A 54817-nucleotide genomic window follows, 5' to 3' on the forward strand; every position below is an offset into this window, starting at 1 on the left:
CCAGAGGTGGAAGACCGGTAACGGTTGGAGCTGACTGGTACTAATAGGCCGAGGACTTGTTACAAAGACGCTACGCATCCACTGTGCGGTTCTGGAAGAACCGAGCGGCAACCGATCGCCGCAGGTACAACTCCACAGAGTTTCGGTGGTTATAGCGTTGGGGAAACACCCGGTCCCATTCCGAACCCGGTAGTTAAGCCCTTCTGCGCCGATGGTACTGCACTGGTTACGGTGTGGGAGAGTAGGTCGCCGCCGGACAATCTTTCAGAAGGCCCCTGAGGGTCGAGCACTCCGGTGCTCCCCTCAGGGGTCTTCTGCATGTCCGGGTCAGGAATTCCGCTTGCCCGCCCTGATCTCATGGAGGTCATGGACGCGGTCGTGCACACAAGCCTGGAGTCGTTCGACGCCGCCACCCACGATCGGCTCGCCGCCGATCCGGTGCGCAACACGGTGGCCATCACCTCACTGGACCGCATCCGCCGCCTGCCGGCCGAACACCCGCCGGTCCTGATCACCTTCCACGACCACGGCGAAGTCGTCGGCTCCCTGATCCGCACCCCGCCCTGGCCGTACCAGACCGCCGACCTTCCCCTGGCCGCGGTCGACCTGGCGGTGCAGATCGCCACCGAACTGGATCCGGACGCTCCGGGAGTCACCGGTCCGCGCACTACATCAGAGGCGTTCGCCACAGCGACCGGCAAGTCCTGCACGGAGTCCCTGGCCACCAGGCTCTACCGCCTGAACGAGCTCGCACCGCCCATCGTCGACGGCATCGGCCGCCTGGCCACCGAGGACGACGTCGAGCTGCTGGCCGGCTGGCGCCAGGAGTTCCTCGACGAGGCAGTCCCCGAAGCACCGGCCGAGTCCACGATCGACCACGTCCGAGGCTCCCTGCGCCTGGGCAACGGCCACGTCGTGTGGGAGATGGACAACACCCCGGTCGCCTGGGCCGCCGGCAGCCTGCCGCAGGCGGGCATGACCAGAGTCGGCCCGGTCTACACCCCACCCGAACGCCGTCGGCACGGCTACGGCGCCGCGGCCAGCGCGATGATCAGCCAGTGGGCCCTCGACCAGGGTGCCGACGAGGTCCTCCTCTTCGCCGACCTGACCAACCCGGTCTCGAACTCCATCTACCAGCGCATCGGCTACGAGCCGGTGGAGGACTGGGCGGAGTTCTGGTGGAAGCCCTGAGCGGGAGCGACGAACTAGTCGAACAGCTCCTGCGACAACGGCCGGTTGCGGACGTGCGACGAGAACACGAGCGACGTGGTCGTGTCCCCGTACCGCTGCATCACCTCGACGAGCTCCTCCAGCTCACCCATCGACCGGCACACGACCCGCAGCAGCCAGCAGTCGTCGCCCGTCACGTGGTCGGCGTCGAGGATCTGCGGCAGCACCAGCACCTGCGACCGGAACCGCGGCGTGTCCAGCGACCGGACCCGCACCCGCACGATCGACTCGATCGGCAGGCCCAGCCGTGCCGGCGACACCACGGCCGTGAAGCCGGTGATCACGCCCAGCGTCTCCAGGCGTCGTACCCGTTCGGTCACGGCCGGCGCCGACAGGGACACCTCGCGGCCGAGCGCGGTGAACGACATGCGTCCGTCGTCCTGCAGCAACGACAGGATCTTCCAGTCCACGGCGTCGAGTTCCACCTGGAAATCATAAGGAGAACGTCGGGAACGCCTGGACTTCCGCATGTCCGAACGGGGAGAACCCAAGCAACATCGAGGGCATGACGAACGCACTGCGCTTCCCCGCCGCCGCCCCGCACACCGCGGCCGCCTTCTTCGCCGCCGAGCTCGCGTTCGAGGCTGACCCCGACGACGTCCACCGCGATCTCGAAGCGGGCAACCAGGAGGGGTACGTGCTCGTGGAGACGCGCGCACCCGAGGCGTTCGAACAGGCGCGCATCCCCGGCGCGATCAACCTCCCGTACCGCGACCTGCCAGAGCGGCTGGACCTCGACCCCGAGCTGGTCTACATCTGCTACTGCGAGAGCTTCCAGTGCAACGCCGCGACCAAGGGCGCGCTCGCCCTCGCACAACGGGGTTACCGGGTGAAGCGGCTCGCCGGCGGCATCACGGCCTGGCGGGACGCGGGCTACCCGATCGAGGGAGACGTCACCCGGCAGGACACCACCCAGCGAGACGTCGCGCCGCAGGACATCACCGGATCGGACGTTTCCAAGGTCGCGTGTCACTGCTGACCTCCCCCGACATAGGCTCAAGTGCGTGAACGCACCGCGCCTGCTCGTCCTGCAGCCCTCGGAGTCCGACCCGCTCGCCAAGCTGGGTGACTGGCTCGAAGCCGAGGGCGTCGAGCTCCACCTCGTGCCGTTGAAGGACGAGCCCGCGCCGGAGAACCTCGACGGCTACCAGGGCGTCGTCTGCCTCGGCGGTGAGATGGGGGCGCTCGACGACCTCGAGCACCCGTGGCTCGCCGACGCGCGCCGGCTGCTGTCCAACGCGGTCGCGCAGCGAGTGCCGACGCTCGCCATCTGCCTCGGCGCGCAGCTCCTCGCCGCCGCCACCGGTGGCCAGGTGCGCAAGGGTCCACAAGGGCCGGAGGTCGGTGTGCTGCTGGTGGCGAAGCGCGACGCGGCGGGCAGGGACCCGTTGTTCGCCGACCTGCCCTTCACACCCGACGTGCTGCAGTTCCACAACGACGAGGTGCACCTGTTGCCGCCGGGTGCCGAACATCTCGCCGCGTCGCCGAAATACGCGAACCAGGCGTTTCGGGTGGGCGAGAGCGCTTACGGACTTCAGTTCCACATCGAGACGACGCCGGAAATCGTCTTGAACTGGGCCGCGAAGGATCCTGATTCGGCGGCGTGCGCGCGAGGCCACCACTTCGACCAGGAGTTCCTCGAGGAAGCGCACCGCGACTTCGAGGAGGTGTGGCGGCCGTTCGTCGCCCGGTTCGCGAAGCTCGTACGGGGAGAACTGTCGCCGGCAGGACGTTTGGGCACACAACTTCCGTTGGTGTGACGTTACTTTCGTAGGTTTTAAGACATCCTCCGTTGGCGGTACCGTAACCTCCTGGACAGCTTGTTCGATCCAGCCGGAGGATCAGTGTGGATCCCGCACTTGTAGTGATCATCGTCGTTGTCACTGCTCTCATCTTCGATTTCACGAACGGGTTCCACGACACGGCCAACGCCATGGCCACCTCCATCGCCACGGGCGCGCTCAAGCCCCGCACGGCGGTCGCGTTGTCGGCGGTGCTCAACCTCGTGGGGGCGTTCCTCTCGGTCGAGGTGGCCAAGACCATCTCCGGCGGGATCGTCGACGACGCCCAGATCACGCCCGCGGTCATCTTCGGCGGGCTGGTCGGCGCGATCATGTGGAACCTCGTCACCTGGTACGTCGGCCTCCCGTCGAGCTCGTCGCACGCGTTGTTCGGCGGCCTGATCGGTGCCGCGTGGGTCGCGTCCGGTGTGGACGCCATCCACTTCGCGAAGGTCGTCGACAAGGTCCTGGTGCCCGCGGTCGTGGCGCCGCTCGTCGCCGGACTGGTCGCGGCCATCGCCACGATCGTCGTCTACCGCTTCAAGAAGGCGGCCGACCCGCGCGTCGCGCACACCGGCTTCAAGGTCGGCCAGGTCGCGTCCGCCTCGCTCGTCTCCCTCGCGCACGGCACGAACGACGCCCAGAAGACGATGGGCATCATCACGCTCGCGCTGATCACGTCCGGCTCGCTCGCGCCCGGTTCCGGCCCGCCCACCTGGGTGATCATCAGCGCCGGTCTCGCGATCGCGCTCGGCACGTACCTCGGCGGCTGGCGCATCACGCACACGCTGGGCCGCGGCCTCACCACCATCGAGCCCGCGCAGGGCTTCGCGGCGCAGACCTCGACCGCCACCGCGATCCTCGCGTCGTCGCACCTCGGCTTCGCGCTGTCCACCACGCACGTCGCGTCCGGCGGCATCATGGGCTCCGGCCTCGGCCGGGACCGCCGCGGCGTCAAGTGGGGGACCATGGGCAAGATGGCCGCGGGCTGGCTGCTCACGCTGCCCGCCGCCGGCATCGTCGGCGCGCTCGCGGGCAAGTGGGCGTCCACCGGCACCGTCGGCATCATCGGCGTCGCCGTCATCGGTCTCGCGGTGTCGATCGGCATCTGGATCCTGGCGCGGCGCGAGCCCGTCAAGCCCGAGCACATCGTCGACGAGGTGGCGGCCCAGGCCGAACTGCACAAGGTGGCGGCATGAAGGTCGACTGGATGGCGCTGCTCCAGGTCTTCGGCGCCACGCTGCTGGCCACCGTGCTGGTCGTGACGTTGTTCGTGGTCGGCATCCGCGCGTTGTCGGGCGACAGGAAGGTGCCCGCCTACGCGAGCTTCGCCGGCTGCGTCGTGGTCGTGCTCTACGGGCTCTCCCTGATCGTCTTCTGATCCGGTGAGGACTAAGTTCTCTCCTTGATGAGCGAACCAGTCCGCCACGCGTCACCAGCAAGGTTCGGGCTCACCGAGGCGCGCAGCGAGGAAGTGCTGCGCGGGCTCGGTCTGTGGGCTGACCGCCGTCCCGCCGACGGCGCGGAGCCGGTGCTGGCCGCGCTGTCCCGCAGCCCCGACCCGGACCTCGCGCTCCGCGGCTTGGAGCGCCTCCACGCCGCCGCCGACTGGGAGGCGTTGTCGGCCGCGCTGCACGACGACGTGGTGGTGCGCGGCCGCCTGCTCGCCGTGCTCGGCTCGTCGACCGCCCTGTCGGACTTCCTGGTCGTGAACACCGAACGCTGGCGTTCGCTGACCGACGACGTCGACGTGTCGCTGGAGCTCGCCGACGGGGACGTGCTGCGCACCGAGTACCGGGCGAAGCTCCTGCTCGTCGCGGCCAACGACCTCGCGCACGTCGTCGAGCCCGAGCTGCCGTTCGTCCCGTACGACACGGTGGCGGCGCAGCTGTCCGATCTGGCCGTGTCCGCGTTGCGGGCGTCGTTGAAGCTGGCCGCGGACAAGGTGAACGGCGCCGACCGCTGCAAGCTCGCGGTGATCGCGATGGGCAAGTGCGGCGCGAACGAGCTGAACTACGTGAGCGACGTCGACGTCGTGTTCGTCGCCGAGGGCGACCTGGGCGTGGCGACCCGGCTGGCCAGCACGATGATGCAGATCGCCGGCCAGTCGTGCTTCGAGGTCGACGCGGCGCTGCGGCCGGAGGGCAAGGCGGGCGCGCTGGTCCGCACCGTGGAGGGCCACGCCTCCTACTACAAGAAGTGGGCGCGGACCTGGGAGTTCCAGGCGCTGCTCAAGGCGCGGCCGGTCGCGGGCGACGAGGAGCTGGGCCAGTCCTACCTCGACGTCGTGCGGCCCTACGTGTGGACGGCGGCCGAGCGCGAGAACTTCGTCGAGGACGTTCAAGCGATGCGCCGCCGCGTCGAGGACCACGTGCCGTCCGGGCTGGCGGACCGCGAGCTGAAGCTGGGCCGCGGCGGACTGCGCGACGTCGAGTTCGCCGTGCAGCTGTTGCAGCTCGTGCACGGCCGGTCCGACGAGGACCTGCGGATCCAGGCGACGACGGCCGCGTTGGCCGCGCTGGGCACCGGTGGGTACGTCGGACGCGAGGACGCTGCGGACTTCGGGCGCTCCTACCGGTTCCTGCGCACGTTGGAGCACCGGCTGCAGTTGCAGCGTTTACTGCGCACGCACCTCTTCCCGGCTGACGACGACGTGACGGCGTTGCGCTGGCTGGCGCGGTCGGTCGGGCTGCACGCCGACGGTCGCAAGTCGGAGGGACAGGTGCTGCTCGCGGAGTTCCGCAAGCACGCCAACCAGGTCCGGCGGCTGCACGAGAAGCTGTTCTACCGGCCGCTGCTGCAGTCCGTGGCGGGCGTGCCGACGGAGGCGTTGCGCCTCACCACCAAGGAGGCCGTCGCACGACTGGCGGCTCTCGGCTACACCTCGCCCGACGGCGCGTTGCGGCACATCCAGGCGTTGACGCACGGCATGTCACGGCGTGCTCGCATCCAGGGCGCGCTGCTGCCGGTGCTGCTGGACCTGTTCGCCGGCACCCCGGACCCCGACGGCGGGCTGCTGGCGTACCGGAAGGTGTCCGAGGCGCTCGCCGAAACCCCCTGGTACCTGAGGCTGTTGAGGGACGAGGGCGCGGTCGTCGAACGGCTCGCGTGCCTGCTGGGCACCTCCCGTCTCGTGCCCGATCTGCTGACGCGGGCACCGGAGGTGCTGCGGCTGCTCGCGGACACCGAGGCGTTGGTCGGCGGCGACCCGCACTCGATCGGGAACCCGTTGCGCAGCGCGGTGTCCCGGTACCCGGGAGCGGCGCGGGCGATCGCGGCGGCGAGGTCGTTGCGGCGCCACGAGCTGCTGCGCATCGCGGCGGCGGACCTGCTGGGGTTCATGCCGTTGGAGACGGTGTGCGTCTCGCTGTCCGAGGTGTGGAGCGCGGTGCTGGAGAGCGCGCTCGACGCGGCTGTGCGGTCGGCGGGCGAGCCGGTGGCCGCGCTCGCGGTGATCGGCATGGGGCGGCTCGGCGGGCACGAGCTCGGCTACGGGTCGGACGCGGACGTGATGTTCGTGTGCAGACCGTTCGACGGGGTGTCCGACGCCGAGGCCGCGAAGTGGGCCGGCGGCGTCGTGGAGAACATCCGGAAGCTGCTCGGCGCACCGTCGCAGGACCCGCCGCTGCAGGTCGACGCGGACCTGAGGCCGGAGGGGCGGCAGGGACCGCTGGTGCGGACCCTCGAGTCGTACCGCGCCTACTACCGGCAGTGGGCGGAGATCTGGGAGAAGCAGGCGCTGCTGCGGGCCCGGTTCATCGCGGGCGACGCGGAACTGGGCGCCGACTTCGAGGCGTTGATCAACCCGTTGCGGTACCCGGCCGAGGGACTGGACGCGGCGTCGGTGCGGGAGATCCGGCGGATCAAGGCGCGGGTCGACGCGGAACGACTGCCGCGCGGTGCCGACCCGAGCACGCACACCAAGCTCGGCCGCGGCGGGCTCGCGGACGTGGAGTGGACCGTGCAGTTGTTGCAGCTGCAGCACTCGGGTGAGGTCCCCGGGCTGCGCACACCGTCCACAATGGCCGCGATGGAGGCCGCCGTCGCCGCCGGTCTGCTGGACGAGGACGACGCCGCGGCGCTGAAGACCGCGTGGAACCTCGCGACCCAGGCCCGCAACGCCGTGACGCTGGTGCGGGGCAAGGCGTCGGACCAGCTGCCCACGTCCGGGCGCGATCTCGTGGCCGTCGCCTCGGTGATGGGGCACCCGCCCGACGGCGATCCGGGGGAGTTCCTCGAGGAGTACCGCAGGACCACTCGCCGTGCACGTGCGGTGGCGGAGCGTGTCTTCTACGGTGAGGGACTGTGAAAGCCATCGCGTTGACCCGGTTCGGCGATGCCGACGTCCTCTCGCTGCAGGAGCTGCCCGACCCGCTGCTCGGTCCAGACCAGGTGCTGGTGGAGGTGCGGGCGGCCGGGGTGAACCCGGTGGACACCAAGATCAGAGCCGGGTACCTGCAGGGTCTGCTGCCGCACCACACGCCGTTGGTCCCCGGCTGGGACGTCGCCGGGGTCGTGCGGGCGGTCGGCATCGGCGTGCGGGACTGGCAGCCGGGCGACGAGGTGCTCGCGTACGCGAGCAAGGACCACGTGCAGTTCGGCACCCACGCCGAGCTGGTCGCGCTGCCGGACCGGATGGTGGCGCGCAAACCGTCCACCGTGGACTTCGTGACCGCCGCCGCGCTGCCACTGGCCGGCCTGACCGCGTTGCAGTCGCTGAAGGCGGTCGGCACCGGTCCCGGCGACGTGGTGCTGGTGCACGCCGCGGCCGGCGGCGTCGGCCACCTCCAGGTGCAGATCGCGCGTGAGCTCGGTGCCGCGCGGGTGCTCGGCACGGCGTCACCGCGCAACCACGAGTTCGTCCGGTCTCTGGGCGCCGAACCGGTGGCCTACGGCGACGCCCTGGTCGACGCCGTGGCGGAGCTGGCCGGCGGTGACGGCCAGGTCGACGTGGTGGTCGACAACGTCGGCGGGCTCGCGTTCGAGCAGTCGCTGCGGCTGGTGCGCGACCGGGCGCGGATGACGTCCATTGTGGAAGGTCCGCGCGCTGGAGCACGGCGTGGCGAACACCTGGGCGCGACCGAACGCGGAACAGACCCAGTGGCTCGTCGATCTCGTGGCGGCCGGGTCCCTGCACGTCGAGGTGCAGCAGACATTTCCGTTGGCGGAAGCCGTAAAGGCGCACAAACTGCTCGAAGGTGGGCACGTGCGCGGAAAAGTCGTGCTCACCGTCTGAAATCTTCAGCTATTTCTTCAGGTTTGGGGGCACTCCGCTGTGGAGTGCCCCGCTTTCCTGAACTGCTCAGTCCTCGTCCGCGTCGGGGTCGACAGCGGGGGCGCTGGTGTAGACCTCGACCACCCACTCCTCTTCCAACGACTCGGCGTCGTCGGCGTCGGGAACGAGGCGGTTGTAAGCGCGGACACCGAGGTCGAGCACGTCAGCGGCCTGAACCGCTTCGAGCGCCTCGGCTGCCGAGCCGACGATGTGGGTGGTGAGCAGCTGCGGAGCCGTGAATTCGGCGACTTCTTGGGACACGGGCGGACCCTAGCGCATTGACGTTTCACCCAATCGAGATGAGACTAGGCGGCGCTCATGGGGGAGTTGGGTTTTGTCGCGGGGGTCGAACAGAGGAAGTCATGCAGCATCGCAGGGTCACGCGCCGAGGTAAGACCGTGATCGCCATCGCGGGCGTGGCTGTCGGAGTGCTCGCGTTACTGGGTGTGATCCAATTTGCACTGAGCGGCAGCAACTCCGCCGCCCAGCCTAACGCCACCACCACGACGACTACGTCGAATGGCGTCGAAACGCCTGACGCCGCACTGGAAACGACCGAGCCGTCGGCGGACGTGAAGGTCCAGACAGGATCTTTCAAGCAGCAGCGCGGCATGCTGACCATAGAGGTCAACCGCGTGGAAGCGGCCAACGGCCGCGTGAAGCTCTTCGTCACGGCCACGAACGCCTCCCAGGCCAGAATGACCCTCCCCGTGGACGGCATCGCGGTCCTGGACGATCTGAAGCGCACCTACGCGGCCTCCAGCAGCAAGTGGGAGAGCCTCGTCACCCAGGGCACCACGACATCCGGCACCGTCGTGCTCGACGAGAGAGTCGGCGAGGGCGTGAACTCCCTCACCCTGACGTTCAGCTCGATCTCCGGTCAGTTCGCGCCGACCGGCGCGGCGATCACCGTGACGGGCATTCCACTGCCGAAGTGATAACCCGCGCCACCGTGGGTACGCCTTGATGCATGACGCAACGCGGAAGTGACACGCACGGCTTCGCGAAGGACGACCACCTGAAGAAGGAGGTCGAGAACGAGCTGCGCGCCAACGGCCCGACGCGATCCGAGGCGTGGCGCGAGCCGGAGATGCCGGAACCGGACGAAAACCCGGAGGAATCGCGCGACTAAGTCGCTTACTGTGCGGGCGTGAAGTTCCTGTTCTTCTGGGGCCATCAGCCCGAACGCGACGGCAGCACCGGCAAGGGCTGCCTCTCGCAGTGGTGGCCGTGCGCTTTCGTCGTGGACGGCCAGGAGTTCGCGTCCGCCGAGCACTACATGATGTGGCGCAAGGCGTTGCTGTTCGGCGACACCGCCGTGGCCGAGCAGGTGCTCGCGGCGCGCACTCCGGCCGAGGCCAAGTCGTTGGGCCGAGTGGTCACCGGTTTTTCCGACGAGGCGTGGGAATCCGCGCGTCTCGGCGTGGTCGTCGAGGGCAACCTGGCCAAGTTCGGCCAGGACCCCGCGCTGCGCTCCTACTTGCTGAGCACCGGATCCCGCGTCCTGGTCGAAGCCAGTCCGCAGGACCGCGTGTGGGGAATCGGCCTGGCAGCGTCGGATCCGCGTGCGTCGGACCCCGCGACGTGGCTCGGCCTCAACCTGCTCGGTGAGGCGCTGATGGAGGTTCGTTCGCGGCTGTCAGCGTGAGGTAGGTGGTGAGTGCCGCCAGCGTGATGCCGCAGGGGACGAGTCCTTTGCGGATCATCGCCGGGATGTCCCGCAACGGCACCCATTCGATCCTCGCGGCCTCCGCCGGGTCGTGCTCACCGGTCTTCTCGGCGTTGCTGCCGAGGAAGATGTGAGTGGTGTGCGAGCTGATGCCGTTCATGGGGTTGATGCTCACCAACGGCTCGACGCGCACCTTGTACCCGGTTTCCTCTTCGGTCTCACGAACCGCGGCGTCCTCAGCCGTCTCACCTTCCTCGAGCCGGCCGGCCGGAACCTCCCAGCCCCAGGCGCCGGTGGCGAACCGATGCCGCCACATCAGCAGAACCCGGTCGTCCTCGACGACCACCACAGCCGTCGACGGGTACGGCAGGCGCAGCACGTGGTGCTCGAAACGAGCGCCGTCAGGGATCTCGACGTCGTCCAGGTCGACGCTCATCCACTCCGACTCGTACATCCTGCGGGTGCCGTGCACCGTCCATTGCGTCACCGGCAACCAGTACCACGTGAACCTCGCGCCCGCGCCGCGCGTGTGTCATGCGTAGCCGAAGCAGGGGAGAAACGATGTTCAGCTACTCAGGCCCGGCGCGACTCGTCTACGCGGACGGCAACGCGGCCGACCTGGACCGCGTGGACCTGATCGAGACGGAGACGGGCGGCTTCTGGCAGCTGTCCGGCGCGGGCACGGCCGCCGAGGCCCTCGACGCCGGCACGGCCCGCATCAAGCTGCCGACCGGTGGCGAGGCCGACGTGGTGGTGTCGAACGTGCGGGTGAGCGAGGGCGCGCGCGGGGTGTCGTGCAGCGTGACGCTGATCAGCACGTCCTGAGCTCGGAACGCCGGAAGGCCCGGCGGGACGAGTCCCACCGGGCCTTCCTGACCTGCCAGGCAGCCTCTCCTGAAGGCGGCCTGACCACCGATCACACGTCGTAGTACAGCGCGAACTCGTAGGGGTTCGGGCGCAGACGCAGCGGGTCGATCTCCTGCTCGCGCTTGAACGAGATCCAGGTGTCGATCACGTCCGGCGTGAACACGCCGCCCTCGAGCAGGAAGTCGTGGTCCGCCTCGAGGCTGTCCAGCACCGCGTCGAGCGTGGCCGGGACCTGCTTGACGTCGCGGGCCTCCTCGGGCGGGAGCTCGTAGAGGTCCTTGTCGATCGGGGCCGGCGGCTCGATCTTGTTCTTCACGCCGTCGAGGCCCGCCATGACCATCGCCGAGAAGGCGAGGTACGGGTTGCCGGAGGAATCGGGGCAGCGGAACTCGATGCGCTTGGCCTTCGGGTTGTTGCCCGTGATCGGGATGCGGACGCACGCCGAGCGGTTGCGCTGGGAGTACACGAGCGAGACCGGGGCCTCGTAGCCGGGGACCAGGCGGTGGTAGGAGTTCACCGTCGGGTTGGTGAAGGCCAGCAGCGACGGCGCGTGGTGCAGGATGCCGCCGATGTAGTGGCGGGCGGTGTCGGACAGGCCCGCGTAGCCGCTCTCGTCGTGGAACAGCGGCGAGCCGTCCTTCCACAGCGACTGGTGGGTGTGCATGCCCGAGCCGTTGTCGCCGAAGAGGGGTTTCGGCATGAAGGTGACGGTCTTGCCGGCCTGCCACGCGGTGTTCTTGATGATGTACTTGAACAGCATCAGGTCGTCCGCGGCGTGCAGCAGCGTGTTGAAGCGGTAGTTGATCTCCGCCTGGCCCGCCGTGCCGACCTCGTGGTGGGCGCGCTCGACCGCGAAGCCGTTCGCCTCCATGTTGAGGACCATCTGGTCGCGGAGGTCCGCGTAGTGGTCGGTCGGCGTGACGGGGAAGTAGCCGCCCTTGTACTTCACCTTGTAGCCGAGGTTGCCGCCCTCCTCGTCACGACCGGTGTTCCACCAGCCGGACTCGGAGTCGATCTTGTGGAACGCCCCGTTCGCCGTCGTGTCGAACTGGATCGAGTCGAAGATGTAGAACTCGGCCTCGGCGCCGAAGTAGGCGGTGTCGGCGATGCCGGAGTCGGTGATGTACTGCTCGGCCTTGCGCGCGATGTTGCGCGGGTCGCGGCTGTAGGCCTCACGCGTGAACGGGTCGTGCACGAAGAAGTTGACGATCAGCGTCTTCTCGATGCGGAACGGGTCCAGGCGCGCGGTGTACAGGTCGGGCAGCAGCAGCATGTCCGACTCGTGGATGGACTGGAAGCCGCGCACGGAGGAGCCGTCGAAGGCGAGTCCCTCTTCGATCGCGTCGGCGTCGAACGCCTTCGCCGGGAGCGTGAAGTGCTGCATCACGCCGGGCAGGTCGCTGAACCGCACGTCGACGAACTTGACGCCCTCGTCGGTGATGAACTTCAGCACCTCGTCGGAATTCTTGAACACCCTCGTCGACTCCTTGACTATGGACAACGGCTTGTCATCGCGAGCGACGGTATGTCGGCGGTGTTGCCCGTCCGTCACTCCGATGTTTCGCCAGTGTTAACGGGCCGGTCGGAGGGGGCAAGCGGACCTGCTGGTCCTCACCCCGCGTTCACCCGCTTACTCTGGAGGAGTGAGCAGGTGGACCGGATCGTGGCTGTCAGGACCTGATTCTGTGCTGTCGCCGGGTGGAGACGCGGCGGACGGCACCCAGCAGCGCTGGCGCGGCGAGCGCCACGGGTTCCCCAAGGACGGTCCCGGCTCGATCGCCTCGATCGGACGGCGGACGTTCGCCATCCTCGTCGACTTCCTGCTCGCCGCGGGCGTCGCGGGATTGTTCACGAGGCCGGAACTGCCGCGCAACTGGAGCCTGCTGGCCTGGTTCGTCATCACCGTCGTCGCGGTCGCGTACTTCGGGTTCACGCCCGGCCACGCCCTGCTCGGGCTGCGGGTGGCGCGCATCGACGGCAAGGCGTTCGTGCACCTGCCCCGCGCGCTGCTGCGCACGATCCTCATCTTCCCGCTGATCCCGGCGCTGGTCTGGGACGCGGACGGGCGGTGCCTGCACGACAAGGCCGCCGGCACCGTCGTCATCAAGGTGCGGTAGCCCCGCGCCGGAACCGGCCGGGCGCCATCCCGAACTCCCTCTTGAACGCCGTCGCGAACGCGAACTCCGACGTGTAGCCGACCTGGCGCGCCACCGCGGCCAGCGTCTCGTCGCCGTCGCGCAGCAGCCGTGCGCCCGTGCTCAGCCGCCACCAGGTCAGGTACGCCATCGGCGGCTGCCCGACCAGTGCGGTGAACCGTCGTGCGAAGGCCGTCTTGGACATGCCCGCCCGGCCGGCGAGCTCGGGCACGGTCCACGGGTGGGCGGGCTCGCGGTGCACGTGGCGCAGGGTGGCGGCGATGACGGGGTCGGTGAACGCGGCGCACCAGCCCGTGCCGGGACTGCGTTCGGACTCCTCCTCCAGCCACGCGCGCAGCAGGTACACGAGCAGCAGGTCCAGCAACGCGGGCAGCGCGGCCCCCGCACCCGGCTCCGACTCCACGACGTCCGCGCCGAGCAGGTCCACGGCGGCGCGCAGGGCGGGATGCCTGCCGGGCCGGGCGCGCAGGTGCAGCACGTCCGGCAGGGTGCGCAGGAACGGGTGCGCTTGCCCGCGGTCCAAGCGGTAGGCGCCGCACACCAGGTGCGTGGGCGCGTCGGGATCGTCGGGCGCGTGGTCCGTGTCGCGGGCGGGTGGCAGTTCGGCCGCGGTGCGGTCCGGGCGGTCGCTCAGGCCGTGCAGCGCGCCGTGCGGCAGGAAGACGACGTCACCGGCGTCGAGGCGCACCGGCTCGCCGGACGGCGGGATCAGCCAGCACGACCCGCGCAGCACGACGTGGAAGCCGGCGCCGGGGTACGGGCCGAACCGCAGACCCCACGGCTCGCCGAAGCGGGAGCGGGTGAACTTGGCGCGACCCACGCGCATGGTGGCGATGACATCGGTGAAGACGTCCACCGCTTCACCCTAGCCGCAGTCTGATCGCGTATTTCCGAGACCTTCTCGGACATGGGAAAGACCGATGCGCGGTACTTACGGTGAGACCATGACCGCTTACGTAGTGATCGACTCGGACATCGCCGACGAGGAAGGCTTCCAGCAGTACGTGGACGCCGTGTTCCCGCTCCTGGAGAAGGCGGGCGCGCGCAACGTCCTCGACGACGCCACCCCGCTCGTGCTCGAGGGCGACTGGTCGTGGCGCAGGCTCGTGATCCACGAGTTCGAGAGCAGGCAGGCCGTGGAGGACTTCTGGAACTCGCCGGAGTACGCGCCGCTCAAGGAGCTCCGCCGCCGGTACTCGACGGTGAAGGTCGCCGTCGGCGGCGCCTGACGTGGAGAGGCCCGCCGCACATGTCGTGCGACGGGCCTCTTCCTGCTGGTGGCGGTGGGTGTCAGCCGCGACGGCGGAGCGTGCGCTGGACGTTGCGCATCTTGGCGCCGGCCGGCATCGGGCCCTTCGGCAGCGCGGCGCCGCGGCTGGCCAGCGCGGACAGGCGGGTCTCCAGCGTGTCGACCTGGGCGGCCGTGATGTTGCGCGGCAGCTTCATCAGCGTCGACTGCAGCTTCTTCAGCGGGACCTGGCCGTCGCCCGTGCCGATGATGAAGTCGTAGATCGGGGTCTCGCCGACGACGCGCGAGATGCGCTTCTTCTCCTGCGCGAGGAGCGGCTTCACCCGCTGCGGCGCGCCCTCGGCGACCAGGACCACGCCAGGACGGCCGAGCACGCGGTGCACGGCGTCGAGCTGCGTGGTGCCCGCGACGGCGGGGGTGACGCGCCAGCGGCCGCGCAGGTTCTCGAGTGCCCAGGCACCGGCGCCGGGCTGGCCGTCCGCCTTGCGGAAGACGTTGCTCTGCACGCGGCGGCCGAAGATGATCACGGCCAGCAGCGCGCCGATGGCGACGCCCAGCGGCACGAACAGCCAGAGCTGGCCGAAGACCAGGCCCAGGACCACGGCGATCGCGGTGGCGCCGAGCACCGCGCCCAGCATCAGCGGGATGAGCGCCTTGTCCTCGCGGCGTTGCATCTTGAACGCCTCGAAGATCTGCTTGCGCCGCTCGCGTGATGCCGCGCGGCGAGCCTTCGACGCTTCCTTGGCAGCCGCCTTGTCCTGCTTACCAGCCATGTGGACAGGATACGGCGCGGTGGTATCAGTCTCGCATCGGCCGTCTGCGAGACTGCCGGGCATGGACGCGTTGCTGGAGGGTCTCGATCCGGAACAGCGCGCAGCGGTCGAGGCTCCGCGCGGCCCGGTGTGCGTGCTGGCGGGTGCCGGCACCGGCAAGACGCGCACCATCACGCACCGCATCGCGTACCTCTGCCAGCGCGGCCACGTCGCTCCGTCGCAGGTCCTGGCCGTGACGTTCACCAAGCGCGCCGCGGGGGAGATGCGCACGCGGCTGCGCTCGCTCGACGTGCACGGCGCGCAGGCCGTCACGTTCCACGCCGCCGCGTCGCGCCAGCTCCGCTACTTCTGGCCGCGCGTCATCGGCGGCCCGCGCTGGGAGCTCGTCGACCAGAAGATCCGCGTCGTCGCCCGCGCCGCGAACCGGCTGGGCATGCCGACCGAGTCGGACGCGCTGCGCGACCTGACCAGTGAGATCGAGTGGGCGAAGGCGTCGCTGCTGACGCCGGAGGACTATCCGGTCGCCGCTGCGCGCGCCGCGCGGGACATCCCGGCGCCCGCCGAGCAGATCATGAAGCTCTACGCGACCTACGAGCAGCTCAAGACCGAGGCGCAGCTGCTCGACTTCGACGACCTGCTGCTCTACACGGCGGGCGCGCTGGAGGACAACGCCGAGGTCGCGCAGGAGTTCCGCGACCGCTACCGCTGCTTCGTCGTCGACGAGTACCAGGACGTGACGCCACTTCAGCAGCGCGTGCTCGACTCGTGGCTCGGCGGCCGCGACGACCTGACGGTGGTCGGCGACGCGAACCAGACCATCTACTCGTTCGCGGGCGCCTCGCCGCAGCCGCTGCTCAACTTCGGGCGCCGGTTCCCCGAGGCGGTCGTCGTGCGGCTGGAGCGCGACTACCGGTCGACCCCCCAGGTCGTGGCGCTGGCCAACGACGTCATCAAGTGGGCGCGCGGACGCCCGGCCGGCTCGCGGCTCAACCTGGTCGGGCAACGGCCGGAGGGCCCGCTGCCGCGGTTCCACGAGTTCGACGACGAGCCCGGCGAGGCCGACGCGGTCGCCGGTCGCGTCAAGGCGCTGCTCGACGAGGGCGTCGCGGCGTCCGAGATCGCGATCCTCTACCGGGTGAACGCGCAGTCCGAGGTGTACGAGCAGGCGCTTGCCTCGCTCGGCATCCCGTACCTGGTGCGCGGCGGCGAGCGGTTCTTCGAGCGCGCCGAGGTGCGCCAGGCGATGATCGCGTTGCGCACGGCGGGAGAGGCGGACGGCAGCCTGCCCGAGGTCGTCCGCTCGGTGCTGGGCCGCGTCGGCCTGACCGACGAGCCGCCCACCGGTGGCTCCGCGCGGGAGCGCTGGGAGTCGTTGCTCGCACTGGTCGAGCTGGCCGAGGAGTTCGCCGCCGCCACACCCGAGGCCGACCTGCCGCGGTTCTGCGTCGAGCTGGACGTGCGCGCCGAGGCGCAGCACCCGCCGACCGTCGAGGGCGTGACGCTCGCGTCGTTGCACGCGTCGAAAGGCCTCGAGTGGGACGCCGTGTTCCTCGTGGGCCTCGTTGAGGGAACGATGCCGATCCAGTACGCCGACGGCGACGAGGCGAAGGTCGAAGAAGAACGCCGCCTTCTGTACGTGGGCGTGACACGAGCGCGTGAGCACCTCTGGCTGTCGTGGGCCTTGGCGCGCGCCGCCGGCGGTCGCAAGTACCGCCGCCGTTCGCGCTTCCTCTACAGCCTCGTTCCGGAGAACCACCCGGCCGCGCGTGTATCCGGCGGCGCCCAGCGCCCTCCTCTGATGAAGAAGGAGAAGCCGACCTGCAGGGTGTGCACCGCGACCCTGGTCGACGCGCAGGCCGTCAAGCTCGGTCGTTGCCGGACCTGTCCGTCCGATGTGGACGAAGAACTGCTCGAGTCGCTGCGTCAGTGGCGTTCGGTGCGGGCGCGGGAGCTGAAGGTTCCCGCGTACGTGGTCTTCACCGACGCGACGCTCATGGCGATCGCCGAGCAGCGCCCCACGGACACGGCGGGACTCGTGGCGATCTCGGGCATCGGGGCCTCGAAGCTCGACAAGTTCGGCGACGACGTGTTGGGCCTGGTCCGAGCCGGTGTCGGGTACCCCGCCACCTGATCGGGACAAGTTTCGTTAAATAGGTTGCGAGCCCGTGGGACGGGGTCATAACCTGCTCATGCCGGGTCCGGAGGACCCGTCTGGGGAAGAAGAACTACTACTACACAGCTCTCGATCGCAGAGCTCTCTTGTTCGGAGGAGGTGGCCCGTTGTGAAGATCTTCAGCATCTCGCGCGCGCTCGGCCTCCCGTTGACCGAGGGCATCTGCACGTCCGCATCCGCTCAGGCCATGTGGCAGAAGTCTGCCCACAAGCCAGTGGCACTGCTGGGCCGTGAGCGCGGCACCGGACTGCTCATCGAGCAGCCGATCGTCCTGCCCGCCGTCGATGACGTTGACAACTACACGAATGCGCCGTCCGCGCATCAAGTGAGAAGGCTCCTGCCGACCCCATAGGGGTCGAAGGACCACCAGGCTCACGAAAGCCGCGGACTCGCACAGAGTCCGCGGCTTTCGTGTTTTTGCAGTACCCCACACAAGGAGAAAACCCTGATGTTGACCGCGACTGTCCCGCTCACCGGCGAGACACTTCCGGACCTCGCGGAGGGGCTCGACATCCCCTGCCGCACCCACAACCCCGACCTCTGGTTCGCGGACGCGCCGGCCGACCTGGAGAAGGCCAAGTCCTTCTGCGGGACCTGCCCGGTCCTGGCGGAGTGCCTCGCCGGTGCTCTCGCCCGTCACGAGCCGTGGGGCGTCTGGGGTGGAGAGATCTTCGAGCGCGGTGTCGTCATCGCGCGGAAGCGGCCCCGTGGCCGTCCGCGCAAGGACGCGGCAGTTGTTCCGGCCAGCAGGACGGAGTCGGCGGCATGAGCACCGTGCAGCTCACCCACAACGCGATCACCGCCTACCGGAACGAGGGCCTGACTCCCATGTCTCTGAACGAAGAGCTCGTGCGAATACGAATACAAGAAGCCCAGAGGTTCGCTGAAGAGCAACGCCTGGCGAACCGCCTCGCGTCAGCGCAACGTTGGCGCAGGTTGTCGCGATGGGCGGGACGCAGAGCGGCTCGCTTCGACCTCTGACAGTCTCGAGCTGAGGCCGTCATCCACGAGAAGGTGGATGGCGGCCTCGGCCGTTCCTCCGTACCGTCCCCCTTGTGCCGCACCACACTCACGACGGAATCGACTGGTCAGCCAGGCTGCACGCCATGAGGCGCTACGGCTCGCTGCAGGCGGAGGCGCTGACTGCCGTCGCACGCAGACTCGTCGCACCCCTGCCCGACTCGCCCGTCGTCATGGACGTCGGCTGCGGCGCCGGCTCCATGAGCGTGCCCCTGGCCGCGGCGCTGCGCGACCACGGCGGCGGCGTCCTGGTGCTGGTCGACGCCACACCCGAACTCCTCGACGCGGCCTGCACCGCGGCGCGCGCCGAAACCGACGGCGCCGTCTCGGTCAAGCCGGTCCTAGCCGACCTGTCCGCGGAAGACCCGCTGTCCTTCACCGGCCCGGTCGAGCTCATCTGGGGCTCCCGGGTCGTGCACCACCTCCCTGATCAGCTGCGCGGCATGAAACGCCTGGTCTCCGCTCTGGCCCCCGGCGGCTGGCTGGCCCTGGCCGAGGGAGGCCTGGAAACCCGCTTCCTCCCCTGGGACCTCGGCGTGGGCGAACCGGGCCTGCAGGACCGCATGGCCGCGGCCCGCGCGTCGTGGCTCGTGTCGATGCGCGAGAACATGACCGGCACGGTCCGCCTCCCGGTCGGCTGGAACGTCGCCCTCGCCGACGCCGGCCTGGGCGAGATCAGCGCCTTCAGCTTCGTCGTCGACCACCCGGCCCCCGCCAAGCAACTCGTCCGCGACTGGGCAGTCGACCGCCTGACCTGGCTGACCGAGGTCACCGGCCCGTCGCTGCACCCGGCCGACCGCGCCGCGCTGAAGCGACTGCTCAACCCCTCCGACTCCGAGTACGTCGGAGCGCGCGAGGACGTGTTCCTGCTGGAAACCGACACCGTGCACGTGGGACGGCGCCGATGACCTCCTGCCACAGATGCGGGCGGTCGCGGTCCTCCGTTTCCGACCTGGAGTTGCTGGCCTGGTCTTCCGAGCGGACCGGTGGGACGGTCCGGTGGTTGTGCCACGTGTGCGCCAAGACCCACGTGCGGGACATCGAGGGGAAGCTGCCGGACGAGTACTGGCGCTGACCTCGGGGTTGGGTTGAGGGTGGCCGGGCCGGATTCGACCGGGTCGATGGGCTCGGTGAGCTGGGTTGGCTCGGGTTGGCTGGGCAGGGTGATGGCTTGGCTGGGCGGTGTCGGGCTGGGCTGGACAGGGTCAGCTGGGTTGAGCGGGCCGCGTCGGGTTGACCGGGCTGGGGCTCGATGGATTGGCGGGTCGGGCGCGGCGGGAAGGCCGGGCCGGATTGGACTGGGTTGATGGGCCCGGTGAGCCGGGTTGGCTCGGGTTGGTTGGGCAGGGTGACGGCCTGGCTGGACAGGGTCGGCCGGGTTGAGCGGGCAGCGTCGGGTTGACTGGCAGTGGCACGCAAGGTCGGGTCGGTTGGGCAGGGCTCGATGGACTGGCTCGGGTCGGGTCGGTCGGGCCCGGCGGGAAGGCCGGACTGGGCTCCGCTGGCCGAGCTGCCAGCGGTCTCGAGACCGGGCTCTGGCCGGTTTCAGGAAGGTCGGCGTCGAACTCGGGACGGCCTCAGACGAGGCTCGGCGCGACCCTGTCAGCGCGCGCTGTCAGCGCCCTCGGGCGTGCTGGCTCAAGGCTCGTCCCGGGTCGGGTACAGGTGCCGTAAGACCTTCCTGACCAGTGCCGTTCCCCGTCGGCTGCACAAGCGCAGCTCCTCCTGCAGATCGCCCGGTGTACACAGCCGGGCGTCGACCACCGCGTCCAGCAGCGCCACGATCGCGTGCGGGTTCTGCTCTCGGCGGGCCAGGTCCATCGTGGCTCTGGCCGGCGGGGCGAGTCGCAGGCCGTCGCGATGGACTGCCGGGGGCAGGCGGGTGGTGCGTTCCAGCAGGAGCCACGGGTGGGAGCGGCGGGCGTTGCTGCCTGCCAGCACGTGGACGTGGCGGGGGAGCGGCAGCCGCGCGCCTTGGCGGGCCAGGGCGTCGGCGCCCGTGATGATTGACGACGGGCCCGCGAAGGACTGGACCGCTCGGAGCCGGTCCAGGCGGGTCGGTGGGGACGGCTTGGTCAGGACCACGCCGGGGAGCAGGTGCTGCCAGGGGCCGGCGGGCGTGCAGGCGCGGTGGATCTCGCGCGAGGAGAGTCCGGATTCGCGCAGGTCAGCTGTGGTTGCGATGTGGGCCATGGGGTAATCGTGGCCCAGCGGTGAGGGGTGAGAAGAGGGCTGAGGGCAACCTGTGGACAACTTCGGCGACGTTCACCCGGACGTGTCTCCCGCCGCATCCGGGCAGCCGAAGTCCGCCCGGTCGTGTCGCTCGTCGAGCCCGTGCTGCAGGGGTTCGCCCGGTCGTGTCGGCCGTCGAGCCTGTATTGCCGAAGTCCGCCCGGTCGTGTCGCTCGGCGAGCCTGTGCTGCAGGGGTCGGTCCGGTCGTGTGGGCCGTCGAGCCCGTACTGCCGAGGTTGGTCCGGTCGCGTCAGCCGTCGAGCCCCTACTGCCGAGGTCGGTCCGGACGTGCCGGCCGCCGAACCCAAGGCGGCCGATGTCCGACTGAGTCAGTCGTCGAACCCCGGCTGCCAGCGCGCCACGATCTCGCGAGCCGTCACGTGGGCGTCCAGCTGGCACAGGATGCCGGTCGCGCCCAGCGTCACGCGGTGGATCAGCAGGTACTGCGGCGGCAGGTTCAGGGACCTGCCCGTCTGCGAGTCCGGGCTGCGCAGGTCGCCGACCCGCTCCGCCTGCGACTGCAGCCAGCGCCGCGTGAAGTGGAACGACTCGGTGCGCAGCGGCTCGACGAAGGGCGCCAGGTAGCCGAGGACGTCCTCGCCGTGCAGTTCCATGCCCTCGCGGATGAAGTTCTCGGTGCGCAGGAGCTCGACCAGGTCGGCGGAGCGGCCGTCGAGGGCGAGCCTCGTCATCAGGCCCAGCGTCTTGGGCAGGCCGTCCGGGAGGCGGGCGACGGCGCCGAAGTCGATCACGCGCAGCCGGCCGTCCTCGCCCAGCATGAAGTTGCCGGGGTGCGGGTCGGCGTGCAGCAGGCCGGAGCGCGACGGGGCCGAGAAGTGGAACTCGGCGAGCAGCTGGCCCGCGCGGTCGCGGTCCTCCACCGCGCCTTCGCGGATGATCTTCGACAGGCCGACGCCGGAGGTCCACTCCGTCACCATGACCTTGGGGGCCGAGGCGATGACGCGGGGCACCACGACGTGCGGGTCGTCCTCGAAGGCCTTGGCGAACGTGCGCTGGTTCGCGGCCTCGTCGCGGTAGTCGAGCTCCTCCAGGTACCGGTCGCGCAGCTCCTCCAGCAGGGGGCGCACCTCGGCTCCCGGCATGATCGCCTGCAGCAGCCGCGAGAACCTCAGCAGCTGCTTCAGATCGGCGCGCAGGGCCTCGTCGGCACCGGGGTACTGGACCTTCACCGCCACGTCGCGGCCGTCGTGCCACACCGCGCGGTGCACCTGGCCGATGGAGGCCGAGGCGGCGGGGTCGTCGTCGAACGCCTGGAAGCGCTTGGTCCAGGACGCGCCGAGCTGCTCGGCCAGCACGCGGTGGGTGGTGCGGGCGGGCATCGGCGGGGCCGCGGTCTGCAGCTTGGTGAGCGCCTCGCGGTACGGGGCGGCGAGCTCGTCGGGAACGGCGGCCTCGAACACGCTCAGCGCCTGGCCGAACTTCATCGCTCCGCCCTTGAGCTGGCCGAGCACCGCGAAGACCTGTTCCGCCGTTTTGGCCGTGACCTCGGCGTTGACCTCGTCGGCGGCGCGTCCGGTCAGTCGCTTCCCCCAGCCGCCCACCACCCGGCCGGCCACCCCGAGCGGGAGGCTCGCCAGCTTGGCGGTGCGCTGCACTGCCTTGCGCGGAATCTCGGTCACTCGGCCATGTTATGTGCGGAGCACTGACAGTCCGGGTGCGGATACCAGCTTCGCCTCTCAGCAACGCCTGCCACCAGGTCGAGCTCGAGCGTGGCGTTGACCACGGGCGGCGGGGCCGGGTCGCGGCCGCGGAGGTAGACGAGCGACTCCAGCACCTGCACCACGGCGAGCGCCGCCGTTCCCGTCGCGAACAGCACGTCCGAGGACGCCGGCTTGGCCACGAGCTGCACCGCGATGGCGGGCCAGGCGGGGTCGTGGTCGGTGCGGTGCAGGTCCGCGCAGTTCAGGCAGCTCGTCCGGCCGGGCAGGACCAGCGGTCCGACGATGCCCACACCCTCGCGGACGCGCACGGCCAGGTGCGGGGTGCGGGAGGCCATGAGGGCGCTCACGGCGGTCGGATCGGGCACGAGAGTGGCCGCGAGGACGACCAGATCGGCGTGGTGGGCCAGCCGGACGCTCGATTCCGCTAGAAGCGAAGTAATTGAAAGTGCAAGGTGTCCGGCGCCCTGGACGGCGACCGACGAGCCCGCCGCGGGGAAGCCCGTGTCGAGCAGTCCGGCGTCTTGAAGTGAGGTGAGAACTTCACCCAGCTGGGTGGGGTCCTCGCCTCGGGATTTCAGTCTTTCACCCAGTTCAGCGACGGTGTGGCGGCCGTCGAGGGTGATCAGTTCGTCGACCAGCGCCTCGGGCAGCGAGTCGATCACCACGGCGTGCTTCGGGTCGGTTCCGACCTGCACGGCGCCGGGGCCGCGGCGCACCACGGCGAGTCCTGGACGAACGCGGGGTCTGGGGTCCACAGAGGAGAGACTGGCAGGGGGCGAGGCCCCCTGCCAGCGGAAACGTCAGACCTTGGCCTTGCCGAGGATCCGCGTCATCTTCGTCCCGCAGACTGGGCAGGTGCCCTTCGCCATGCGCCGGCCGTTGGTTTCCTCGACCTGTCCGTCGAAGTCGCGCTTCTCCCGACACTTGACGCAGTAGCCGTTGTAGGTCTCGGCCACAGCCCCTCCCTTGCAGTTGTGAGTGCGGACACACTCGGGGACCTTGGCGCGACCGTACCTCCGCGAGGTGCGGATCCCGCGCATGTCGTTCCCGCGCGTGTCCAGCCGCCGTTCGGTGGAACTTCACCCGCCGGGTGCCCGCCTGCGGCCGGTTGGGGGCGGAAAATTGTCGGTGCCGACGTTTACGGTGACTGCATGGCCGAACCGCGGGTGGAGGTGCGGCGGAGCTCCCGGCGCCGTCGCATGGTCAGCGCGTACCGGGAGGGCGACACAGTCGTCGTCCTTCTGCCGGCACGGATGACCAAGGGGGAAGAGAAGCACTGGGTGGCGGAGATGTTGAGCCGCCTCCAGCGCAGTGAGACGCGCAGGAAGTCCCCTGCGCGCACGTCGGACGAGGCGCTCATGTCGCGCTGTGCCGAGCTGTCGGCGCGCTACCTGGACTCCCTCGCCGACCCGGTGAGCGTGCGCTGGGTGCCGCCCATGCGCACGCGCTGGGCGTCGTGCACGCCGACCGAGGGCACCATCAGGGTGTCCGAGCGGCTGCGCGACGTGCCGCCGTGGGTGCTCGACTACGTGCTGGTGCACGAGCTCGCGCACCTGCTCGTGCCAGGGCACGGCAAGGACTTCTGGGAGTGGGTCCACCGCTACCAGAAGACCGAGCGGGCCATGGGTTACCTGGAGGGTCTCTCGGCCGCCGCAGGCTGGGGGATCTCCGAGGACTGACGGAACCACGACGCGAAGAGCCCAGGCGAGGGTGTGCTCGCCGGGCTCTTCGCATGTCCGCCAGCGGGAGGAGTCAGCCCGCGTGGGGCTTGCCGCCGTCCTCGGGCTCGTCGTTCTCGGGCTTGTCCGTCTCGGCGGGCTTCTCGCCGCTCTCGCGCATGGTGCGCTCCAGCTCGGCGATCGGGTCCTCGAGCGCCTTGCGCGTGTTGGTCAGGCGCTCGGCGAACTCCAGCGGGTCGTCGAGGTCCTCGGCGGTCGGGACGAGCTCGGCGTGCTCCCAGATGCCGTCGCGCACCTCGACGCCGTGCTGGTCGCCGACGAGCTTCCACAGGGCCGAGGCCGCCCGCAGCTTGCGCGGCCGCAGCTCCAGGCCCACGAGCGTCGCGAACGTCTGCTCGGCCGGGCCACCGGAGGCACGGCGGCGGCGCAGCGTCTCGCGCAGGGCGGGGGCGCCGGGCAGGCGTTCGGCCACGGCGGCGTCGACTACGACGTCCACCCAGCCCTCGACCAGGGCGAGCAGGGTCTCGAGGCGGGTCAGCGCCGCCTTCTGCTCCGGCGTGGTCTGCGGTTCGAGCAGGCCGGAACCCATGGCCTCCTCGATCGAGGCGGGGTTCGACGGGTCGATCTGGCCGGCGAGCTGCTCGAGGGCGGAGGTGTCGACCTTGATGCCCTTCGCGAACTCCTCGACGGTGTCGAGCAGGCGCTGCCGCAGCCACGGCACGTGCGTGAAGAGGCGCTGGTGAGCGGCTTCGCGGGCGGCGAGGAACACCATCACCTCGGACGCCGGGCGCTCCAGGCCCTCGGTGAACTTCTCGATGTTCGCGGGCAGCAGCGCCGCGGTGCCCTCGGGACCGAGCGGCAGGCCGACGTCGGTGGAGGTGAGCACCTCGGAGCCGAGCTGCGCCAGTGCGTTGCCGAGCTGCGAGCCGAACGCCATGCCGCCCATCTGGCCGAGCATCGCGAGCAGCGGGCCGGCCGCCTGCTTGGCCTCGGCGGGCATCGCTTCGACCCACGCGCCGGACATGCGCTGCGCGACCGGGTCGCAGAGGCGCTGCCACGTCGGGATGGTGCGCTCGATCCAGTCGCGCGCGGTCCACGCCTGCGTCGTGCGGCTGCCGGCGGGCAGTGAGGTGACCGGGTCGAGCCACATCTCGGCCAGGTGCACGGCGTCGGTGACCGCGCTCGACTGGTCGGCCGCGAACCCGATGGTCGTCGAGGTCGAGGACAGCTGCTGGAACGCGATCTGCTTGGCGAGGTCGTAGTTGACCGGCCCGCTCGACGTCCCGGCGCTGCTCAGCATCGAGCCCAGCTGGCTCAGCATGTTGCCGAGCTGGCTGAAGTCGAACGGGTTGTCTCCCGGCTTCCCGCTCTTGTCATCGGGGTCGTGCGGGCTGAACCCGAACGGCACGTCACTCATGCCTCTACCGTACGCGGATCGACATGGTCGTACGCTGTTCAGCCGTGAGTGAAACCGTCACGACCGCACCCGCGCCAGCGCCCCCGCCGAGGGAGCGCGGACTCACCCGCCGGACGTGGACGCTGGTCATCAGCTTCCTCGTGGTGGCGGCACTCGGACTGCTCGGCGGTTTCGCCAGAGTCCCGTACGTCGCGCTGGGCCCCGGCCCGACCTACGACGTGCTCGGCAAGGTCAAGGACACCGACGTGGTGGCGGTGGACGGCCAGAACACGTTCCCCACCAACGGAACCCTGCGCATGACGACGGTCTCGCTCACCGACGACGTGTCGTTGTTCGGCGCCCTCGGCCTGTGGCTGTCCGGCCGCTACGCCCTGGCGCCGCGCGAGGAGTTCTTCAAGCCCGGCGAGTCGGAGGAGGAGGTGCAGAAGAACAACGAGATCGCGTTCAGCGAGTCCCAGACCTCCGCCGAGGTCGCCGCGTTGCACTTCCTCGGCTATCCGGGCAAGGTGATCGCGAACCAGGTCACCAAGGGCAGCCCGGCCGACAACGTCATCCCGCTCGGCGCGCGGATGATCTCGGTCAACGGCAAGCAGGTGCAGAGCGCCGCCGACGTGAGCGCGGCCCTGGAGAACACCAAGCCCGGTGACCGGATCGAGGTCGCGTTCGAGAAGGACGGCACCTCGAAGTCGACCCAGCTCACCCTCGGCACCCGCGACGACGGCCGCCCCGCCGGCTTCATCGGCATCTCGCCCGTCGACCGCGCCGACGTGCCGTTCAAGATCAAGATCAGCCTGTCCGACGTCGGCGGCCCCTCGGCCGGCCTGATCTTCGCGCTGGCGATCGTCGACAAGCTGACGCCGGGCGAGCTGAACGGCGGCAAGGCCATCGCGGGCACCGGCGAGATCGCGGGCGACGGCACGGTGAAGCCCATCGGCGGCATCGCGTTCAAGATGGTCGCCGCCAAGGAGGCGGGCGCGACCGCGTTCCTCGTGCCGGCGGCCAACTGCCAGGACGCGAAGCAGCAGGCGCCCTCGGACCTCAAGCTGATCAAGGTCGAGAACCTCAAGGACGCGGTGTCGTCGCTGGAGGCGCTGAACGCGGGCAAGGAGACGCCGGGCTGCTGACCGGCTCGGACCTCGGGGACCCCGCGTGCCACTCGACGGGGTCCCCGATTGCGTTCGGCTTCATCGGCGGGGGCGGGTGCGCCCGGCTCGGCCAGCGGGCGGGTCCGGCCGGCCGGCGAGGCGGCATCGCCGACGGCGAGACGGGCGCGGGTCAACCGGTCGGCTTGGTCGACGACCGCTTGCGGACCGCTCGGCTGGGGTCCGGACGCGGCTGTTCAGCGAGGCGAACGGCACCGCTGGCCGGCCTGCTGACGCCTGCGCGCGGGGGTCCGGGCGCGCTTTCGCAGGGGTACCCCCGAGCTGGGAACCCCTGCGTTTCAACGTACTCAGCGGGTCCGACAAGATCGGGAACGTGCGGTTGCGCGGGTGGTCGGGCGCGGTCCCGCGGTCCGGGTGGAGCCGTCCACTCAGGCCGTTCGGTCACGGGTGCGCGGCGCGCCGGCACGTCGTGCGCGGCCGGCCGGTGTCCGCTCGCCGCGAACAGTGCGCAACAAGATGACAACCCCGGCACGGTCGCGTGCCGGGGTTGTGCCAGCCTGGGGACGTGACGACTAGGGCCGCAGCGTGGCGAGCAGGGCGTCGGTGAGGTTGGGCGCCAGCTCGGGGTGCTCGACGACCTCCTCTGGCACCTCGACCGTTCCGCGCAGCCTCAGCACGCAGGAGACGGAGCCGTCGCGCAGCACGGCGGCCACCAGGCGCGCCTCGCGGCGTGAGGGGTGCTCCGCGGCGAACCTGCGGGCGGCCTCGTCGTCCAGCTCGCCGTGGCTCAGCTCGGTCTCCGCCTCCGGGGGCAGGACCACGATCTCCTGGGCCAGGGCGCACCCCGTCACGGCCGGGGGCCACTCGATGCCCGCCAGCGCGTCGCCGAGGTCGCCCTCCAGGGCGTCCTGGGCTATCGGGGTCAGCGGGCTCGACTCCGGGTCGAGCTGGTCGGCCAGCTCCGGTTGCTGGGTGAGCAGGTCCGAGGTGGCCACTAGGGCGAACAGTTGCGGTGGCTGCTCCCAGCCGCCGGACGCTACGAACTGCTCAACCTCACGGGCGACCGTGGGGAGGATGACCGCTGGCGTTTCACTCGCTGACACGCGTGTCATCGTAAGACTGCGGACTTCACGGGAACCCAGGGCGTCGTCCGTAGAGTTGGACTAAACGTACGTATCGATTTACCGCGATCCAGGAGCGTGCCACGTGGCCACACGGCCTCCGGTCGGACTGCCGAAACTGTCCCGGCGCAGCCGAATACTGCTCATCGTCGGTGTCGTGCTCCTGTTCGGTCTCATCACAGGATCGCGGCTGCTCGACACCTATGTGAACTGGCTGTGGTTCGGCGAGGTGAAGTTCCGCGACGTCTACAGCACCGTGCTGCTCACGCGGCTGGGGCTGTTCGTGGCCGTCGGGGCCGTCGTCGGCGGCATCGTCGCGCTGAACCTGTACCTCGCGTACCGGTCGCGGCCGGTCTTCGTGCCGGTCTCGGGTCCCGACGACCCGGTGGCGCGCTACCGCACGGTCGTGATGCGGCGGATGCGGTTGTTCGCGATCGGCATCCCCGTGTTCGTCGGGCTGATCGCGGGCGCGTCGGCGCAGGCGAACTGGCAGGAGATCCAGCTCTTCCTCAACTCGCAGCCGTTCGGCGTGACCGACCCGCAGTTCGGGCACGACATCGGCTTCTACGCGTTCAAGCTGCCGTTCTACGAGTGGCTGCTGTCGTGGCTGTTCATCGCGACCGCGGTGTCGTTCATCGGCGCGGTGATCGCCCACTACCTGTTCGGCGGCATCCGGCTGGCCGGTCGCGGCGGCCAGCTCTCCGGGCCCGCGCGCCTGCACCTGGCGCTCGTCGCCGGCACGTTCGTGCTGCTGAAGGCGGTCGCGTACTTCTTCGACCGGTACGAGCTGCTGCTGCACGAGAACGAGAAGTTCGTCGGCGCGAGCTACACCGACCTCAACGCGGTGCTGCCGGCCAAGCTGATCCTGCTGTGCATCGCGGTGTTCTGCGCCGTGGCGTTCTTCGCGGGCGCGTTCATGCGCAACGTGCAGCTGCCCGCCATCGCGACCGTGCTGCTGGTGCTGTCGAGCGTGCTCGTCGGCGCCGCGTGGCCCGCGGTGCTGGAGCAGTTCTCGGTCAAGCCGAACGCCATCCAGAAGGAAGCCGAGTCGATCAAACGCAACATCGCGGCGACACGGCAGTCGTTCGGGCTGACCGAGGACAAGGTCGAGACGAAGCCCTACGACGGCAAGCAGAACGTCAGCAACGACCAGATCAAGACCAACGACGCGGCGACCCTGGGCAACATCCGCCTGCTCGACCCGGCCGTGCTGTCGCGGACCTTCACGCAGTTCCAGCAGCTGAGGCCGTTCTACGGGTTCCCGAACAAGCTCGACGTCGACCGGTACACAGTGGACGGAAAGCTGCGCGACTACATCGTCGCGGTGCGCGAGCTGAAGCTCGACAGCCTGCCGCAGGGCCAGCGGGACTGGATCAACCAGCACCTCATCTACACCCACGGCAACGGCTTCGTCTACGCCGAGGCGAACAAGGTCAACGCGGTCGCCGACGAGACCAACGGCGGCTACCCGGACTTCAAGACCGGTGAGGTCAAGTCCAACGGCGAGGTCGGCAACGACCAGAAGGGCATCAAGGTCGACCAGCCCCGCACGTACTTCGGCGAGCTGTTCGGCACCAACGACTACTCGATCGTCGGCGGCAGGCCCGAGGGCGCGGCGGCCGAGTACGACACCGACGCCAAGTCCTACACCTACACCGGCAGCGGTGGCGTCCCGATCGGCAGCCTGGTCGACAAGCTGGCGTTCGCGGCGTACTACGGCGAGCGGAACATCCTCTTCAACCAGTCGATCGCCGACGACTCGAAGATCCTGTTCAAGCGCACCCCGCGCGACCGCGTGCAGGCCGTGGCGCCGTGGCTGACCGTGGACAGCGACCCGTACCCCGCCGTCGTCAACGGCCGCATCACGTGGATCGTCGACGGCTACACGACGCTGGAGAACTACCCGTACGCGCAGCGCACGCAGCTCGGTGACGCGACGAACGACTCGCTCACCGCGGACGGCGTGGTGATCTCGCAGGCCAACAAGCCCGTCAACTACATCCGCAACTCTGTCAAGGCCACTGTGGACGCCTACGACGGCACGGTCAGCCTGTACCAGATCGACGACAAGGACCCGGTCCTCAAGGCGTGGATGGGCGTCTTCCCCGGCACGGTGAAGCCGGGCAGCGAGATCTCCGACGAGCTGCGCGAGCACTTCCGCTACCCCGAGGACCTGTTCAAGGTGCAGCGGCAGATCCTGTCGAAGTACCACGTGTCGTCGCCGTCGGACTTCTACTCCGGTGTCGCCTACTGGGCACCGCCGCAGGACCCGACGATCGACAACGTGACGACGGCCGACGCCCAGCGCGACGCGGCGAGCAAGCGCCGCGACGCCCAGCCGCCGTTCTACGTCCTCGCCGGCGACCCGAGCGACCCGAGCAAGGTCCGCTTCCAGCTGACCAGCCCGCTCGTGCGCGAGAACCGGGAGTTCATGGCGGCGCACGTCTCGGTCGGATCCGATCCGGACAACTACGGGAAGATCAGCGTTCTGCAGCTCAACCAGGACGCGAAGGGTCCGCAGCAGATCCAGACGCAGTTCCTCACGTCCGACAACGTCAGCCGTGAGCTCAACCTGCTGACCCAGCAGAAGACGACCGTCGTCTACGGCAACCTGCTCACGCTCCCGCTGGGCGGCGCGCTGCTGTACGTCGAACCCGTCTACATCGAACGCGCGTCGAACAACACGTCGTACCCGCAGCTGTCCAAGGTCCTCGTCTGGTACGGCGACCGGGTCGGCTACGCGTCCACGTTGAACGAGGCGCTCGACCAGGTGCTCAGCGGTGCCGGCTCGGTCGTGCCGCCGCCGAGCGACAACAACGGCAACGGCAACACCAGCCAGCCGTCCACGCCGCCGTCGACGCCTCCCGCCGGCGGGACGCTCAGCCCCGAGCTGCAGAAGGCGATCAACGACATCGACGCGGCGCTGGCCGACATCAAGCGGGCGCAGGCGAGCAGCAACTTCACCGAGCTCGGCCAGGCGTACGCGAAGCTGGACGAGGCGTCGAAGCGGTTCAAGCAGTACAACACCGGTGCGGGAGCGGCGCCGGCGACGAGCCAGTCGTCGGTTGTGCCGAGCCCCACACCGTCGGGCTGACCTCCCGATTTGCATTAGTCGCTCCGCCCCGCGTAAGGTTCTAATTACCGACGCGGGGTGGAGCAGCTCGGTAGCTCGCTGGGCTCATAACCCAGAGGTCGCAGGTTCAAATCCTGTCCCCGCTACAAGGCAGAAGCCCGGAATCATCAGGTTCCGGGCTTCTTGCTTTTCGGCAACTGAGTTCGGTCATCGCGACACCGGTGACCTCGCCTCGGCTGCGATGGTCGTCGGGTGGCGTTCGTATGGCCTTCCAGCTGCGGGAACACGGTTAAGAGGGGGTGGTGAAAAAGCGGTTTTCGGCGCGTGTATAGTTCTACCTACAACAGCAAGACAAGCTAGAAGCGGCGCGGGGTGGAGCAGCTCGGTAGCTCGCTGGGCTCATAACCCAGAGGTCGCAGGTTCAAATCCTGTCCCCGCTACTAGACAGAAGGCCGGAGCCATCAGGCTCCGGCCTTCTGCTTTTTCCCGGTGCTCCCGGTTTCAGGTCATGTTCTCCGCCCAGTACTGGGCGCACAGCATGCTCGAGCAGATGCGGCCCTCTCCGTTGACCGTGCGGTGCTTGCGGATCTGCTTGCCGCACACCATGCACTCGTCCTTGCCGGCCTGTTCCGGGATGCCTCCGGTCATCCACGCCCTCGTGTGCGCGGCCACCTTCTTGTGGTCCAGCCACTTGATGTTCTTCAACGTCCCCGACCTCCGAGTCTCGCTCCGCCTGGCAGTGATCATTTTCCTCGTTCGCCAGGCGTGGGAAAGGGGTCCGCGCGGACATCACCGGGTCGTGCGACGGGAGGCCCCGTCCGTCCATTCGGGTGGCTCCGGCCGGTGAGAGCCGTACCGCCGATCGAGTGAGGGCGGGGGACTTTCGTTTCTGCGAAAGGCTTTTTCCATCCGGGATGGACACGGACGGTCAAGCGGCCAAACGCGTGAGCTGAGAAAACTGCCGCTTACTCAGCGAGACTTTTCGTTGCTCCGCATGGCCCATCAGACTAGCCCGGTGATCAGCCACAGTGGACAGAACGGCTGACCATTGTGGACAGCTTCCCCCAGACGTGGGAACGTTGTCGTTGTGTCAGACCTGAATGCGACCGCAGCCGCCCTGCTCGGGCTGCTGCACGACGGACCCAAGACCGGTGGCCAGTTGGTGGCGGAGGCCGGAGACCGCTTCGGCGCGTTCTTCAGCGTGACCCGCTCCCAGGTGTACCGCGAACTTCCCGCGCTGGCTGACCAAGGCCTGCTGCGCCTCGGCAAGCAGGGACCGCGGTCCAGCCAGCAGTACGTGCTGACGGCGGCGGGCAAGAAGGCCTTCAAGAACTGGCTGCTGTCCGAGCCCGGCCCGGACCACCTGCGCAGCCCGCTCATCCTGCGCCTCGTGCACGCCGGCTCGTTGACCGCGAAGCAGCGCGAGTCCCTGATCACGACCGCACGCACGACGTACGGTCAGGAGCAGGAGAGCGCGAAGAGCGCGGCCAAGACGGCGGAGGACCCCTACGCCAAGGCGGTGGCCGAGTTCGGTCTCGCCCACGCGAAGGCCGTTCTCAAGCTGCTCGACGCCATCCCCACGGCTTAAAGGGGACGCCAGCGAAGCACCGGTCGGCGACGACGACCGGTGCTGGCGTAATCTTTTTGCGTGAACCCGGACGTCGAAGCAGACATCAAGGACCTCTCCGCCACTCTTTCGAGTATCGAGGCGGTGCTGGACCTCGATGCGTTGCGCGCCGCTGTCGCGGACCTGGAGGAGCAGGCGGCCCGCCCCGACCTCTGGGACGACCAGGAGAAGGCGCAGAAGGTCACCAGCCAGCTGTCCCACAAGCAGGGTGAGCTGCGCCGCGTGACCGGTCTTCGCGAGCGCCTCGACGACCTGCCGCTGCTCTACGAGCTCGCGGAGGAGGCCGAGGACGCGGACGCGGCGGCCGATGCGGACAACGACCGCGCCAAGCTGCGCGAGGAGATCGCGTCGCTGGAAGTGCGCACGCTGCTGTCCGGCGAGTACGACGAGCGCAACGCCCTCATCACCATCCGCGCCGAGGCCGGTGGCGTCGACGCCGCGGACTTCGCCGAGATGCTGCTGCGCATGTACTCGCGCTGGGCCGAGCGCCACAACTACGGCGTCGACGTGTTCGACACGTCCTACGCCGAAGAGGCGGGCATCAAGTCCGCGACCTTCCGCGTCAGCGCCCCCTACGCCTACGGCACGCTGAGCGTCGAGCAGGGCACGCACCGGCTCGTGCGCATTTCGCCGTTCGACAACCAGGGCCGCCGCCAGACGTCGTTCGCCGGTGTCGAGGTCGTGCCCGTCGTCGAGCAGACCGACCACGTCGAGATCGACGAGAAGGACCTGCGCGTCGACGTCTACCGCTCGTCCGGTCCCGGCGGCCAGGGCGTCAACACGACCGACTCGGCGGTGCGCCTCACGCACATCCCGACCGGCATCGTGGTGTCCTGCCAGAACGAGCGCTCGCAGCTGCAGAACAAGGCCACGGCCATGAACGTCCTGCAGGCGAAGCTGCTCGAGCGCCGCCGGCAGGAGGAGCAGGCGAAGATGGACGCGCTCAAGGACTCCGGTTCGAGCTGGGGCAACCAGATGCGCTCCTACGTGCTGCACCCGTACCAGATGGTCAAGGACCTGCGGAACAACCACGAGGTCGGCAACCCGTCGGCGGTGCTCGACGGCGAGATCGACGACTTCCTCGAGGCCGGCATCCGGTGGCGCAAGCAGTCCCAGCAGGGCTAGGGACCTGATCTGAGGCGAAGGGCACGTTCGGCGGTCAGATGGCCCCGAACGTGCCCTTTTCTTCTCCCCGTCGTGGTGCTCCGGCCACGCCCCGTGGAGCTCGAAGACCGCCCTTCCGGTGCGCGAAGTAACCGGAACGGGGGCTTTACCCCGGCCATGAGTAGACTCGCGCCTCGTGATTCGTCTCGAACACGTTTCCAAGGTCTACAAGACCTCCACGCGTCCCGCGCTCGACGACGTGTCCGTCGAGATGGAGAAGGGCGAGTTCGTCTTCCTGATCGGGCCCTCCGGGTCCGGCAAGTCGACGTTCCTGCGCCTGCTGCTGCGCGAAGAGGTGCCGACCAGGGGACGCGTCTACGTCTCCAACTTCGACGTCGCGAAGATGTCGCGGCGCAGGGTCCCCCGCCTGCGTCAGTCCATCGGCTGCGTGTTCCAGGACTTCCGTCTTCTGCCCACGAAGACGGTCGCCGAGAACGTCGCCTTCGCGCTCGAGGTCATCGGCAAGCCCCGCAACACCATCGTCAAGGTGGTGCCGGAGGTGCTGCAGCTCGTCGGCCTCGACGGCAAGGAGGACCGGTTCCCCACCGAGCTGTCCGGTGGTGAGCAGCAGCGCGTCGCGATCGCCCGTGCGTTCGTGAACCGGCCGCTGGTGCTGATCGCCGACGAGCCGACCGGAAACCTGGACCCCGACACGAGCCAGGACATCATGTTGCTGCTGGAGCGGATCAACCGCACCGGCACGACCGTCATCATGGCCACCCACGACCACGGCATCGTCGACTCGATGCGCCGACGCGTCGTAGAGCTGGCGTACGGCAAGGTCGTCCGTGATGACGCGCGCGGCGTTTACGGCGTTGGCCGCTAAGCGCTCCTAGATCCCCGACCCCCAAGGAAACCCCGCCCCCGATGCGTACCAGCTTCGTGTTCAGCGAGGTCGTCACCGGACTTCGCCGGAACGTCACGATGACGATCGCGATGATCCTCACGACCGCCATCTCGCTCGCGCTGCTCGGCGGTGGCCTGCTCGTCGTCCGCATGGTCGACAAGATGCAGGCCAACTACGCGGGCAAGCTCGAGGTCTCGGTGTTGCTGACGAACGACGTCAGCGCGAACGACAAGGACTGCACGCAGCAGCCGTGCTCCGGCCTGCGCTCCGCGCTGGAGCAGACCTCCGGCGTCGAGTCCGTGGTCTTCCAGAACCGCGACGACGGCTTCGAGCGCTTCAAGCGCATCTTCGAGGCCCAGCCCGAGCTGCTCAAGCTCGCGCGCCCCGAGGCGATCCCCGCCACGTTCCGCGTGAAGCTGGAGGACCCCGAGCGCACCGACGTCATCCGGCAGGCCTTCGAGGGCAAGCCCGGCGTGAAGGCGGTCGACGACCAGGGCAAGTTCCTCGAGCGGTTCTTCGACGGCCTGAACGGCATGCGCGACGTCGCCCTGATCCTCGCGCTCATCCAGGCGTTCGCCGCACTGCTGCTGATCTCGAACACCATCCAGGTGTCGGCGTTCACGCGCCGCGTCGAGGTCGGCATCATGCGCCTGGTCGGCGCGACCCGGTGGTACACGCAGCTGCCGTTCCTCATCGAGGCGGTCGTCGCGGGCATCATCGGCTCGGTCACCGCGGTCGCCGGTCTGGTGCTGTTCAAGGCGTTCTTCCTCGACCGGATCACCAGGAACCTCACGGAGTCGGGCATCATCCCGCCGACGGGGTACCTGGACATCCTGATCGTGTCGCCGTGGCTGTTCCTCGTCGCCATCGTCATCTCGGCGACCACCGGCTACGTGACACTTCGCCTCTACGTGCGGCTTTAACGGTTTTGACGACCACGTAAGGTTGTCGCCATGGTCAAGGAACGCGGGCAGAAGGTCATCGCGTCGAACCGCAAGGCTCGGCACGACTGGGCCATTCTCGACACCTACGAGGCGGGCATTCAGCTCGTCGGCACCGAGGTGAAGAGCCTGCGCATGGGACGGGCGTCCCTGGTGGACGCCTTCGCCCAGGTCGACGACGGTGAGATCTGGTTGCACGCGCTGCACATCCCGGAGTACGTCGCGGGCACCTGGACGAACCACGAGGTCCGGCGCAAGCGCAAGCTCCTGCTGCACAAGGCGGAGATCGAACGGCTGATCGGCAAGACCAAGGAGTCCGGTCTGTCGCTCGTCCCGCTGCAGATGTACTTCAAGGACGGCTACGTCAAGGTCGAGATCGCCCTCGCGAAGGGCAAGAAGGCCTACGACAAGCGCCAGGACATCGCGAAGCGCGACGCCAACCGCGAGATCGCCCGAGCGCACGGACGGGCCCTCAAGGGTCGCTACTGATGGGCCGCTGCTGATGGCACTGGTGGACGTCCACGTCCACTTCATGCCGCAGAACGTCCTGGACAAGGTCTGGGCGTTCTTCGACCGCGTGCGCGAGTCCGGTGTCGACTGGAGCATCCGGTACCGCACCGACGAGAACGCCCGGCTCACCGCACTGCGGGAGCTGGGCGTCGTCGCGTTCGCGCCCCTCGTCTACCCGCACAAGCCCGGCATGGCGCGGTGGCTGAACGACTGGGCGGCCGACTTCGCGGCACGGGTGCCGGAGGCGGTTCCGACGGGCACGTTCTACGCGGAACCGGGTGCCGAGGCGTACGTGCGCAAGGCGGTCGAGGCCGGCGCGCGCTTCTTCAAGTCGCACGTCCAGGTCGGCGGCTACGACCCGCGCGACCCGGTGCTGGACGGGGTCTGGGGCCTGCTCGCGGAGGCCGGCGTGCCGGTGGTCGTGCACTGCGGCGACGGGCCGATGCCGGGGGAGTTCACCGGGCTCGGCGTCTTCGAGGGAGTCCTGAAGAGGCATCCGGCGCTGACCGCGGTGATCGCGCACGCCGGGATGCCCGACTACGCCGGGGCGTTGGACCTGGTCGAGCGCTACCCGAACGTGCACGTCGACACCACGATGGTGGGTACGCCGTTCACGGAACGGATGGCGCCGTTGCCGTCCGGCTGGCGGTCGCGGATCGCGGGGATGGCCGACCGGGTCGTGCTGGGCAGCGACTTCCCGAACATCCCGTACCCCTACGAGGCGCAGATCGACGCGATCCGCTCGTGGGGTCTCGGCGCCGCGGCCGAACAGGCCGTGCTGCACGACAACGGCGCCCGCCTGCTTCAGCTGTCGAGGTAGGCGAGGACCGCGCGGACGCGGCGGTGCTCGGAGTTCGACGGCTCCAGGCCGAGCTTCGCGAAGATGTTGCCGACGTGCTTCTCGACGGCGCCGTCGGACACCACGAGCGTGCCGGCGATGGCCGTGTTGGACAGTCCCTGTGCCATCAGCCCGAGCACCTCGCGTTCGCGGGGCGTCAACGAGTCGACGGGGCTCTTCTTGCTGCGCACCATGAGCTGCGTGATCACCTCGTGGTCGATGCTCGTGCCGCCGTCGGCGACCCTGCGCACCGCGTCGACGAACTCCCTCACGTCGGCTACCCGTTCCTTGAGCAGGTAACCGACGCCACTCGCACCACCCGCGAGGAGCTCGACGGCGTAGCGCTCCTCGACGTACTGCGACAGCACCAGGACCGGCAGGCCGGGGAAGCGGCGGCGGCACTCGATCGCCGCCCGCAGGCCCTCGTCGGTGAACGTCGGCGGCATCCGCACGTCCACCACGCACAGGTCCGGCTTGTGCTCGATCACGGCGTCCAGCAACCCGTCGCCGTTCTCCACCGCCGCGACGGTCTCGATGCCCTCGTCGGCGAGCAACCGCTGCACGCCCTCCCTCAGCAGCACCGAGTCCTCGGCGATCACCACGCGCACGGCAACTCCGCTCGAATCACGGTCGGCCCACCCACGGGGCTGACGACGACAACCACACCGTCGATCGTGGCAGCCCGGTCCGCGAGGCCGGCGAGCCCGCCGCCCGGCCGCAGCTCGGCGCCACCCTGACCGTTGTCGGTGACCTCCACCAGCACACCCGTCTCCACCCGCTTGACCCGCACGGTCGCCCTGGTGCCGTTGGAGTGCTTGGTGATGTTCGTGAGCGCCTCGCCGACGGTGAAGTAGGCGGCGCTCTCCACCGCCGTCGGCGGCCTCGGGTCCACGTCGACCTGCAGGTCCACCTCGATCGGCAGACGGGCCGCCAGCGCGGACAGCGCGGCGTCGAGCCCGCGGTCACCCAGCACGGACGGGTAGATGCCGCGCGCGAGGTCGCGCAGCTCCTTGATGGCGAGCTTCGCGTCCGCGTGCGCCTCGGCGATCAGCTCGGCGGCACCGGCGGGGTCGGAGTCCATTTTGGACTTCGCCCGGCCCAGCCCCATGGCCACGGCCACGAGCCGCTGCTGCGCGCCGTCGTGCAGGTCGCGTTCGATGCGCCGGCGCTCCGCCTCGGCCGCCTCGACGCCGCGGGCCCTGCTCGACTGCAGCCGTTCCGCCTCGACCGCCAGCGCGTCGGCCCGCGTCGGCCCGAGCATGGCGCGGGCGAACCTGCCGTGCAGCAGGCCCAGCGCCTGCGTGCCCATCATCGCGACGGGGATCAGCGCGAGCCCGATCAGCGAGATCGGCCACGCCGTGGAGAACGAGTCGATGGTCCAGAAGTCGCCCACGACGATCGCGAACGGCGCGGAGCCGATCCAGAACGGCACCGCGACGAACGCCGCCGCGACCGACCACATCGCGATGACGGAGGAGAACTCGAGGACGCCGACGGGCAGCAGCAGGAGCAGGTATCCGTAGTCGCGCCAGGTCGCCGGATCCGCGAACTGGGCCTTCCACCGCTGCCACAGCGTGCCGTCGGTCCGGTCGCGGTACGGCCGGGGGATTTCCGTGCGCAGCGCCGTCCTGACCCACGCGCGCTCCATCGTCGCGCCGCCGCGCACGACGTTCATCGCGAGCCACAGCAGCGGCAGACCGACCCAGACGATCGCTGTCGCGAACCCGACCACGGTGAGCACCACGGCGAGGGTGAACCAGAAGATGCCTGTTGCCAGGTTGGTCAGCAGGTAGAAGCCGGCTGCGAGCGCGTTCGGTTTCCTCATGGTGTCCATGTTGTCGTTACCGCTGGTCAGAGACCATGTGGCTAGCCAGGAGGTCAGGGGTGGGGACAGCCCTACCCCGCCTCGGGAAGAACTCGTTCGCCCCAGTCGTTATGCTAGGCGTACCACTACAAGGGGGTGAACGGTTTCGACTGTGGACGTTGATTCAGGGGAAGCGTGCCGGTGCAGGCGAGAGACCACCGCAAGCGTCATCGCAAACCAATAAGCGCCGAGTCCAACGACCAGCGCGCGTTCGCTCTCGCCGCCTGAGGCGAGTAGCAACGCTGTCGGCCTAGGAGTGCCTTCGTCCTAGAGTCCGGCATCAGCTAGAAGGCTTACCTGCAGTCCCGGTCGCGGGGGCTGTTCGGGAAACTCACAGCGACTGGGCCCGTCACACCAGCTCGTCCGCATGACTGGTGGGGTCAAGCAGAGGCCTAGCGGACTGCGCACGGAGAAGCCCTGATGAGCCGCCACAGGACCCGGGTTCGATTCCCGGCACCTCCACTCGATGGGCGAGTGCTGTTCGCGGACAGCGCTCGCCCTTTCTCGTTCCGGGTGTCTTCTGGGGGCCGAGCCCCCAGACCCCCAGCCGGCGGGCTCCGCCCCCGGACCCCCGCCGGGGCTGCGCCCCTGGACCCCGGGCGCCTCGCTGCTTCGCAGCCTCGGGCGCCCCTATCCCCTGGCGGTCCTGATTACGTGTGACAGCTTCAGCAGGAAGTCGGTTGCGTCGAACATTGCGCCTGCTGAAGCCACTCCTGTTGCCTTGAAGCGGCCCGTGAGCAGGCGTTCTGCCGCCTCTGCGGCCAGTGGGGCGCTGACGGCGTAGATGTCTCGGCCGGTGGCGGTCAGGCGGCGTTCCTCGTTGCCTCGGCGTACTCGGACGTCCACCTCGAACGTCTCCGGCTCTTGGCGCTCGGCGCCTTTGGTCAGGCCTTGGGCTGCGGTTGTCGACATGTACGAGGTCACCGACGGGATGTTCAGGTGGCTGGGGATCGTGACGATGTCCGCCATCGAGAACTCGCCGATCACCTCGCGTGGGCCGGTGGGGAAGTCCCACTGCAGCGTCGGCGGGGTGTCGGAGTGGTACTGCAGAGCGCCGTTGTGGAAGCGGACTCGTCGGCCGTTGCGGCGGTTGTGGGAGACGGCGCCTGCGGCGAGCGTGCCCGGAGTGGGTTGCCAGTCGCTCAGGCCGTAGGCGACGTGGGCCTCGTCCGCCGTGGTCCAGTCGGCCATCGCGGCGGTGACCAGGAGGTCGGCCAGGCCGCCGAAGAACGCCATCGCGGGCACGGCCGGGATCGTGGCGCCGCGGGCGATCGTGTCGGCGTTTGCCTCGATCTCGGCGGCCACATCGACGTACGGGATGCCTGCGCGTTCGGCGGCGGCGAGCAGCGGGAGGGCGGTGACCGCGAACGGGCCCGCCGTGTTGATCACCGCGGCCGCGCCCGTCAGTGCCCGATCCAGGGCAGTCGGGTCGTCCGCGGGTGCTTGGGCGCGGCCGAACGGGAGTGCCGTGAAGCCGCGCCTTTCCAGCTCTGCCAGTACAAAGCGCCCGGTGTGGCCCGAGGCGCCGTAGACCGCGATCTTGTGTCCCATGTGGACCAGTCAACGGGGGAACCGGGAGGCGAGCCAGTGTCTGGAACGACGTGATGCGTACACTTTCGGACATGCTCGCGTTCGCCGTGACCGACGGGATGCTCCACTTCGAGCTGACCGCCACCTACGAGGTCTTCACCGCCCCGCAGCTCGACTACGACGTCCGGATCTGCGGCAACGCGCCGGTGCGCGTCGGCAGGTTCACGCTGGAGCCCGACCTGCCGCTCGACCGGCTCGCCGAGGCGGACACCGTGGTCGTGCCGTCGATCGCGGACGTGCACGCACCGATCGATCCGGAGCTGGTCGACGCTGTGCGGACGGCTCACGGCACAGGCGCGCGGATCGTCTCGTTGTGCACGGGCGCGTTCGTGCTCGCGGAGGCGGGACTGCTCGACGGGCTGCGGGCCACCACGCACTGGGCGCACGCCGACGAGATGCGGCGGCGGTTTCCGCGGGTCGAGGTCGACCCGGACGTGCTCTACGTCGACAACGGGCAGGTGCTGACGAGCGCGGGCAAGGCGGCGGCGATCGACCTGAGCCTACATCTGATCCGCAGCGACCACGGCACGGCGACGGCGAACACGGCGGCGCGGCGGCTCGTGGTGCCACCGCATCGCGACGGCGGCCAGGCGCAGTTCGTGCTGGCGCCGGTGCCGTCCGGGGAGGGCCATCCGCTCACGGAGCTGTTCGGCTGGGTGTCGGCGCGGCTCGACCAGATGATCACCGTCGAGGACCTGGCTCGGCAGGCGGGCATGAGCTCACGGCACCTCGCCCGGTTGTTCAAGGCGGTCACCGGCACGACACCGTTGCAGTGGCTGCACTCCCAACGGATCCGGCGCGCGCAGGAGCTGCTGGAGATGACGGACGACAGCGTCGACCGGATCGCCGAGTCGTCCGGCATGGGCACCGCCACGACGTTGCGCCGGCACTTCCACCGAGCGGTCGGTGTGCCACCGGACACGTACCGCCGCACGTTCCGCCCGGTGGCTGGCAGATAGATCAATCCGAAGCCGTTATGTTGACCTGATGAGCAACGGACAGCGCATCGGGGCGCGGGTGTTGCGGCGCAAGCCCATCGACCAGCTGATCCACCCCGGTGGCGAACTCAAGCGCACCATGGGTGTCGGCCACCTCACGATGATCAGCATCGGCGCCACGCTCGGCACCGGCATCTTCGTGGTGCTGGGGGAGGCGGTGCCGCTCGCCGGGCCCGCGGTCGTGCTGTCTTTCGTGCTGGCCGGCATCACCGCGTTGTTCTCCGCGCTGTCCTACGCCGAGCTCGCGGGTCTCATCCCGGCGTCCGGCTCCTCGTACTCCTACACCTACGCGACCCTCGGCGAGATCGTGGCGTGGGTCTGCGGCTGGTGTCTCGTGCTGGAGTACGGCGTCTCCGTCGCGGCGGTCGCGGTGGGGTGGGGCCAGTACGTCAACGAGCTGCTGCACCTGGTGACGGGGCTGCGGATTCCCGACGTGCTGAGCCAGCCGCCGGGTGCGGGCGGGATCGTCAACGTCCCCGCCGTGCTGGTCGTGGTCGTCTCGATGCTGGTGCTGCTCGGCGGTGCCAAGGGAAGCGCGCGCACGAACACGATCCTGGTGTGGGTGAAGATCGGCGCGCTGGTCATGTTCTGCGCGGTGGCGTTCACCGCGCTCAAGGCGGGCAACCTGCAGCCGTTGTTCCCGCTGGGGCTCGCGGGCATGAGCGCCGGCGCGGCCACGTTGTTCTTCTCCTACATCGGGTTCGACGCCGCGTCGACCGCCGGCGAGGAGGCCGAGAACCCGCAGCGCGACCTGCCGCGCGCGATCATCATCTCGCTGGTCGTGATCACCGCGCTGTACTGCGCGGTGGCGCTGGCTGCCGTCGGGGCGATGCCGTGGCAGACGTTCGAGGGCACCGAGGCGGCGTTGAGCCGGGTGCTGACGGACAACGTGAGCGGCTCGATCTGGCCGATCCTGCTGTCGATCGGTGCGGTGGTGGCGACGACGTCGGTCGTGCTGACCGTCCTCTACGGACAGACCCGCATCCTGTACGCCATGTCCCGCGACGGGCTCGTGCCATCGATCTTCGCGAAGCTCAGCCCGCGCACCGGTGTGCCGTTCGTGAACACGGTCGTCGTCGGGTTGTTCATCGCCGTGCTCGCCGCGCTGGTGCCGTTGGGGTCGCTGGCCGACGCGACCAGCATCGGCACGCTGTTCGCGTTCGCGCTGGTCAACATCGCGGTGATCATCCTGCGCCGCACCGAACCCGACCGCGAGCGCAGCTTCCGTGTGCCGTTCTCACCGGTGACGCCGGTGGTGGGGCTGGCGTTCTGCGTCTACATGATGTTCAGCCTCGGGCTGGACACGTGGGTCGCGTTCCTCGGCTGGATGGCGGTCGGGTTCGTCATCTACTTCACCTACGGCGTGCGGAAGGCGCGCCTGGAGGCTCAGGTCAGCGACTGAAGCTCGCGGGCGAGGTTGGCCCGCGCGGTGTCGTCCCACAGCTGACGCGCGGGCTCGGTCACGTAGAGGTCCTCGCGGTCGAGCAGGGTCCTGAGGACCTTCGCCCGGCCCGCGCGCCACGTCGGGGCGTCGTACTGCGAGTACTCCTGGCGCACGGCCGCGCTGTAGCGGTCGTAGTGGTCGGGCTCCGAGCCGAGGATGGCCAGGTCGGCGTCGAGCAGCACGTGCGCCAGCGGGTCGTCGGACGAGTGCGTGATCGTGGCCAGCACCAACGACTCGACGCGCGCGATGTGCGCCTCGTCCAGGCCCGTCAGGCGGTCGCGGGCCCACGCGGCGGACGCCCGTTCGTCGTCGCCCGGCTTGCTGTCGTAGACCACGTCGTGCGCGCAGGCCGCCAGGGCGAGGATCGCGCGTTCCTCCGTGGTGAACGCGAACGCGTCGGCCAGCGCTGACGAGTCGCGCACGACGCAGACCACGTGGAACGTGTTGTGGTAGGCCCGGTGCGGTTCGGCGTAGCGCTCCATCAGATCGCCCGCGTCGGGGGTGCCCCCGAGCGTGCGGACCGCATCGTCCCAGGTCCGTCTCACCGCGCCAGCTCCTCCTCGACGACGTCCGCGGCGAACGCGCTGCCGCCCGCCCGGTGAATCATCCGCTGCATGTCCCTCACCCGCGCGGAAATCGCGGAATCCGACGACAGCTGATCCACCAACGAGCGCACGCCCTCCACGGTCACCGTGTCGAGCAGCACACCGAGCCCGAGCTCCTCGACGCGCCGGCCGTGGAACCGCTGGTCGGTCATGTGCGGCAGGACGATCATCGGAACGCCGTGGTGCAGCGCCTCCATCACGCCGGCCATGCCGCCTCGGGTGATGAACACGCTCGCGTGCCGCAACACCTCCGGCTGCGGCACGAGCTCGTGCGTCTCGACGTTGTGCGCGGGGCTCAGGACTCCGCCCTTCGTGACGAGGCGCCACGGCATCCCGCGCGCCGCGTCGGCGCACACCTGCGTGGCCGTCGTCGCGAGCACCACCGGCCTGTCGTCAGCGGGTTTCCACGTGCCTTGGAACGCACGCTCGGCCAGGCACGGGCCGGTGAAGACGTAGCGGTCGTCGAACGTGCGGCCCTCCGGCTGGAACTCCCTGGGGAACAGGGCGATCCGGCACCGCGCGCCCGCGGTGAACTCCGGCAGCGCGCTGCCGACGAACCGGTGCACGTCGGTGAAGAACCGGATCGCCTCGGGGCCGAACTCCCGCGCGGGCACCACCTCTGCGGCGAGCGACCAGTGTGCGTTGCTGACCAGGAACGGTTCCAGCACCACGTTCGGCACGCCGAGCCGGTGCGCGATGACACCACCGGCCCACGCCGCGACGTCCCACAGCACGAGGTCCGGCCGGTCGCCGCGGAAGACCGCCTCGAGCTGCGGCACCGCCGACTCGGCCTCGGCGAGCGCCAGCTTCGCGGCCTCGAACAGCGACGCGGGCAGGTCGCGGGGAAGTGTTGTGGCGCAGGGGATCGCGGTCGCGCCGCACTCGGTGACCGCGGCGGTGAACGCGGCCGTGGCGGGCACGCTCACCCGGTGGCCGCGGCGCACCAGCTCGGCGACCAGCCCGAGTGCCGGCAGGACGTGTCCGCGCTCGGGCATCAGGAAGATCGCGATGTGCCCCACAGAAAGGGTCAACGTCGGCGGCTCACCGGCGGTTCACCTGCTCCTGTCCCAGGGGCGCTCCGGCCAGTGGTGCTTCGGGTAGCGGCCCTTCAGCTCGCTGCGCACCCGCAGGTACCCGTTGCGCCAGAACGACCTGAGATCGCTGGTCACGGCGGTGGGACGGCCGGCGGGCGAGAGCAGGTGCACCACCACCGGCACGCCCGCGATCTGCGGGGTGTCCGCCCACTTCATGGCGTCCTGGATGCGGACCGAGAGGACGGGCTGGTCCTGCGTGTAGTCGACCTTGCCCTGGCCGATGCGCTCCGGGGCGAGCTTGTCGAACTCCGCCGCCTCCGGCCACGGCAGCATGCTCCGCAGCAGCGCGGTCGTGTCGATCTTGGCCAGGTCGGAGCGCTTCTTCGCCTTGCCGAGGTCGATCGCGCGGATCACGTTTTCGTCGTCGACGCTCGGCCAGTCGCGGGTCCGGTGCAGGAACGCCATCCGCTCGCGCAGCCGCACCGCGCTGTCGGGCCACTTGAGCAGGCCCAGGCCCTCGGTCTCCAGGCCGAGGCGGAGTGCCTGCTGCGACTTGGCGAGGTCGTTGAGCGGGCGTTCGTCGAGGGTGATCGCGCCGAGCTTGCGGACCTCGTTCGCGATGACGTCGCCGCCCCAGCGGATGTCGTCCTCGGTGTGCACGAGGGCCCTGGCGGCGGTGACCGCGAGCTCCTCGTCGGCGGGGGCGGCGAGGCGGACGCGGCCGTGCTTGCTGCCCGGTTCGCGGTCGGCGATTGCGATCGCCAGCCACTTGTGGTGCGAGTCGGTGTGCTCGACGGCCGTGCCGTTGGCCATCAGGTAGACGCTGCTGTTCTTGGACCGGCGCTTCGCGAGCCGTTCCGGGTAGGCGAGGGCGACGACGAGTGCCGGGTCGCCGTTGCCGGCCGGGTTCGTGCCCAGCTTCTCGAGCTTCTTGGCTTCCTGCCGCCACTTGCCGGGCGACTTCAGCGCGGTCGCGAGGTCGCTCGTGGCGGGGTGGGTGCTGTCGTCCAGCAGAGCCACCACCTCCGCGGCGGTCCGGTTGCCGGCGAGCGCGCTGCCGTCGATGAGCGCGCGGCCGAGGCGCGGGTGCAGGCCGACGTTCGCGATGCGGTCGCGGCGGTCGGGTTCGAGCGCGCCGATGGCGTCCAACGTCTCCTGCGCCGCCTTGAGCGCGCCCTCCGGCGGGGCGTCCCACCAGTTCAGGCCGCTGCCGTCCGGCGTGCCCCAGACCGCGAGCTCCAGGGCGAGCCGGGTGAGGTCGGCGGTCTTGATCTCGGGTTCCGGGTAGCGGGGGAGCGTCGAGTGCTCGTGCTCGGGCCAGCAGCGGTAGACGCGGCCCGGTGCCTCGCGGCCCGCTCGTCCGGCGCGCTGCTCGGCAACGGCCTGGGAGACGCGGATCGTGGCGAGGCCCGCGAGGCCCCGGCGGTGGTCGACGCGCGGAACCCTGGCCAGTCCCGCGTCGACGACCGCGCGGACGCCCGGGACGGTGAGGCTGGACTCGGCGATGCTCGTGGCGAGCACGACCCGTTGCCGGTCGCCGCGCTTCAGGGCGTCGTCCTGGACCTGCGACTTGAGCTGGCCGTGCAGGACCGCGGTCTCCGCGGTCAGCAGGCTCCGGACGCGGTTGATCTCCCGGACACCCGGCAGGAACGCGAGGACGTCGCCGTCCACTTCGGACAACGCTTTGTTGATGGCCCTCGCGACCGTGTTCTCGACGTGCTCGTTGCGCGTCGGCGGGACGTAGGTGATCTCCGTCGGGTACATCCGCGACTCGGAGTGCAGGACCGGTCCGCCGAGCAGGTCGGAGAGCCGTTGCGCGGCAACGGTCGCGCTGGTCGCGAGGAGCCGGAGGTCGGGACGCAGGCCCGCCTTGGCGTCCAGGAGCAGCGTGAGGAGCAGGTCGGCGTCGAGGTGGCGTTCGTGGCACTCGTCGAGCAGGACCGTGCCGACGCCCCTGAGCTCCTGGTCGTGCTGGAGCCTGCGGACGAGCAGACCGCTGGTCACCACCTCGATGCGGGTGTGCCTGCTGGTCTTGCGGTCGCCGCGGACCGAGTAGCCCACCGTGTGGCCGACGGGTTCGCCGAGCAGGCTCGCCATGCGCGCGGCGGCGGCACGGGCGGCGATCCGGCGCGGCTCGGCGACGACGACCCTGCCCTCCAGCGCCAGCGGGACCAGCGTGGTCTTGCCGGTTCCCGGCGGGGCGACCAGCACCGCGGCGCCGTGCTCCTGGAGCTGCTCCAGGAGCTGCGGGAGGACGGACTTCACCGGAAGATCGGGCAGCTGCACGTGGTTGAGTGTGTCAGGGTCGTCCGGAGGGGACGTTCCCGCGCGCACCCGGTGCGCCGTGCCCAGTGGAAGGACCGCCGCGTTGGTTGACCCGTTGCGCGACCCGGACGACCCGGAGCTGCTCGATCCCTACCAGTCCCGGTCGCTCGCGATCCTGGTCGAGGGAGCGCGGCTCGCGTCCGGCGCGGTGCGGTACGGCAAGGTCGGCAAGGTGGGGTCCGCCGCGGTGGTGGTCAACCGGGAGAACCCGTTGCCGTCCGGCAACTTCGCCTGCGCCCTGGACGGGTCGTCGGTCGAGGTCGCGTCGACGCTGCTGCGGCTCGAGCAGACGTTCGCGGACGTGGGGCGCGCCGAGGCCGTCGTGTACGCGTCGCCGACGACCGTGGACGAGATCGAGGGGATCGCCGACGACTCCGGCTGGTACGCCGTCGAGGAGCTGCAGACCGTCGTGCACCGCGGGTCCGCTGCGATGTCCGCCGAGGTCAGGCGGGCTGTCGATGCGGACGTGCCCGGCATCGTCGAGCTGCTGTCGGACGAATTGGTCGGCAACCGGGAGCGGCTGTCGAGGTGGCTCGGGCACCGGCTGGACGACCCGCGCTGCTCGGTGCTGGTGGTGGACGACGGTGACCGGATCGGCGGGTTCGTGTCGTCGTTCGGGGAACGCGGCGTGGGCCTGGTCGAGCAGTGCGTGGTGCGTCCGGCGCGGCGGCGTCGGGGCGTGGGGCGGTCGTTGGTGGTGTCCGCCGTCTCGGTCTTGCGTGCGTCCGGCTCGATGTTGGTCGCGTCGCAGGTGGACGAGGGTCCGGGGGAGAAGTTCGCCGAGGCGTGCGGGTTCGTCGCGGCGTATCCCGTGACTGCTTATGTACGCAGAGTGGATGAGCTGCTCGACTGAGTTACTTAGTTGCCGCGTGACATATCCTTAGCAGGGCTAAGGGAGGCTGTGTGCGCGAGCGGTTGCCGGTCGAGGTGTGGGTTCTGGTCGCGGCGAGCTTCATCATCGCCGTGGGGTTCGGGATCGTGGCACCCGTTCTGCCGGTGTACGCGTCGTCGTTCGGGGTGGGTCACACCGCGGTGGCGGCTCTGATCAGTGCTTTCGCGTTCGTCCGGCTGGCGTTCGCGCCGATGAGCGGCAGGCTGGTCAACCGGTTCGGAGAGCCCCGCGTGTACATCGTGGGCATCCTGATCGTCGCTCTCGGTACGGCGATGTGCGGGTTCTCGTCGAGCTACGCCGAGATGCTGTCGTGGCGCGCGTTGGCCGGTGTCGGGTCGACGATGTTCACGGTGGCCGCGCTCGGGCTGTTGATCCGGATCACCCCGGCGCCGATGCGCGGGCGTGCGTCCGGGATGTGGGCCGCGGGCTTCCTCGTGGGCAACATCGCCGGTCCGATCGTGGGTGCCGGCCTGGTGCCGTTCGGGCTGTGGGTGCCGTTCGTGTCGTACGGCCTGTTGCTGTGCATCGCGGCGTTCGTCGTCTGGTACTTCCTCCGCCGGTCCACGTTGACGGCGATCGACAAGACCAACACCGACGTGCCGATGTCGGTGCGTGAGGCCGTGCGGCACGGTGCGTACCGCGCGGCGCTGGCGTCAGGGTTCGCGAACGGCTGGGCCGTGTTCGGGGTGCGGATCTCGCTGGTGCCCGTGTTCGTCATCGAGGCGCTGGAGCACAGCGCGGCCGTGGCGGGCATCTCGATGTCGGTCTTCGCCGCCGGCAACGCCGCGATGCTGTTCCTGTCCGGCCGGATCGCCGACACCCGCGGCCGCAAGCCGGTCGCCATCGCCGGCCTGGCCATCAGCGGTCTCGCGACGGTCGGGATGGGCTTCACCGGCGACCTGTGGACGTTCATGGTCGCGTCGCTGGTCGCGGGCATGGGCGCCGGACTGCTGAACCCGCCGCAGAACGCGGTCGTCGCCGACGTCATCGGCCCGCGCGGCAAGGGCGGCCCCGTGCTCGCGGGGTTCCAGATGGTGACGGACCTGGGCGCGATCATCGGTCCGATGTGCACGGGCCTGCTGGCCGACTCGTTCGGCTTCGAGGCGTCGTTCGCCATCACCGGCGCCGCGCTGCTGCTGTCGCTGGGCTTCTGGTTCGTCGCGCCCGAGACCCTGCCCACACATGAGGAAGAGCACACGGCCGTCGCCGTCGCGCCGGAGTGCGGCCGCCTCGACGAGAGCGCCGAGGTCCCGACCGGCGAACGGGTCGGCGGCAAGCCTCGCCACCCGGAAGCGTGATCGTCCGCTCAGCTTTCTTTTAGTTTGTGTCGCTACCCTCGTCGCCGTGGGTGGAGCAGAGCGCAGTGCGCGGAAGAAGAAGCAGGCCGCGCTCGCGGTGGCCCAGGCTCGTGGCACGAGCGGTGGTTCCGACCGGACCAAGGTCATCGCGGGCATCGCCGTCGTCGCTGTGCTGGCCATCGCGGTGATCGGCTACGTCGTGTTCCAGTCGAAGTCGTCGTCGTCCACGTCGGACGCCATCCCCCTGGCCCCGGCCGACCACACGATCTCGGCGCCCGCCGTCCGCGACGGCAGCACCGTCGTGGTGGGCAAGGACACCGCCACCGCGACCGTCGACGTGTACGAGGACTTCCTCTGCCCGATCTGCGGCACGTTCGAGAAGACCTACGGCACCGACATCAAGAACGCGGTCGAGAGCGGCAAGGTCAAGATCCGCTACCACATCCTGCCGATGCTGAACCGCATGTCGTCGCCGGAGGGCTACTCGACCGAGTCCGCCAACGCCGCCCTGTGCGTGGCCGACGACGGCAAGTTCAACGCCTTCCACGCGGCGCTGTTCGCCAAGCAGCCCGAGGAGGGCGACGCCGGCTACACCAAGGACCAGCTCATCAAGCTGGGCAAGGAAGTCGGCGTCACGTCCTCGTCGTTCGAGTCGTGCGTGCAGAACCAGACCTACAAGTCGCAGCTGGACGAGCTGATGACCAAGACCAGCAACGACCCGGTGCTGCGCGACGCCGAGACCGGTCGCTTCCGCGGCACGCCGAGCGTGGCCTCGAACGGCAAGCTCGTCGACCTGGACAACAAGAACTGGCTTTCCGACCTGGCTAAGTGAGCCCGTCGATCGGCGCCTGGCCCTGGGTCCACCGGGCCAGGCGTTGTGCTTTCCCCACTTCGGTGCGCGGGAGCTTGCCCGGTTCGAGGACGTGCACCTGGCACGTGATGCCGAGGCGTTCCCTGAGCTTCCCGGTGAGCTGCTGCTCGATGTCCTGAGTGGACTCGACCGCCACGTGCAGGTGCGCCGTGGTGGTGCGGCGGTCCTCGACGATCAGGTAGTGCGGGCTTGCGTGTTCCAGCACGACGGCCTCGATCTCCGTCGGGAACACGTTGACACCCCGGATGACGAGCATGTCGTCCTTGCGCCCCTTGAGCTTGCTCATCCTGGTGAGGGTCCGCCGGCCCGCCGGTCCGTGCAGCGTCGCCACATCGCCCGTGCGGTACCGCAGGAGCGGCATGCCGGTCTTGGTGAGCGTGGTGAAGATGAGCTCGCCATCCTGGGTCTCGGGGTAGAAGTGGTCCTCGGCGATGTTGAGCAGCCCTTCGGAGTCGAGCGACTCGCACGCCACACCCGGCCCGATGATCTCGGACAGCCCGTAGATGTCCAGGGCCCTGATGCCGAGGCGCCGCTCGATCTCCTGCCGCATCTCCTCGGTCCACGGCTCGGCGCCGAAGACACCGACCTTGATGCTGGTCTCCTGGAGGTCGTCCGCGAGCCTCAGCGCGTAGGACGGCGTGCAGCACAACACGTCCGGCTTCAGGTCGTTGATGAGCCGCACCTGCCGCTCGGTCATGCCGCCCGACATGGGGATGACGGTCGCCTTGAGCTTGAGGCCGCCGTGGTGCACCCCGAGCCCGCCCGTGAAAAGCCCGTAGCCGTAAGCGTTGTGGATGATCGACTGCTCGGTCGCCCCCGCGCCTCTGAGCGCCCTGGCCATCACCTCGGACCAGATCTCCACGTCGTGGGCGGTGTAGGGGATGAGCGTCGGCCGCCCACCCGTGCCCGACGAGCCGTGGACGCAGACGACGTCCTCCCGCGCCGCGAGCTGCAGGCCGAACGGGTAGTGGTCCCACAGGTCCTGCTTGGTGATCGTGGGCAGCAGGTGGATCTCGTCGAGACGCACGTCTGTGCCGCGCGTCACGCCGATCTCCTTGAGTCGAGCGCCCTGGAGGTTGTCGGTCTGCAGGAGGCGGTCGACGAGGCTCCGGAGACGCTGTTCCTGCAGCTCGCGACGGGCCTCGGGGTCCATGCACTCGATCTTGGGGTCGAACGGCTCTGCGGCGGTCATCACCCGGTCCTACCAGGCCGAATGCGGTTTGGATACCCCCGATTTTCATCTGGTGGCCGGGGTGATGTACGGTATTGCCACACGAGAACGAGAGGGAAACCTCCCAGGAACGTGGACCTTCAAGGGGCTGTGGCGCAGCTGGTAGCGCATCACACTGGCAGTGTGAGGGTCAGGGGTTCGAGTCCCCTCAGCTCCACCAGCAAAAAGGCCGTCTACCGATCATGGTAGGCGGCCTTTTTGCCGCAACGAGTACCGCAACGTTCGCCTACGCCGTGCTCTTATTCTCAGAGTCGCCGCCGGGGTCGATGAATGCATTCATCCCGTCCAAGGCGTTCCGTTGAACCCGCTCGATCACCTCGATGTAGGTACCGGTCGTGACCGTGATCGAGCTGTGCCGCAGGATGCGCTGAACCGTAGCTCCTCAAATATGCAGTGGTCGTTGCATAAACGTGTCGTTTTTTTGAAGGCACTCGTCCACAAGGCGCCAAGGGGAGGCGCTAGCCAGGATTCGAAGCGTAGCCCCATGCTCGCTCACTGGCCTCCCCCTCTACCGCGACCCTCGACGGGGCTTGCTGCGACGTCTACCTAGATAGTACGAGGCGTGGGGCACCCCTTGAACCTGACCGCAACCGCGACCGCAACGACCGCTACAAGCACCATGCCTGAGCATCGCGTTAGAGGACCTATGAGCTGGGTGAACGCGAGCGAGAGTCGACCCGCTCGTTGCTGGCAGTGTGAGGGTCAGGGGTTCGAGTCCCCTCAGCTCCACAATTTCATGCAGAACGCGGAATCGCCCGCCGACCTGATCAGGTCGGAGGCGAGAGGGGTGGGGGGGAGGGAGGGGAATTCGCGCGGGTCGGGGGGGGGGGGGTGGGCGATTCCGCGTTCTGTCTGTTGTGGACTTCCGCGCTTCGAGGTCGAGCGGAACCGGCACTACCACAAGGGTTGCAACTAGTCAGGCCAGCACGGTGTCGAGCCAGTCGAAGGTGCGCTGGTGCAGAAGGAACAGCGCACCTTCTTGGCAGTGCTCGCCCGCGCCCTCGTCCTCCCGGAACACGACCAGCTCCTTGGAACAGGTCAGCTCGTCGAACACGCGTTGCGGCTGGCCGGCGAAGAACTGGTCGTTCTCGGCCTCCAGCACCAGCGTCGGGCAGGTGATCCGGTCCGCGATGCCGGCCAAGGTGTAGGCCTCGCAGGCCTTCAGCAGTTCGTCGAAGCTCGACACGCCGAAGGTCCAGAGGCCGTTGCGCACGACCCAGCGGGCTGAGGTGCTGTGTGCCATCAGGGCTTCCAGGCCTCCTGGGGTGGCGGCGGCCTGGGCGGCTACCTCGGCCAGGGTTTCGTGGAGGTCGTAGACGCCGTCGTACAGGATGCAGGCGGCCAGGCGGTGTTCGAAGGCCGCGGCGCGGGCTGCCAGGTAGCCGCCGAGGCTCATGCCCATCAGAGCCAGTCGTTCGCCGTCCACCTCGGGCAGGGTGAGGGCGAGGTCTGCGGCGGGGGTCACCACTGCTTCCCAGTCCGGGCGGAAGTGCAGGTTCTGGCCTCGGACCGTGCTGCCCTGGCCCGGGCCGTCGAACGCGATCACGTTGTAGCCGCGGCGCAGTGCGGCCGGGACGATGACGAGGTAGTCCTCTTCCAGCGTGGAGTCGTAGCCGCCGTGGAAGAGCACGGTCGGGCGGGGTGCGCCTGAGTCGTCGACGAGGAACAGGTAGCCGGGCAGAGTGGTGTCCTCGTACGGGATGCGCAGGGCGCGGACCGGTGTGTCCAGGAGGGCGGCTGCGTCGGCGAAGGAGCGCCGGGACGCCTTGGCCAGCCTTGCTGACTCGGGGTCGGCTGCGGGGTTTTCGCGGCGGTAGAAGTCGGCGGTCCGGTAGTAGTTGGACGCGCGCAGCAGGGCTTCTCGTGCGCTCACGTGGTGGCCGCCCGCCAGTGCGTCCCTGCCGATGCGCTCGACTCGTGCGGCCGTCGCTGCCCACCGTGCCGACCAGGCGTCCTCGTCGCCTTCCGGGATGTCCCGGCAGGTGACCAGGACCTCGCCGAGGTCGGCTCCCGCGTACGCGGTGTAGCCCGCCGACCGCAGTGCCTCGAAGGAGAAGGACTCGTCTTCGAACAGGAACCTCATCGCTCTTCCCTTCACTGGTGGAACGAGACGGCACCGTTCCGTCCGTTCGAGCGTAGCAGAAGGAACGGGTCCGTTCCGTTCGCTAGGATCGGGCGGGTGAAGGACGAGCGAACGGCGACCGGTGGAGCGGTTCTGCGGCAGCGGGTGACCGAGGCGATCACGGAGGCCGCGTTCGCCGAGCTCGCCGAGGTCGGGTATGCGCGGACGTCGATGGAACGGGTGGCCAAGCGCGCGGGGGTGGGCAAGGCCGCGCTCTACCGGCGGTGGTCCTCCAAGCAGACGATGCTCACCGAGCTGATCCGCGACCGGATCACCGCGTCGCTGCCTCCCACGCCGGCCACCGGTGTACTGCGCACCGACCTGCTGGCGCTGCTGACCACGATCCGCGGCCAGCTGTCCGCACCGCTGCTCACCCGGATCGGTGCCGGGCTGCTCGCCGAGGCCGGTACGGACGCCGCGCTGGCGGAGATGCTGGAGTCCGTGGTGGCGGCGCCACGCCGGGCCGCGGCGCTCGAGGTGTTGCGGGGTGCCGTCGACCGCGGTGAGCTGCCTCCCGGTGCGGACCTGGAGCTCGGCATCGACCTCGTGATCGCCCCGCTCGCCTTCCGCGTGCTGGTCACGCGCGAGGACGGCGGCGACGAGTACCTGGAGAGGCTGGCCGACGCGATCGAGGCGGGTCTGAAGGCGACCGCCCGCTGAAGTTCAGTCCACGAAGGACCGGTTCAACGGGCGGTGACGTGCATTCTCATGCGGCGCGGGTTGAGCGTGGCCGCCGCGGCCGGGCGGGTCATGGCCGGGGAGAGCGGGACCAGGCGTCGGTGGCTGGTGATGGTGGCCAGGGTGAGGACTGCCTCGGTCAGGCCGAACTGGTCCGCGATGCACTTGCGGGCGCCCGCCCCGAACGGGAGGTAGGCGTGGCGGTCGGACCGCGGCCGGTCCGGGTCGAACTCGTCCGGTGACTCGTGCAGGTCCGCGCGGCGGTGGATCAGGTAGGGGCTGTAGACGATCGTGGTGCCGGCCGGGATGTGGTGGCGGCCCAGGGTGGTGTCGGTGGTGACCGTTCTGGTGAGCATCCAGCCCGGCGGGTACAGGCGCAGGGTCTCGGCGACCACGCGGGACGTCAGGTCCAGCCGCGGCAGGTGGTCGTAGGTCGCGGGGGAGCCTGCCAGGACGGCTTCGGCGTGGACTCGGTCCTGGACCTCGGGGTGGTGGGCCAGCAGGGCCAGCGCCCAGGACAGCAGGACGGCGGTGCTGTCGGCTCCGGCGATGAAGAAGGTCAGGACCTGGTCGCTGATCTCGGTGTCGGTGAGGCCGTGGCCGTCGGTGTCGCGGGCGGTCAGGAACGCCGACAGCAGGTCGCCGTGGTCCTCGCCGGAGGCCTGGCGCTGGGCGATGACGCCGTCGAGGGTGTGGCGCAGACGGGTGCGGGCCTGGTGGTAGCGGGTGCGGGTGAGGCGGCGTTCCCACGACGGCGGCAGGGCCATTCGCCGGTACAGGCCCTTCATCACGACGGCCAGGTCCATTGTGGACTGGCGGAGGGCGTCGGGTGCGAGAGCGTCGGAGAACATCGTCTCGATGGCCGTGCGCACGGCCAGGGTCATCGCCTCGGAGCCGAGCTCGATGGTGGTTCCGGGGCGCCAGCTCTCGGCCGCGGCGGTGGCTCGGGCGACCATCGTTCGTGCGTAGGCCGGAAAACGGCTGGGGTGGAAGGCGGGCTGGGCGAGGCGGCGCTGGCGGCGGTGGTCGCTGTGCGGGCACAGGGCCAGGCCGTTGCCTCCCAGTTCGCGGCCGCGGTCGAAGAGCAGGCCGCCCTTGTCGAACGTGCGGTCGTCCAGGAGGACCTGGCGGGTCAGGCCGGGGTCGCAGACGACCAGGGCCTGTACCGGGCCCAGGCGGACCTGGACCAGGTCGCCGCGAGCGGGCAGCGAGGTGAGGAACGCCAGCGGGTCGCGCAGGACGCTCAAGGTGTGTCCCAGCAACGGCAGGCGGCCGGGTGCGTCGGGGATCGTCATCAGCGGCCGACCACCTGGTAGCGGCTGGACTCGGTGCCGTAGTCACGGGCCGCGGCGATGATGTCGCGCATGCCGTCGACGTAGCGCTCCGCGGCCGCGCGTGGGGCGGGGGTGAAGTCGAGCTGGTCGTACACCTGCGGCA

56 protein-coding genes, 3 tRNA genes, 1 rRNA gene, 1 other RNA gene and 1 pseudogene (1 of these 62 cut by a window edge) are annotated in these 54817 nt (G+C 69.5%); 39 read left to right on the plus strand and 23 right to left on the minus strand.

Features of this window, described 5'->3' with window-relative positions; genetic code table 11:
* Positions 1-141: 141 nt before the first annotated feature.
* Positions 142-258, plus strand: a 5S ribosomal RNA gene (gene rrf, locus ACFWV3_RS04380).
* A 108-nt stretch (positions 259-366) separates the two neighbouring features.
* Positions 367-1191, plus strand: coding sequence for a GNAT family N-acetyltransferase (locus tag ACFWV3_RS04385; protein WP_382408176.1), 825 nt, complete (start codon positions 367-369; stop codon positions 1189-1191).
* A 14-nt stretch (positions 1192-1205) separates the two neighbouring features.
* Here the strand turns inward: ACFWV3_RS04385 and ACFWV3_RS04390 are convergent, their stop codons facing one another.
* The gene (locus ACFWV3_RS04390) at positions 1206-1655 is read right to left on the minus strand and encodes an Lrp/AsnC family transcriptional regulator (RefSeq protein WP_382408178.1); all 450 of its coding nucleotides are present in this window, start codon (positions 1653-1655) and stop codon (positions 1206-1208) included.
* 80 nt (positions 1656-1735) lie between these two features.
* Between ACFWV3_RS04390 and ACFWV3_RS04395 the strand changes: the two genes are divergently transcribed.
* The 7 genes and pseudogenes from ACFWV3_RS04395 (at position 1736) to ACFWV3_RS04425 (ending at position 8247) form a co-directional block, all read left to right on the plus strand.
* On the plus strand, positions 1736-2209 hold the full coding sequence (locus tag ACFWV3_RS04395; protein ID WP_382408180.1) for a rhodanese-like domain-containing protein: 474 nt from the start codon (positions 1736-1738) through the stop codon (positions 2207-2209).
* Between the two features lie 25 nt (positions 2210-2234).
* Positions 2235-2990 (plus strand): type 1 glutamine amidotransferase, encoded by a 756-nt coding sequence (locus tag ACFWV3_RS04400; protein ID WP_382408183.1) that lies wholly within the window; start codon positions 2235-2237, stop codon positions 2988-2990.
* Between the two features lie 86 nt (positions 2991-3076).
* Positions 3077-4210 carry an anion permease gene (locus tag ACFWV3_RS04405; protein WP_382408185.1) on the plus strand — a complete coding sequence of 378 codons (1134 nt, stop codon included), beginning with the start codon at positions 3077-3079 and terminating at the stop codon, positions 4208-4210.
* Positions 4207-4392: a hypothetical protein gene (locus ACFWV3_RS04410; protein WP_382408187.1), complete on the plus strand. Its 186-nt coding sequence runs from the start codon at positions 4207-4209 to the stop codon at positions 4390-4392. The genes ACFWV3_RS04405 and ACFWV3_RS04410 overlap by 4 nt, the downstream gene beginning before the upstream one ends.
* A 27-nt stretch (positions 4393-4419) precedes the next feature.
* The gene (locus ACFWV3_RS04415; protein ID WP_382408189.1) at positions 4420-7320 is read left to right on the plus strand and encodes a bifunctional [glutamine synthetase] adenylyltransferase/[glutamine synthetase]-adenylyl-L-tyrosine phosphorylase; all 2901 of its coding nucleotides are present in this window, start codon (positions 4420-4422) and stop codon (positions 7318-7320) included.
* A gap of 119 nt (positions 7321-7439) precedes the next feature.
* Positions 7440-7979, plus strand: a pseudogene (locus ACFWV3_RS04420) (NADP-dependent oxidoreductase); the annotation flags it as partial.
* A gap of 91 nt (positions 7980-8070) precedes the next feature.
* Positions 8071-8247, plus strand: a complete 177-nt coding sequence (locus ACFWV3_RS04425) for a zinc-binding dehydrogenase (RefSeq protein ID WP_382408191.1) — start codon at positions 8071-8073, stop codon at positions 8245-8247.
* A gap of 66 nt (positions 8248-8313) precedes the next feature.
* Here ACFWV3_RS04425 and ACFWV3_RS04430 read toward each other — a convergent pair whose 3' ends face one another.
* Positions 8314-8547, minus strand: a complete 234-nt coding sequence (locus ACFWV3_RS04430; protein ID WP_382408193.1) for a hypothetical protein — start codon at positions 8545-8547, stop codon at positions 8314-8316.
* Positions 8548-8684: 137 nt separating this feature from the next.
* Between ACFWV3_RS04430 and ACFWV3_RS04435 the strand changes: the two genes are divergently transcribed.
* The 3 genes from ACFWV3_RS04435 to ACFWV3_RS04445 are packed head-to-tail and all read left to right on the plus strand — an operon-like array spanning position 8685 to position 9934.
* On the plus strand, positions 8685-9224 hold the full coding sequence (locus ACFWV3_RS04435; RefSeq protein WP_382408195.1) for a hypothetical protein: 540 nt from the start codon (positions 8685-8687) through the stop codon (positions 9222-9224).
* Positions 9225-9256: 32 nt separating this feature from the next.
* Complete coding sequence (locus ACFWV3_RS04440; RefSeq protein ID WP_382408197.1) at positions 9257-9418, plus strand: hypothetical protein; 162 nt, start codon at positions 9257-9259, stop codon at positions 9416-9418.
* An 18-nt stretch (positions 9419-9436) separates the two neighbouring features.
* The gene (locus ACFWV3_RS04445; RefSeq protein ID WP_382408199.1) at positions 9437-9934 is read left to right on the plus strand and encodes an NADAR family protein; all 498 of its coding nucleotides are present in this window, start codon (positions 9437-9439) and stop codon (positions 9932-9934) included.
* Here ACFWV3_RS04445 and ACFWV3_RS04450 read toward each other — a convergent pair.
* Positions 9882-10442, minus strand: coding sequence for an NUDIX hydrolase (locus ACFWV3_RS04450; protein WP_382408201.1), 561 nt, complete (start codon positions 10440-10442; stop codon positions 9882-9884). The two genes, ACFWV3_RS04445 and ACFWV3_RS04450, sit on opposite strands and share 53 nt — an antisense overlap.
* Before the next feature lie 74 nt (positions 10443-10516).
* On the opposite strand from ACFWV3_RS04450, the gene ACFWV3_RS04455 reads away from it, so the two are divergent.
* Positions 10517-10780 carry a hypothetical protein gene (locus ACFWV3_RS04455; protein WP_382408203.1) on the plus strand — a complete coding sequence of 88 codons (264 nt, stop codon included), beginning with the start codon at positions 10517-10519 and terminating at the stop codon, positions 10778-10780.
* Between the two features lie 91 nt (positions 10781-10871).
* Here the strand turns inward: ACFWV3_RS04455 and glnA are convergent, their stop codons facing one another.
* Positions 10872-12296, minus strand: coding sequence for a type I glutamate--ammonia ligase (glnA, locus tag ACFWV3_RS04460; protein WP_382408205.1), 1425 nt, complete (start codon positions 12294-12296; stop codon positions 10872-10874).
* Positions 12297-12465: 169 nt separating this feature from the next.
* Between glnA and ACFWV3_RS04465 the strand changes: the two genes are divergently transcribed.
* Positions 12466-12939 carry an RDD family protein gene (locus ACFWV3_RS04465; RefSeq protein WP_382408207.1) on the plus strand — a complete coding sequence of 158 codons (474 nt, stop codon included), beginning with the start codon at positions 12466-12468 and terminating at the stop codon, positions 12937-12939.
* Here ACFWV3_RS04465 and ACFWV3_RS04470 read toward each other — a convergent pair.
* Entirely contained in the window at positions 12926-13834 is a 909-nt protein-coding gene (locus ACFWV3_RS04470) for an AraC family transcriptional regulator (protein ID WP_382408209.1), read from the minus strand. The genes ACFWV3_RS04465 and ACFWV3_RS04470 overlap by 14 nt on opposite strands.
* Before the next feature lie 88 nt (positions 13835-13922).
* On the opposite strand from ACFWV3_RS04470, the gene ACFWV3_RS04475 reads away from it, so the two are divergent.
* Complete coding sequence (locus tag ACFWV3_RS04475; protein ID WP_382408211.1) at positions 13923-14207, plus strand: DUF1330 domain-containing protein; 285 nt, start codon at positions 13923-13925, stop codon at positions 14205-14207.
* Positions 14208-14268: 61 nt separating this feature from the next.
* Here ACFWV3_RS04475 and ACFWV3_RS04480 read toward each other — a convergent pair whose 3' ends face one another.
* Positions 14269-15000 carry a DUF4191 domain-containing protein gene (locus ACFWV3_RS04480; protein ID WP_382408213.1) on the minus strand — a complete coding sequence of 244 codons (732 nt, stop codon included), beginning with the start codon at positions 14998-15000 and terminating at the stop codon, positions 14269-14271.
* A gap of 61 nt (positions 15001-15061) precedes the next feature.
* Between ACFWV3_RS04480 and ACFWV3_RS04485 the strand changes: the two genes are divergently transcribed.
* The 5 genes from ACFWV3_RS04485 to ACFWV3_RS04505 all read left to right on the plus strand — a co-directional run bounded on the left by ACFWV3_RS04485 (position 15062) and on the right by ACFWV3_RS04505 (position 19268).
* Complete coding sequence (locus tag ACFWV3_RS04485) at positions 15062-17131, plus strand: ATP-dependent DNA helicase UvrD2 (protein ID WP_382408215.1); 2070 nt, start codon at positions 15062-15064, stop codon at positions 17129-17131.
* Positions 17132-17282: 151 nt separating this feature from the next.
* Positions 17283-17525 (plus strand): hypothetical protein, encoded by a 243-nt coding sequence (locus ACFWV3_RS04490; RefSeq protein WP_382408217.1) that lies wholly within the window; start codon positions 17283-17285, stop codon positions 17523-17525.
* A 96-nt stretch (positions 17526-17621) separates the two neighbouring features.
* Positions 17622-17942 (plus strand): WhiB family transcriptional regulator, encoded by a 321-nt coding sequence (locus tag ACFWV3_RS04495; protein ID WP_035911966.1) that lies wholly within the window; start codon positions 17622-17624, stop codon positions 17940-17942.
* 337 nt (positions 17943-18279) lie between these two features.
* Positions 18280-19101, plus strand: a complete 822-nt coding sequence (locus ACFWV3_RS04500) for a class I SAM-dependent methyltransferase (RefSeq protein ID WP_382408220.1) — start codon at positions 18280-18282, stop codon at positions 19099-19101.
* Positions 19098-19268, plus strand: a complete 171-nt coding sequence (locus ACFWV3_RS04505) for a hypothetical protein (RefSeq protein ID WP_382408222.1) — start codon at positions 19098-19100, stop codon at positions 19266-19268. The genes ACFWV3_RS04500 and ACFWV3_RS04505 overlap by 4 nt, the downstream gene beginning before the upstream one ends.
* Before the next feature lie 563 nt (positions 19269-19831).
* On the opposite strand, the gene ACFWV3_RS04510 is transcribed toward ACFWV3_RS04505, so the two are convergent.
* From ACFWV3_RS04510 to ACFWV3_RS04525, 4 genes are all read right to left on the minus strand, one after another.
* Positions 19832-20386, minus strand: coding sequence for a hypothetical protein (locus ACFWV3_RS04510; protein WP_382408224.1), 555 nt, complete (start codon positions 20384-20386; stop codon positions 19832-19834).
* A 369-nt stretch (positions 20387-20755) separates the two neighbouring features.
* Positions 20756-22066 (minus strand): ABC1 kinase family protein, encoded by a 1311-nt coding sequence (locus ACFWV3_RS04515; protein WP_382408226.1) that lies wholly within the window; start codon positions 22064-22066, stop codon positions 20756-20758.
* Positions 22063-22863: a hypothetical protein gene (locus ACFWV3_RS04520; protein WP_382408228.1), complete on the minus strand. Its 801-nt coding sequence runs from the start codon at positions 22861-22863 to the stop codon at positions 22063-22065. Before ACFWV3_RS04520 ends, ACFWV3_RS04515 begins: the two co-directional genes overlap by 4 nt.
* A gap of 45 nt (positions 22864-22908) precedes the next feature.
* The gene (locus ACFWV3_RS04525) at positions 22909-23064 is read right to left on the minus strand and encodes a DUF5679 domain-containing protein (protein ID WP_176946781.1); all 156 of its coding nucleotides are present in this window, start codon (positions 23062-23064) and stop codon (positions 22909-22911) included.
* 195 nt (positions 23065-23259) lie between these two features.
* On the opposite strand from ACFWV3_RS04525, the gene ACFWV3_RS04530 reads away from it, so the two are divergent.
* The gene (locus tag ACFWV3_RS04530) at positions 23260-23787 is read left to right on the plus strand and encodes a M48 family metallopeptidase (protein WP_382408230.1); all 528 of its coding nucleotides are present in this window, start codon (positions 23260-23262) and stop codon (positions 23785-23787) included.
* Between the two features lie 73 nt (positions 23788-23860).
* Here ACFWV3_RS04530 and ACFWV3_RS04535 read toward each other — a convergent pair whose 3' ends face one another.
* Positions 23861-25204 carry a zinc-dependent metalloprotease gene (locus tag ACFWV3_RS04535; protein WP_382408232.1) on the minus strand — a complete coding sequence of 448 codons (1344 nt, stop codon included), beginning with the start codon at positions 25202-25204 and terminating at the stop codon, positions 23861-23863.
* Positions 25205-25248: 44 nt separating this feature from the next.
* Between ACFWV3_RS04535 and ACFWV3_RS04540 the strand changes: the two genes are divergently transcribed.
* Positions 25249-26328, plus strand: a complete 1080-nt coding sequence (locus tag ACFWV3_RS04540; protein ID WP_382408234.1) for a PDZ domain-containing protein — start codon at positions 25249-25251, stop codon at positions 26326-26328.
* A gap of 551 nt (positions 26329-26879) precedes the next feature.
* On the opposite strand, the gene ACFWV3_RS04545 is transcribed toward ACFWV3_RS04540, so the two are convergent.
* Positions 26880-27419: a PPA1309 family protein gene (locus ACFWV3_RS04545; RefSeq protein ID WP_382408236.1), complete on the minus strand. Its 540-nt coding sequence runs from the start codon at positions 27417-27419 to the stop codon at positions 26880-26882.
* Positions 27420-27513: 94 nt separating this feature from the next.
* Here ACFWV3_RS04545 and ACFWV3_RS04550 point away from each other — a divergent pair, with 94 nt between their 5' ends.
* The 3 genes from ACFWV3_RS04550 to ACFWV3_RS04560 all read left to right on the plus strand — a co-directional run bounded on the left by ACFWV3_RS04550 (position 27514) and on the right by ACFWV3_RS04560 (position 30941).
* Positions 27514-30522: a UPF0182 family protein gene (locus ACFWV3_RS04550; RefSeq protein WP_382408238.1), complete on the plus strand. Its 3009-nt coding sequence runs from the start codon at positions 27514-27516 to the stop codon at positions 30520-30522.
* 51 nt (positions 30523-30573) lie between these two features.
* Positions 30574-30647 (plus strand) — tRNA-Met (locus ACFWV3_RS04555).
* A gap of 220 nt (positions 30648-30867) precedes the next feature.
* Positions 30868-30941, plus strand: a tRNA-Met gene (locus ACFWV3_RS04560).
* Between the two features lie 61 nt (positions 30942-31002).
* On the opposite strand, the gene ACFWV3_RS04565 is transcribed toward ACFWV3_RS04560, so the two are convergent.
* Positions 31003-31206 (minus strand): hypothetical protein, encoded by a 204-nt coding sequence (locus ACFWV3_RS04565; RefSeq protein WP_330851035.1) that lies wholly within the window; start codon positions 31204-31206, stop codon positions 31003-31005.
* Between the two features lie 382 nt (positions 31207-31588).
* On the opposite strand from ACFWV3_RS04565, the gene ACFWV3_RS04570 reads away from it, so the two are divergent.
* The 6 genes from ACFWV3_RS04570 to ACFWV3_RS04595 all read left to right on the plus strand — a co-directional run bounded on the left by ACFWV3_RS04570 (position 31589) and on the right by ACFWV3_RS04595 (position 36410).
* On the plus strand, positions 31589-32089 hold the full coding sequence (locus tag ACFWV3_RS04570) for a PadR family transcriptional regulator (RefSeq protein ID WP_089921819.1): 501 nt from the start codon (positions 31589-31591) through the stop codon (positions 32087-32089).
* 60 nt (positions 32090-32149) lie between these two features.
* A complete protein-coding gene (gene prfB / locus ACFWV3_RS04575) occupies positions 32150-33253 on the plus strand; it encodes a peptide chain release factor 2 (protein WP_382408241.1) in 1104 nt (367 codons plus the stop codon).
* A gap of 175 nt (positions 33254-33428) precedes the next feature.
* Positions 33429-34118, plus strand: coding sequence for a cell division ATP-binding protein FtsE (ftsE, locus tag ACFWV3_RS04580; protein WP_086666930.1), 690 nt, complete (start codon positions 33429-33431; stop codon positions 34116-34118).
* Between the two features lie 41 nt (positions 34119-34159).
* Positions 34160-35062, plus strand: a complete 903-nt coding sequence (ftsX, locus tag ACFWV3_RS04585; protein WP_382408244.1) for a permease-like cell division protein FtsX — start codon at positions 34160-34162, stop codon at positions 35060-35062.
* A gap of 30 nt (positions 35063-35092) precedes the next feature.
* Positions 35093-35569 (plus strand): SsrA-binding protein SmpB, encoded by a 477-nt coding sequence (gene smpB / locus ACFWV3_RS04590; protein ID WP_330851032.1) that lies wholly within the window; start codon positions 35093-35095, stop codon positions 35567-35569.
* A 13-nt stretch (positions 35570-35582) separates the two neighbouring features.
* The gene (locus tag ACFWV3_RS04595; protein WP_382408246.1) at positions 35583-36410 is read left to right on the plus strand and encodes an amidohydrolase family protein; all 828 of its coding nucleotides are present in this window, start codon (positions 35583-35585) and stop codon (positions 36408-36410) included.
* Here ACFWV3_RS04595 and ACFWV3_RS04600 read toward each other — a convergent pair.
* Positions 36395-37036 carry a response regulator gene (locus ACFWV3_RS04600; protein ID WP_382408248.1) on the minus strand — a complete coding sequence of 214 codons (642 nt, stop codon included), beginning with the start codon at positions 37034-37036 and terminating at the stop codon, positions 36395-36397. The genes ACFWV3_RS04595 and ACFWV3_RS04600 overlap by 16 nt on opposite strands.
* Entirely contained in the window at positions 37024-38262 is a 1239-nt protein-coding gene (locus tag ACFWV3_RS04605; RefSeq protein WP_382408250.1) for a sensor histidine kinase, read from the minus strand. The genes ACFWV3_RS04600 and ACFWV3_RS04605 overlap by 13 nt, the downstream gene beginning before the upstream one ends.
* 122 nt (positions 38263-38384) lie before the next feature.
* Here ACFWV3_RS04605 and ssrA point away from each other — a divergent pair.
* Positions 38385-38757: a transfer-messenger RNA gene (ssrA, locus tag ACFWV3_RS04610) on the plus strand.
* A 165-nt stretch (positions 38758-38922) separates the two neighbouring features.
* Here the strand turns inward: ssrA and ACFWV3_RS04615 are convergent.
* Entirely contained in the window at positions 38923-39843 is a 921-nt protein-coding gene (locus ACFWV3_RS04615) for a saccharopine dehydrogenase (RefSeq protein ID WP_382408252.1), read from the minus strand.
* Between the two features lie 71 nt (positions 39844-39914).
* Between ACFWV3_RS04615 and ACFWV3_RS04620 the strand changes: the two genes are divergently transcribed.
* Both ACFWV3_RS04620 and ACFWV3_RS04625 read left to right on the plus strand, forming a co-directional pair.
* On the plus strand, positions 39915-40841 hold the full coding sequence (locus ACFWV3_RS04620) for a GlxA family transcriptional regulator (RefSeq protein WP_382408254.1): 927 nt from the start codon (positions 39915-39917) through the stop codon (positions 40839-40841).
* A gap of 28 nt (positions 40842-40869) precedes the next feature.
* Entirely contained in the window at positions 40870-42282 is a 1413-nt protein-coding gene (locus ACFWV3_RS04625) for an amino acid permease (RefSeq protein WP_382408256.1), read from the plus strand.
* On the opposite strand, the gene ACFWV3_RS04630 is transcribed toward ACFWV3_RS04625, so the two are convergent.
* Genes ACFWV3_RS04630 through hrpB form a run of 3 tightly spaced genes read right to left on the minus strand, consistent with a single transcriptional unit; the run spans position 42267 to position 46249 of the window.
* The gene (locus tag ACFWV3_RS04630; protein WP_382408258.1) at positions 42267-42869 is read right to left on the minus strand and encodes a hypothetical protein; all 603 of its coding nucleotides are present in this window, start codon (positions 42867-42869) and stop codon (positions 42267-42269) included. The two genes, ACFWV3_RS04625 and ACFWV3_RS04630, sit on opposite strands and share 16 nt — an antisense overlap.
* Positions 42866-43960 (minus strand): nucleotide disphospho-sugar-binding domain-containing protein, encoded by a 1095-nt coding sequence (locus ACFWV3_RS04635; RefSeq protein WP_382408260.1) that lies wholly within the window; start codon positions 43958-43960, stop codon positions 42866-42868. Before ACFWV3_RS04635 ends, ACFWV3_RS04630 begins: the two co-directional genes overlap by 4 nt.
* A 21-nt stretch (positions 43961-43981) precedes the next feature.
* A complete protein-coding gene (gene hrpB / locus ACFWV3_RS04640) occupies positions 43982-46249 on the minus strand; it encodes an ATP-dependent helicase HrpB (protein WP_382408262.1) in 2268 nt (755 codons plus the stop codon).
* Between the two features lie 58 nt (positions 46250-46307).
* Here hrpB and ACFWV3_RS04645 point away from each other — a divergent pair, with 58 nt between their 5' ends.
* Genes ACFWV3_RS04645 through ACFWV3_RS04655 form a run of 3 tightly spaced genes read left to right on the plus strand, consistent with a single transcriptional unit; the run spans position 46308 to position 49310 of the window.
* A complete protein-coding gene (locus tag ACFWV3_RS04645) occupies positions 46308-47141 on the plus strand; it encodes a GNAT family N-acetyltransferase (RefSeq protein WP_382408264.1) in 834 nt (277 codons plus the stop codon).
* A gap of 50 nt (positions 47142-47191) precedes the next feature.
* Positions 47192-48478 (plus strand): MFS transporter, encoded by a 1287-nt coding sequence (locus tag ACFWV3_RS04650; RefSeq protein ID WP_382408266.1) that lies wholly within the window; start codon positions 47192-47194, stop codon positions 48476-48478.
* A gap of 46 nt (positions 48479-48524) precedes the next feature.
* Positions 48525-49310: a DsbA family protein gene (locus ACFWV3_RS04655; protein ID WP_382408268.1), complete on the plus strand. Its 786-nt coding sequence runs from the start codon at positions 48525-48527 to the stop codon at positions 49308-49310.
* On the opposite strand, the gene ACFWV3_RS04660 is transcribed toward ACFWV3_RS04655, so the two are convergent.
* Positions 49303-50541, minus strand: a complete 1239-nt coding sequence (locus ACFWV3_RS04660) for a phenylacetate--CoA ligase family protein (RefSeq protein WP_382408270.1) — start codon at positions 50539-50541, stop codon at positions 49303-49305. The genes ACFWV3_RS04655 and ACFWV3_RS04660 overlap by 8 nt on opposite strands.
* 123 nt (positions 50542-50664) lie before the next feature.
* Here ACFWV3_RS04660 and ACFWV3_RS04665 point away from each other — a divergent pair.
* A tRNA-Ala gene (locus tag ACFWV3_RS04665) sits at positions 50665-50740 on the plus strand.
* 756 nt (positions 50741-51496) lie between these two features.
* Here the strand turns inward: ACFWV3_RS04665 and ACFWV3_RS04670 are convergent.
* Positions 51497-52663: an alpha/beta hydrolase family protein gene (locus ACFWV3_RS04670; protein ID WP_382408272.1), complete on the minus strand. Its 1167-nt coding sequence runs from the start codon at positions 52661-52663 to the stop codon at positions 51497-51499.
* A gap of 96 nt (positions 52664-52759) precedes the next feature.
* On the opposite strand from ACFWV3_RS04670, the gene ACFWV3_RS04675 reads away from it, so the two are divergent.
* Complete coding sequence (locus ACFWV3_RS04675; protein WP_382408274.1) at positions 52760-53362, plus strand: TetR/AcrR family transcriptional regulator; 603 nt, start codon at positions 52760-52762, stop codon at positions 53360-53362.
* A 23-nt stretch (positions 53363-53385) separates the two neighbouring features.
* On the opposite strand, the gene ACFWV3_RS04680 is transcribed toward ACFWV3_RS04675, so the two are convergent.
* Together ACFWV3_RS04680 and ACFWV3_RS04685 are read right to left on the minus strand one after the other, a co-directional pair.
* Positions 53386-54675 (minus strand): cytochrome P450, encoded by a 1290-nt coding sequence (locus ACFWV3_RS04680; protein WP_382408276.1) that lies wholly within the window; start codon positions 54673-54675, stop codon positions 53386-53388.
* Positions 54675-54817, minus strand: the 3' portion of a protein-coding gene (locus tag ACFWV3_RS04685) for a hypothetical protein (RefSeq protein WP_382408278.1). The gene runs 817 nt beyond the window's last position; only the last 143 of its 960 coding nucleotides appear in the window; the start codon falls outside the window, past its right edge; the stop codon is at positions 54675-54677. The genes ACFWV3_RS04680 and ACFWV3_RS04685 overlap by 1 nt, the downstream gene beginning before the upstream one ends.

The organism is Lentzea sp. NPDC059081 (assembly GCF_042738015.1).
Classification (GTDB): Bacteria; Actinomycetota; Actinomycetes; order Mycobacteriales; family Pseudonocardiaceae; genus Lentzea.

Excerpts from the sequence above, each read along its gene's own strand:
- ACFWV3_RS04620 (WP_382408254.1), top strand. The coding sequence starts at position 39,915 with ATGCTCGCGTTCGCCGTGACCGACGGGATGCTCCACTTCGAGCTGACC.
- ACFWV3_RS04415 (WP_382408189.1), top strand. The coding sequence starts at position 4,420 with ATGAGCGAACCAGTCCGCCACGCGTCACCAGCAAGGTTCGGGCTCACC.
- ACFWV3_RS04410 (WP_382408187.1), top strand. The coding sequence starts at position 4,207 with ATGAAGGTCGACTGGATGGCGCTGCTCCAGGTCTTCGGCGCCACGCTG.
- ACFWV3_RS04505 (WP_382408222.1), top strand. The coding sequence starts at position 19,098 with ATGACCTCCTGCCACAGATGCGGGCGGTCGCGGTCCTCCGTTTCCGAC.
- ACFWV3_RS04395 (WP_382408180.1), top strand. The coding sequence starts at position 1,736 with ATGACGAACGCACTGCGCTTCCCCGCCGCCGCCCCGCACACCGCGGCC.
- ACFWV3_RS04480 (WP_382408213.1), bottom strand. The coding sequence starts at position 15,000 with ATGGCTGGTAAGCAGGACAAGGCGGCTGCCAAGGAAGCGTCGAAGGCT.
- ACFWV3_RS04495 (WP_035911966.1), top strand. The coding sequence starts at position 17,622 with ATGTTGACCGCGACTGTCCCGCTCACCGGCGAGACACTTCCGGACCTC.
- ACFWV3_RS04385 (WP_382408176.1), top strand. The coding sequence starts at position 367 with ATGGACGCGGTCGTGCACACAAGCCTGGAGTCGTTCGACGCCGCCACC.
- ACFWV3_RS04660 (WP_382408270.1), bottom strand. The coding sequence starts at position 50,541 with ATGACCGCCGCAGAGCCGTTCGACCCCAAGATCGAGTGCATGGACCCC.
- ACFWV3_RS04605 (WP_382408250.1), bottom strand. The coding sequence starts at position 38,262 with ATGGACACCATGAGGAAACCGAACGCGCTCGCAGCCGGCTTCTACCTG.
- ACFWV3_RS04625 (WP_382408256.1), top strand. The coding sequence starts at position 40,870 with ATGAGCAACGGACAGCGCATCGGGGCGCGGGTGTTGCGGCGCAAGCCC.
- ACFWV3_RS04475 (WP_382408211.1), top strand. The coding sequence starts at position 13,923 with ATGACCGCTTACGTAGTGATCGACTCGGACATCGCCGACGAGGAAGGC.
- ftsX (WP_382408244.1), top strand. The coding sequence starts at position 34,160 with ATGCGTACCAGCTTCGTGTTCAGCGAGGTCGTCACCGGACTTCGCCGG.
- ACFWV3_RS04680 (WP_382408276.1), bottom strand. The coding sequence starts at position 54,675 with ATGACGATCCCCGACGCACCCGGCCGCCTGCCGTTGCTGGGACACACC.
- ACFWV3_RS04535 (WP_382408232.1), bottom strand. The coding sequence starts at position 25,204 with ATGAGTGACGTGCCGTTCGGGTTCAGCCCGCACGACCCCGATGACAAG.
- ACFWV3_RS04500 (WP_382408220.1), top strand. The coding sequence starts at position 18,280 with ATGAGGCGCTACGGCTCGCTGCAGGCGGAGGCGCTGACTGCCGTCGCA.
- ACFWV3_RS04510 (WP_382408224.1), bottom strand. The coding sequence starts at position 20,386 with ATGGCCCACATCGCAACCACAGCTGACCTGCGCGAATCCGGACTCTCC.
- ACFWV3_RS04615 (WP_382408252.1), bottom strand. The coding sequence starts at position 39,843 with ATGGGACACAAGATCGCGGTCTACGGCGCCTCGGGCCACACCGGGCGC.
- ACFWV3_RS04595 (WP_382408246.1), top strand. The coding sequence starts at position 35,583 with ATGGCACTGGTGGACGTCCACGTCCACTTCATGCCGCAGAACGTCCTG.
- ACFWV3_RS04545 (WP_382408236.1), bottom strand. The coding sequence starts at position 27,419 with ATGACACGCGTGTCAGCGAGTGAAACGCCAGCGGTCATCCTCCCCACG.
- smpB (WP_330851032.1), top strand. The coding sequence starts at position 35,093 with ATGGTCAAGGAACGCGGGCAGAAGGTCATCGCGTCGAACCGCAAGGCT.
- ACFWV3_RS04455 (WP_382408203.1), top strand. The coding sequence starts at position 10,517 with ATGTTCAGCTACTCAGGCCCGGCGCGACTCGTCTACGCGGACGGCAAC.
- ACFWV3_RS04530 (WP_382408230.1), top strand. The coding sequence starts at position 23,260 with ATGGCCGAACCGCGGGTGGAGGTGCGGCGGAGCTCCCGGCGCCGTCGC.
- ACFWV3_RS04670 (WP_382408272.1), bottom strand. The coding sequence starts at position 52,663 with ATGAGGTTCCTGTTCGAAGACGAGTCCTTCTCCTTCGAGGCACTGCGG.
- ACFWV3_RS04485 (WP_382408215.1), top strand. The coding sequence starts at position 15,062 with ATGGACGCGTTGCTGGAGGGTCTCGATCCGGAACAGCGCGCAGCGGTC.
- ACFWV3_RS04440 (WP_382408197.1), top strand. The coding sequence starts at position 9,257 with ATGACGCAACGCGGAAGTGACACGCACGGCTTCGCGAAGGACGACCAC.